A 55018-nucleotide genomic window follows, 5' to 3' on the forward strand; every position below is an offset into this window, starting at 1 on the left:
ACCAACATGCGCAACCATGTCGCCGCAAGCTATGGTCTGATCCTGCCGGAAATCCGCCTGACCGACGATGCGACGCTGGATTCGGGCTGCTATCGCATCCGCATTCAGGGGGTCGAACAGGCCAAGGACAGGCTCTTCCCCGACCGGGTTCTGGCGCTGATCACCGACAACCGCGATTTCCTGCCCGATGGCGACGACGTGCGCGAACCGGTCTATGGCGCCCCCGCGCGCTGGCTGCCGCCCGGAAAACAGGAAGATGCCGCGCTGGCCGGGTCCACCGTGGTCGGCCCGACCGAGGTTCTGGCAACCCATCTGCTGGAAGTGATCCGCCGCAACTTCGGCCGCCTGATGACGCTGCGGGCGCTGCGCCGCCTGCTCGAGGAGATGTGCAACCTCTCCGATCCCGCCCGCGCCGATTCGAACCGCCGACTGCTGGACGAGCTGATCCCCGACAAGGTTCCGGTGGATCTGCTGCTGGCCGTGCTGCGTCTGCTGCTGGAAGAACGCGTCTCGATCCGCAACCTGCTGGTGATCGTGGAATCGATCGCGGAAGTGCGCGGCATGCAGTCGCCCGAGGCGATCTGCGAACATGTCCGCCAGCGGCTCGGTTTCCAGCTCGTGGCGGAATACCGCCGCGACGATGGCACGCTGCCGCTGCTGCAACTGGCCCCGGAATGGGAAGAGACGTTCTCGGCCTTCCAGGTTGCAGGCGACCGCGGTCAGACCGATGTCGCGCTGCCGCCCGACAAGTTCAACCGTCTGGCGAACAATGTCGCGGAACGGATCGCACGGGCGGGCGAATCGGGGATTTTCCCGGCCATCGTCACCTCCACCCGGCGGCGGCGGTTCCTCAAGACGGTTCTGGGCGCCAAGGGCATCCTGGCCCCCGTGCTCAGCTTCGAGGAAATCGGCCTTGATGCCCGGCCCTCGATGGTTGGCGTGGTGCAGGCATGATCGAGGATCTTGCCACCCTGATGCAATCGACCCGGGATCTGCTCTGGGTCGGTTTCATCGTCTTCCTGCGCGTCGGCGGCACGATGGCGGTAATGCCCGCTTTCGGCGAAATGATGGTGCCGACCCGGGTGAAACTGGGCCTCACCTTCGCCTTTACCCTGATCGTGATGCCGGGCGCCCTGCCCTTCGTGAAGGCGCCCGACACCAGCCTGCCCGTGGCGGTCTGGATGTTCGCGGAAATCGTCATCGGGCTGTTCATCGGCCTGATGCTCCGGCTTTTCGTTCTGTGCTTGCAGATTGCGGGCACGATCGCGGCACAATCCACCTCGCTGTCGCAGCTCTTTGGCGGCACGACGGGCGAACCCCAGCCCGCGGTGGGTGAATTGCTCGTTCTGGCCGGTCTGGCGATTTCGGTGCATCTGGGTCTGCATGTGAAGGTGACCGAGATCTTCCTCGGCTCCTATCAGGCGCTGCCGCCCGGGGCCTTTCCCGATGCCGATCTGTTCCGGCAATGGGGCCTTGGCGGCATTTCGCGCGCCTTTGCGCTCGGCTTTTCGATTGCCGCGCCCTTCGTGATCGCCGGTCTGATTTACAACGTCGCGCTGGGTGCGATCAACCGCGCGATGCCGCAGCTGATGGTGTCGATGATCGGCGCCCCGGCGCAGACGCTTGGCGGCCTCGCGCTGCTGATGATCGCGCTTCCGACCGGTCTTGTGGTCTGGAGTGATGCCTTCGACGCCTTTCTGGCCAACCCCTTCGAGGTGCTTCGATGAGCGAGGAAGACGACAGCTCAAAGGAATTCGACCCAACTCCGCAGAAAATCGAGCAGGCCCGAAAACAGGGCGATCTGGTCAAATCCGCCGAAGTGACCGTCGCCGCGGTCTATGCGGCTTTCGTGATCACCGCCCTCGCCTTCGGAAAAAGCTCGCTCGAAAGCTTTGGCAGCTGGGCGAGCGTGCTGATCGATCAAGCCGAGTCGATTTCGGTGCAGCTTCTGGGCGGCGGCACCGTGGTTGCCGGCAGCATTCTGGGCCGCGTCGCCTTGTCGATTGCGCCCTGGGTGCTGTTGCCGGGGGTGCTGGTTCTGGGGGCACTCATGGCGCAACGCGCCATCGTCTTCGCCCCGGAAAAGCTGATGCCGAAGTTCAACCGCATCGATCCGATCGCGAATTTCAAACAGAAATTCGGACGAACCGGTCTGTTCGAATTCGCGAAAAGCTTCGTGAAGCTGGTGGTGATCTCGATCATCCTGGGCAACTTCATCCTGCGGGAACTGCCGGGCATCTTGCTCAGCCAGCAATTCGAGGCGCCGGTGGTCGCGGTCCGCTTTCCTGAATTGATCGTCGAATTCCTGTTGCTGATGCTACTTCTTGCGGGTGTGATCGCCGCAATCGACTATCTGTGGCAAAGGTTCGAATTCCTGCGGCGCAACAAGATGACGCGCAAGGAACTCACCGACGAGATGAAGCAGTCGGAAGGCGATCCCCATATCAAGGCGCAACGGCGCCAGAAAGCGATCGAAATCGCGACGAAGCAGATGATTTCCGATGTCGCCAAGGCCGATGTGGTGATCGTGAACCCGACCCACTATGCGGTCGCGCTGAAATGGGAACGCGGCGCGAAACGCGCGCCCGTCTGTGTGGCGAAGGGTGTCGATGAAGTCGCCGCGCGCATTCGCGAGGTTGCGGCCGAAGCCGGGGTTCCGATCCATTCCGATCCGCCGACGGCCCGGGCACTTTATGCGGCGGTCGACATCGGTCAGGAAATTCATCCGGATCACTATCGCCCCGTCGCGGCTGCGATTCGCTTCGCAGAAAAAATGCGCCGTCGGTCCCGGGAACGGGGGGCACGGACATGAAACGGAAGGATCTCGAGTCGCTGAACGATATCGCCTCGATGATTCGCGATCGCGAAATGGCGACACTGGCACGGCTGAACCAGCATCGGTTGCGCCTGGAGACGGAACGGACGTCGATAACGCAAGACATGCATGCGGCCAGGCGCGAGGGTGCCGACAATCTGATGTTGGCGCAGGCCGCCGAAACCTACGCCAAATGGGGTCAGATGCGGCAGGCACAGATCGAAGACAACCTTGCGCAACTGCAGCCCTTGATCGAAGCGCAACGGCAGCGCACGGCGGCGGCGACGGGTCGGCATCGAAATCTGGGGGAAATTGGCAAGAAAATGCTGGCAGAGCAGCTGATCGCCAAGGAAAAACGGCTCTGACCCCGCCCGGGCGGGCCAGGTCAGAGCCTGCTGCAACCACATTTATCTGAGCTGGCTGAGCGCCTGGCAGAGCTGATCGAGATCATCAAGCGTCCGGTAGCGGATCGACAGCCGCCCACCCTCGGCGCCATCGTGATCGATGCTGACGCTCATCCCGATCGTCGCGGAAAGATCCGCTTCCAGCGCCCGGGTGTCGGCATCTTTCTCTCGCGGCGGTCTTGACGCGGGCTTCGAGGCGGCGCCTGACATTCCGGGTGTCTCGTCTTTCGCCAGCCGCTCGACATCTCGCACCGACAGGCCCTTGGCGATCGTCTCCTTGGCCAGCCGAACCGGATCGGGCGCCGTCACCAAAGCACGCGCATGCCCGGCGGTCAGCTTGCCGTCGCGCAGGAAATCCTGGACCTCGTCGGGAAGATTGAGCAAACGCAACAAGTTGGCAATATGGCTGCGACTTTTGGAAAGCGCCTCGGCAAGCTTTTCCTGAGTATGGCCGAAGCGATCCATCAGCTGCCGATAGCCCATCGCTTCTTCCAGCGGATTCAGATCGGCGCGCTGGATATTCTCGATGATCGCGACTTCCAGCACTTCGGTATCGGTGAAATCGCGCAGGATGACCGGCAGTTCATGCAACTTTGCCAGCTGCGCCGCACGCCATCGGCGTTCCCCGGCAACGATTTCGAAGCTGTCTTCCCCCTTCGGGTGCTTGCGCACGATCAAAGGCTGAATGATGCCCTTTTCGGCAATCGACGCGCGCAATTCTTCCAGAGCCTCGGGCGCAAAAGTGCGCCGGGGCTGATCCGGGTTCGGAACGATCTTTTCGATCGGAACAAGCATATCCCTGCGCCGCGGCGCAACCTCGGCTTCGGCAGTGGGGATCTGAACATCCGCCATCAGCGCCGACAAGCCCCGGCCCAGGCCCCGACGCTCGGGTTTTCTCTCGTTCATGCCCTGGCCTTTCGTTCTTGTGTCGCATGGAGGTCAAGCAGTTCTGCCGCGAGGGATCGATACGCTTCCGCGCCCTTCGACCCTGCGTCATAGCTCAAGACAGGCAAGGCATACGACGGCGCTTCGGAGATTCGGACGTTGCGCGGAATCATCGTCCGGAACACAAGCTCACCCAGAGTCGCGCGCGCATCGGCTTCCACCTGCTGCGACAGGTTATTGCGCACATCATACATGGTCAGCACCACGCCCTCGATCCGCAGATCGCGATTCGCGGTCTGGCGCACTTCCCGGATTGTCAGCATCAGTTGCGACAACCCCTCAAGCGCGAAGAACTCTGCCTGCAGCGGCACCAAAACCGATTGCGCCGCAACCATCGCGTTGACGGTCAGCAGATTGAGCGAGGGCGGGCAATCGATCAGGACATAATCGAGCCGAAACTGGTCGATATCGGTTTGACGCAGCGCATCATGCAGAAGAAAGGTGCGCTTTTCGGACGAAACAAGCTCCATATCCGCAGAGGACAGGTCCGTCGTCGCGGGCGAGATCAACAGCCCGTCAAAGTCGGTTTTCTGCACGACCTCTGACAGCGGCGCCTCTCCGAACAGCAGGTCATAGGTGCTGAACTTGCGATCTGCCGCCTCGACACCAAGGCCCGTCGACGCGTTCCCTTGCGGATCAAGATCAACCAACAGCACCCGGCACCCGCGCTCGGCCATCGCAGCAGCGAGGTTGATCGCAGTGGTCGTTTTGCCAACGCCCCCCTTCTGGTTCGCGATGGCAATGATTCTTGGTTGTGTCGGTCGAATGGGATCAGGCACGGTGCAACCCCTTGATTTTCAGAACGACGGACTCCGGATCCGTGGCACTGGGTTTCGGTTCGAAGTCAAAGGACCATTTCTGCTGCGCCTGCGCAACCTCTTCGCGCCAGCGATTTCCTTTCGGAAAAAGAGCGATGCCCGCGGGTGACAGATGACGCTCCGCATAGCTCAGCAACATTTCAAGCGGTGCCAAGGCTCGCGCCGACAAGACATCCGCTGCGAGCGGGTCAAGGGACTCGATGCGGCGGTCCGCTACTTCCGCGAAAAGACCCAGATCTCGGACGGAATTGAGAAGAAAAGCGGCTTTGCGTTTGTCGCTTTCGACGAGAGTCAGCCGCATATCGGGAAATCGCTCTTTTGCCAGAACGCCGACCACGAGGCCTGGAAATCCCCCGCCACTTCCCAGATCAGCCCAGTGCTGCGGAGCTTGCGCGACAGATTGAAGGATCTGGGCAGAATCCAGAAAATGACGTGTCCAGATTTCCGCAAGCGTCCGCGGAGAAACCAGATTGATGGCCGGGTTCCACTTTTTCAGCAACGCTTCCAGGCGCTCGAGGCGCTCAATTGTTTCACGTGAAACATCAACCAGATCTGCGAAAGCTTCGGGGCCTGTCATTTCCGCTCGGCCCTTTTGTCCTGCCGAAGTCGCGCAAGAATCAAGGACAACGCTGCGGGGGTCGCGCCGTCGACCTGACTCGCTTGATGCAATGTTCGGGGCGAAGCAGACCTGAACTTCGTTTTCAGCTCATTCGACAGCCCGGACAACGCGTTATAATCGAAATCAGCGGGAATCTCCCAATTCTCGTCCCGGCGCATGGCCTCAACATCTCGCTGCTGCCGCAAGATGTAGTTTGCATAAAGCGCCTCGTTCGAGAGCTGCGTTGCGATATCGGCCGAGATCCCGTGCAGCTCGGGAAAATCTTTCCGAAGCGTTTCGAAGCTGATCTCCGGAAACGCGAGCAACTGATACGCCGACCGTTTCACCCCATCCTGATTGAGTGCAAGCCCAAGCGAAATCGCCTGCGTCGGCGTCAGAACGATATTGTCCAGAATGCCCTTTCCAGCCGCCATCTTTTCCATCTTTTCGGCAAAAGCGCGATGCCGTGTCTCTCCGACGCAGCCGATCTCGAATCCGCGCGGCGTGAGACGTTGGTCCGCATTGTCCGCGCGCAGGAAAAGTCGAAATTCGGCGCGAGAGGTGAACATGCGATAAGGCTCACTGACGCCCCTGCTCACCAGATCGTCAATCATCACACCGATGTACGAATCGGTCCTGCTGAAAGTCACGGGATCGCGCTGCAATGATTTGCTGGCCGCGTTCAGCCCCGCAACCATCCCCTGTGCCGCGGCTTCCTCGTAACCGGTCGTGCCATTGATCTGACCGGCAAGGAACAAGCCGTCCTGGTCGCGCAATTCAAGCGTCAGCTTCAGCGCCCTCGGGTCCACGTAATCATATTCGATCGCATATCCCGGCTGCAAGATCCGGGCGTTTTCCAGACCACGGATCGATCGGACATATCTTTCTTGCACATCCGCGGGCAAAGACGTCGAGATGCCATTCGGATAAACGGTATCGTCGTCCAACCCTTCCGGCTCAAGAAAGACCTGATGCGAGGTTTTATCCGCGAACCGGACAACCTTGTCCTCGATGGACGGACAGTAACGCGGTCCGACCCCCTCGATATGCCCGCCATACATGGCTGACCGCTGCAGGTTGTCGCGAATCACCTCATGCGTCGATTCGTTCGTATGAGTGATGCCGCAAGCGATCTGCCGCACGAAAGGGCCCGAACTGAGAAAACTCAGCATCACCGGATCTTCATCGCCAGGTTGCTTTTCCAGGCTATCCCAGTCGATGCTTCGGCCATCAAGACGCGGTGGTGTCCCGGTTTTCAGGCGACCGACCGCGGGCGCGATCTCGCGCAGCCTTTGCGACAACGGAACCGAGGGGCGATCGCCCACCCGTCCCCCCGGAGACTGCTGATCACCGATATGGATCACGCCGTTCAGGAAGGTCCCCGTCGTCAACACGACGGCCGGCGCAAGGATCTCGGACCCGTCCATCAACCGCACCCCAGTTATGGCCGTTCCGGTCAGAAGCAGGTCGGTCACTTCGCCTTCAACCACATCCAAAAGCGGCTGCGTCGCGCAAAATTCGGCGATTGCCATACGATAGAGCTTGCGATCGGCCTGCGTTCGCGGTCCCTGCACCGCAGGCCCCTTGCGGCGGTTCAAAAGCCGAAACTGGATACCGGCACGATCGGCAGCCTTGCCCATCACACCATCCATCGCGTCGACTTCCCGCACCAGATGCCCCTTTCCCAAGCCGCCAATGGCCGGGTTGCAGGACATCACGCCAATCGCTGCGCGCCGCATCGTCACAAGCGCGGTTCGGGCCCCAAGCCGGGCCGAGGCATGGGCGGCCTCGGTTCCGGCGTGCCCCCCTCCGACAACGATGACGTCAAAATGTTTCACGTGAAACACTCCTCACTTGCCGATGCAGAAACTGGAAAAGATCTCGTCAAGCAGGTTCTCGACATCGACCCGTCCCAGCAGAGATTCCAACGCCCGAACTCCGGTCCTGCAGTGCTCCGCCGCAAGATCCAGACGTTCAAGCCCGTGATCCAACTCTCTCAAGGCGGCCCCCAACGCGGCAGAGGCACGCCCCAGGCAGTCGCGATGACGTTCCCGCGTCATCACCCCTGCCCCGGCAGCCCGTTCGGACAGCCGCTGCGTGATCGCGCCAACCAGCGCATCTATCCCCTCGCCAGTCTTTCCCGAGACACGAAGATGCCCAGTTCCGCCAAGATCGGCCTTCCCCTGCACGATCAGGTCATCCGCGACGGGTTCCAAAAGCGGAATATCACCATCATCCAGCAGGAAAACGCGCAAATCTGCCCGATTTGCCCGCTCAACCGCCCGGGCAACGCCGATCGCTTCGACCTGGTCCTCGGTATCGCGCAAACCTGCCGTATCCAGCAAGGTCACCGCCAGACCAGAAAGATCCATCCGAACCTCGATCACATCGCGCGTGGTCCCCGCCACTTCCGAGGTGATCGCCGCTTCTCGCCCCGCAAGCGCGTTCAAAAGCGTCGATTTCCCGGCATTGGGCCGTCCGACGATCGCAACTTCAAAGCCTTCCCGCACCCGCTCGGTCACCGAAATCCGACCGATTTCCGCCGCCAATTGCGCCGAAACCTCCGAGAGCAGCGCGAAAGCCTCCGGCGTCACATCCACGGGCAGATCTTCATCCGAGAAATCGATGCAGGCTTCCATCAGCGCCGCGGCGCGGATCAGCTTGCTGCGCCAGGTCTCGACCATCCGCCCGACAGAACCCGAAAGCACCGCCAAGGCCTGTTTCCGCTGCGCCTCGGTCTCGGCCTCGATCAGATCTGCCAGACCCTCGACCTGCGACAGATCCAGCCGACCGCTTTCCATCGCCCGCCGGGTGAATTCCCCCGGCTCGGCCAGACGCAGAAACCCCAGCGACGCAAGCGCTTTCAGAACCGCCGCAACCGTGGCAATGGCGCCATGCAGATGCAATTCCGCCGATTCTTCGCCGGTAAAGCTGCGCCCTACCTCGAAACACAGCACCAAAGCTTCGTCGAGCGCGTCTTCGCCGATCCGCAACAGCCGAACCGCGGCCTGCCGCGGCGCGGGCAAACGGCCGCACAGGGCCGAAACCGCCTCCCAGGACCGCGGTCCGGACAGGCGAATGACAGCAACGCCGGCCTTGCCGCGGCCGGATGCCTGCGCATAGATCGTGTCCATCGAAATCCCTCTCGGGGCAACGATACCTCAGCCGTTCATCGAATCGAAGAACTCGCCGTTGGTTTTCGTCTGCTTCAGCTTCGAAATCAGGAATTCGATCGCATCCGTGGTTCCCATCGGGTTCAGGATGCGGCGCAGCAGATAAGTCTTCTGCAGGTCTTTCTGATCGACCAGCAGATCTTCCTTCCGCGTCCCCGATTTGAGAATGTCCATCGCCGGGAAGACGCGCTTGTCCGCGACCTTCCGATCCAGCACGATCTCGCTGTTGCCGGTGCCCTTGAATTCCTCGAAGATCACCTCGTCCATCCGCGAGCCGGTGTCGATCAGCGCCGTCGCAATGATCGTCAGCGAGCCGCCCTCTTCGATGTTCCGCGCCGCGCCAAAGAAGCGTTTCGGCCGCTGCAGCGCGTTCGCATCGACACCGCCGGTCAGCACCTTGCCCGAGCTGGGCACGACCGTGTTGAAAGCGCGCCCAAGTCTTGTGATCGAATCAAGCAAGATCACAACATCTCGCTTGTGTTCGACCAGACGCTTGGCCTTTTCGATCACCATCTCGGCCACGGCCACGTGCCGCGTCGCCGGTTCGTCGAAGGTCGAAGAGATCACCTCGCCCTTCACCGAGCGCTGCATGTCGGTGACTTCCTCGGGACGTTCGTCGATCAGCAGCACGATCAGATAGCATTCGGGGTGATTCACCTCGATCGAATGCGCGATGTTCTGCAGCAGCACCGTTTTGCCGGTCCGCGGCGGCGCCACGATCAGCGAGCGCTGCCCCTTCCCGATCGGCGCCACCAGATCGATGATCCGCGCCGAGCGATCCTTGATCGTCGGGTCCTCGATCTCCATCTTCAGCCGCTCGTCGGGGTAAAGCGGCGTCAGGTTGTCAAAGCTGACCTTGTGACGCGCCTTCTCGGGGTCTTCGAAGTTGATCTTCTCGACCGCGGTCAGGGCGAAATAGCGTTCATTCTCGCCGGGCGCGCGGATGATCCCCCAGACGGTATCGCCGGTGCGCAGGCTGTATTGCCGGATCATTTCGGGCGACACGTAGATGTCATCCGGGCCGGGCAGATAGTTTGCCTCGGGCGAGCGCAGGAAGCCGAACCCGTCCTGCAGCACTTCCAGCACGCCATCGCCGCCGATTTCGACCCCTTCCTCGGCATGCTCTTTCAGGATCGAGAACATCATCTCGCCCTTGCGCATCGTCGAGGCGTTTTCGATCTCCCAGTCCTCGGCCATCGCCAGAAGGTCCTTGGGGCTTTTCGCCTTGAGATCGGAAAGGTTCAAACGTTCGGTCATCTCGCATCCATCCGCGAAAGGCGCCAGACCCCTCGGGGGTGGCGCAGCATGGGTCAGGGTTCGGCAGAACCTGCGGCCGGACGGCCGGGGCTGTCGCGCTTCTACGCGCAAAGCCCGCGGCGAGTCAACGAAATCAGAACTTCACGATCACCGCGATCACGATGAGGAACATCAGCAGCGTCGGCACTTCGTTCATCATCCGCCATTGCCGGCCGGCCAGATCATTCGTGCCATCGACGAATTTGTGCCGTGCCCGCGCCAGGAACATGTGAAACACCGTCATCGCGATCACGCAGGCGCCCTTGATCCAGGGCCATTGCATGCTCCAGTCGATGATCCCCGGCGTGAAGACGAGGCAAAGCCCGAAAAACCAGGTCGAGATCGCCGCCGGATTCATGATCGCCTTGAGCAGCATCCGTTCCTGATGCTGGAACAGCTGATCCATCTCGCTGCCGCGCACAACGCCCCGCTTTTTCAGGCCTTCGACGTGGTAAACGTAAAGCCGCGGCAGATAGAACAGGCCCGCCATCCAGGCTAGGACGGACATCACATGCAGCGATTTCGTCCAGAAATACCAATCCGAAAGGAAATCCGTGACGAGTTCGAACATCTGTGCCTCCTGTGTCGGCTTCTTCTTAAGAATTATTCTTGAAAAGAAAAGATGTTGATTTTGTAGGGGCTGTGGACAGTGTGGATAGACCGGTTTTCCAGACCTTTTCCCAAGCCTTGAAAGCTCTGCAAGCGAGATTGCAAAACCCTGTTGATAAGCTTTCGATCTCTTTTTAGATCAATAGCTTGCGTGGTTGATACCGAAGGGGACGGTTTGGGGGCGTTCCGTTTTGTTCTTGTGGGTTGCGGCACTTCCTCACATCCGCCCTGTCGTCCTTCCCACATGCTGGAAGTCTCGTTTCGTTCCTTGACAAACTCGCCCCTTCCCGGGGAGGAAAAGATGCACCCCCTTTTGTCCCCAGGCGCGCCCCTCCGGTTTTCCCAACGGTTGTCCACATGCTTGCCCCCCTTGTTCTGGCCTCTTCCTCCGAAATCCGCGCGCAGCTCCTGCGCTCTGCCGGACTTTCGGTGACGATCTCCCCCGCCCGCATCGATGAGGATGCGATCCGTCAGGCGCTGGAACGTGAGGGGGCGACGCCGCGCGATGTCGCCGATCAGCTGGCCGAGGCGAAGGCGATGAAGCAATCCGCCCGTCATCCGGGCGCTTTGGTGCTGGGCGCCGATCAGGTGCTTGAATTGCAAGGCGAGATCTTCGCGAAACCCGAAACCCCGGCGCAGGCGATGGCGCATCTGCGCGCGCTCTCGGGGCGGACGCATCGGCTGCTCTCGGCGCTGGTGGTGGTGCAGGACGGCCGCCCGCTCTGGCGTCATCTGGCCGAGGTGCGACTGACCATGCATCCGCTCTCCGACGCCTTCATCGCCGATTACACCGCCCGGAACTGGGACTCGATCCGCCACGCCGTCGGCTGCTACAAGCTCGAAGAGGAAGGCGTGCGGTTGTTTTCCGCCGTCGAGGGCGATTACTTTGCCGTTCTGGGCCTGCCCCTGATCGAAGTGCTGAACTGGCTGCGCGTGCGAGGAGATCTGACGACATGACCCGTATTCCTCTGGCTGGCGTGATCGGGCATCCGATCCATCATTCCCGCTCGCCCGCGCTGCATGGGCATTGGCTGAAAACCTATGGCCTGCGCGGCCATTACATCCCGATGGATGTGGCCGAGGGCGATCTGGAAACCGTGTTGCGGACGCTTCCCAAAGCCGGGTTCGTCGGGTGCAACATCACGATTCCGCACAAGGAAACCGCGCTGGCCCTGGCCGATGTGGTTTCTGACCGCGCGCTTCGGATCGGCGCGGCGAACACGCTGGTGTTCGATGAAACCGGTCGGATTCACGCCGACAACACCGACGGCATCGGCTTTCTGGCCAATCTGGTCGAGGGCGCCCCGGGCTGGCAGGCCACGGCGGGCCCCGCGGCGGTGATTGGCGCAGGCGGCGCCGCCCGCGCCATCGTGGTTGCGCTGCTCGAGGCCGGTTGCCCGGAAATCCGCATCGCCAACCGCACCCGCGCCCGGGCCGAGGCGCTTTGCACCGCATTCGGCCCCCGCATCGTGGTCGAAGACTGGGACAAGGTCGGATCGATCTTCGACGGCGCCGCGACAGTGGTGAACACGTCCTCGCTTGGCATGGCCGGAAAAGCGGCGTTCGACCTGCCGCTGGACGCACTGTCCGCCGCGGCAGTCGTCACCGACTGCGTCTACACCCCCCTGCGCACCGATTTCCTGACCGCCGCCGCCGCCCGCGGCTGTGTCACCGTCGATGGCCTCGGCATGCTCTTGCACCAGGCCGTTCCCGGCTTTGAGCGCTGGTTCGGCCACCGCCCCGAGGTCACCCCCGAACTCCGCGCCGTGGTGCTTGCGGCATGAGCCGGCCGTTCCGTCTCGGTCTCACCGGCTCGATCGGCATGGGGAAATCGACGACGGCCCGGCTTTTTGCCGAAGAGGACATCCCGGTCTGGGATGCCGACGCCACCGTACATGCGCTTTACGCCAAAGGCGGGGCCGCGGTGGCGCCCCTGTCCGCGATTTTCCCCGCTGCGATCCGCGATGGCGCGGTGGATCGCGACCTTCTGAAGACCCTGCTGCAAGCCGACAAACAGGCTCTATCCCGGCTGGAATTCGTGGTTCACCCGCTGGTTCAGGCCGCCCGTCAGGCCTTTCTGCTATCCCATGCAACGGAAGATCTGATCCTTCTCGACATTCCCCTGCTTTATGAAACCGGCGCGGACAAGGACTGCGATGCCGTTCTGGTCGTCACCGCCGCGCCCGATGTGCAACGCGCCCGGGTTCTGGCGCGCGGCCAGATGACCGAGGCGCAACTTGACATGATCCTGGCCCGCCAACTGCCCGACGCCGAAAAACGCCGCCGCGCGGATCATGTGATCGAGACCTTCACCCTTGAACAGACCCGGTCCGAGGTGCGAAAGCTGATCGCAACCCTGCGGAGCCGCCATGCGTGAGATCGTCCTTGATACCGAAACCACCGGATTTGAACCCTCCGAAGGGCATCGCATCGTCGAAATCGGCGCCGTCGAGCTGATGAACCACGTCCCCACCGGGCGGACCTATCATCAATACATCAACCCGGACCGCGCGATGCCGCAGGAAGCCTTTGCCGTGCACGGGCTGGGCGATGATTTCCTGCGCGACAAGCCGAAGTTCGGTGCCATCGCCCAGGATTTCCTCGATTTCATCGGCAATGACTCGAAGCTGGTGATCCACAACGCCGCCTTTGACATGAAGTTCCTGAATGCCGAACTGGGCTGGGTGCAAAAGCCGTTGATCCCGGCGGATCGGGCGCTCGACACTTTGGCAATGGCGCGGCGAAAATTTCCCGGCTCGCCCGCGACGCTCGATGCGCTGTGCCGCCGCTTCAGCATCGACAATTCGGCGCGGACGCTGCACGGGGCATTGCTCGACTCGGAGATTCTGGCCGAGGTTTATCTGGAACTGATCGGCGGTCGCCAGCCCGGTTTCGGTCTGAATATCGACCCTGTTCCAGCCAAAAATGCCACTTCCGGCACCGAATGGCGGCCCCGTCCCCGTCCGGTTCCCCTGCCCCCGCGCCTCACCGAGGCCGAGGCCGAAGCCCATGCCGCCTTTGTCGGAAAACTGGGCGACGGCGCGATCTGGAAGCGGCGCGGCTGACACATAAATTTCACAAAACGCAGCCTTGCGGCAATTTTCCCATTCCATCCCCGCCTTGCAGCCATTAGATGCATCGCGTTCGCAGTTTAGGGCGTTCGCAGTTTTGGGGAGGGAGCCCATGCTGGACTTCGCTACGATGCGCGCTTCTCTGGCCGAGGCCTATGATCTGGCGCCCTCGCTGACGCTGGCGCAAGAGATGGCCGATATTCACGCCCGCATGGACCGCGTGATCCCGCTGCCTGATTTCGCCCGCCACGCGCCCTATATCCGCGCGATCAACCGGCTCAAGCGCGAAAAGAACGCGGTGATCCTGGCGCATAACTACATGACGCCCGAGATTTATCACGGCGTCGCCGATGTCGTGGGCGACAGCCTGCAGCTGGCGATCGAGGCGACAAAGGTCGAAGCCGACACCATCGTGCAATGCGGTGTGCATTTCATGGCCGAGACCTCGAAGATCCTGAACCCGGCCAAGCGCGTGCTGATCCCCGATGCCCAGGCGGGCTGTTCGCTGGCCGAAAGCATCACGCCCGAGGGCATCGCGCAGATGCGGGCGAAATATCCCGGCGCGCCGGTGGTCAGCTACGTCAACACCACGGCGGCGGTCAAAGCCGCGTCCGACATCTGCTGCACCTCGGCCAATGCGGCGCAGATCGTGGCGGCTCTGCCCGAACACACGATCATCATGACCCCGGATCAATATCTGGCGCAGAACGTTGCGAAAGCCGTGCCGCAGAAAAACGTCGTCTGGTGGGCCGGTTCCTGCATCGTGCATGAACAATACACGCCCGCCGATCTGCGCGACTTCCGCAGCTATCACCCCGGCACGAAGATCATCGCCCACCCCGAATGCCCGCCCGATGTGGTGGCCGAGGCGGATTTCTCGGGGTCCACCGCGGGGATGATCGACTTCGTGACCCGCGAAAAACCGGCGCAGGTGATGCTGGTCACCGAATGCTCGATGGCCTCGAACATTGCCGATGCCCTGCCCTCGGTCGAGTTTCTGGGGCCCTGCAACATGTGCCCCTACATGAAGATGATCACGCTGGAAAAGATCCTGTGGTCGCTGCACGCGGGCACGGAAGAAGTCACCGTCGATCCCGCCATCGCGGGCAAGGCCCGGGCGGCGGTCGAGCGGATGATCGACCTGTCGCGGAAGCCGGGCCGGTGAGCGATCCGGTGATCGACACCCCGCGCGTCGTCATCGTCGGTGCGGGGCTGGGGGCGCTTTACGCGGCGCTGAAACTGGCGCCGCATCCGGTTCTGGTGATCTCGCCCGAAACCTTGGGCGAAGGTGCCTCCTCGGCCTGGGCGCAAGGCGGTGTGGCCGCCGCGATGGCCCCCCCCGACAGCGCCGAGGATCACGCGAAAGACACTGAAACCGCGGGGGCTGGCACCGTGGATGCCGCCATCGCCCGGCTGGTGACCCAGGAGGCCCGCGACCGCATTCTGGACCTGACCGCCTTGGGCGCCCCCTTCGACCGCGACGCGCAGGGCGATTACGTGATGTCGCGCGAGGCCGCCCATTCCCGCCCCCGTGTCGTGCGGGTCAAGGGCGATCAAGCCGGTTACGAGATCATGCAGACGCTGATTGCCGCCGTGCGGGCTTGCCCGTCGGTGCAGGTGATCGAAGGCGTGATCGCGACACGGCTTGAGGTCGAAAACGGTGCTGTCACCGGGCTTTGGGTCGAATCCGCGGCATCGTCCAGTGGCCGCGTGCTGATCCGCACCCCCGCGGTGCTTCTGGCCGGGGGCGGCTCGGGCGGGCTTTACGCCGTCACCACCAATCCGCCGCGCATCCGCGGTCAGGTCATCGGCATGGCGGCCCGGGCGGGCGCGCAGATTGCCGATGCGGAATTCGTGCAATTCCACCCGACGGCGATTGCGACGGGCGAAGACCCCGCCCCCTTGGCGACCGAGGCGCTTCGTGGCGAAGGCGCCGTTCTGCGCAATGACCGGGGCGAGCGGTTCATGCAGCCGATCCATCCCGATGCCGAACTGGCGCCACGCGATATCGTTGCCCGCGCCGTCTATCTGGAACGGCAGGCGGGGCGGAACCCGGTTCTGGATACGCGGCAAGTGCTGGGGGCCGAGCTGCCGAAGCGCTTTCCCGCCGTGGCCGAAGCCTGTCTTTCAGCCGGAATAGACCCTGTTTCGCAACCGATCCCGGTGGCCGCCGCCGCGCATTATCACATGGGCGGGATTGCGGTGGATGACCGCGGCTACTCCTCGCTGAACCGGCTTTGGGTTTGCGGCGAGGCCTCTTCGACCGGGTTGCATGGCGCCAATCGGCTGGCCTCGAACGGGCTTCTGGAAGCCCTTGTCTTCGCCCGCATCTGTGCCGAGGGCATTGCCGAAACCGTTCCCCTGTCAGGGGCCGACACCGTTGCCCTGTCCTTCCCGGCGGGCGGTTCCCCGGTGGACGAGGCCGCCGTGGCCCGGCTGCGGCAGGCGATGACCGATGGCGTCGGCGTCGTGCGCGACGCTGCGGGGCTGAAAGCCGCCCTGCGCACGCTTGCGGAAATCGAGGCAAAGGCCGACCGCGAGGCGCTGCGCAACATGACCGCCACCGCCACGCTGATTGCCGCCGCGGCGCTGATCCGCACCGAAAGCCGGGGCGGCCATTACCGGTCGGACTTCCCGAAAACAGACCCTGTTCAAGCCAAACGCAGCTTTCTGACCTTGACCGAAGCGCTCGCCATCCGTGCCCGCGCGCTGGAGGAAGAATGACCAACCTGCCCGATTTCCTGCTGGAACCCGTGATCCGCGCCGCTCTGATGGAAGATCTCTCGCCGATGGGCGATGTCACCACCCGCGCCGTCGTGCCCGCCACCACGCGCTATGAGGCGCGCGTCAACGCCCGCGAAGAGGGTGTGGTCTCGGGCATGCAGGTCGCCGCCCTCGCCTTCCGGCTGGTCGATCCGACGCTTGCGGTCACGACCCATGTCGCCGACGGCCATGCCTGCGGCAAGGGCCAATGCCTGATGACGATTTCCGGCGCGGCGGCCTCGATCCTGATGGGGGAACGGGTTGCGCTGAACTTTGCGGGCCGGATGACCGGCATCGCCAGCCTGACCGCCAGTTTCGTCGCCCAGACCCGCGGCACGAAGACCCGCATCACCTGCACCCGCAAGACCACCCCCGGCCTGCGCCTGATCGAGAAAACCGCCGTCGCGCATGGCGGCGGCTCGAACCACCGCTTCGGCCTCTCCGATGCGATCCTGATCAAGGACAATCACATCGCCGCCGCAGGGGGTATCCGCGCCGTGCTGGAGGCCGCCAAGACCGCCCGCAGCCACATGATGCGCGTTGAACTGGAGGTGGACAGCCTTGATCAGCTGGACCAGGCGCTGTCCATCGGCGGTGCCGACGTGATCTTGCTCGACAACATGGACACGCCGACCCTGCGCGCGGCGGTGGCGCTGACGAAATCCCGTGTGGTCCTCGAAGCCTCGGGCAACATGCGTCTTGACCGCATCGCCGAAGTGGCCGCGACCGGGGTCGATTACATTTCCTCGGGCGCGCTGACGCATTCGGCGCGCACCTTCGACCTTGGTCTCGATTTCTGACGGAACAGAGCCTATTTCTTCAGGTGTTCGGCGAAAGTGTCGAACACCTGCTCATAGACCGCGCGCTTGAATGGCACGATCTTTTCCACCAGCTCCGCCGGTTCCATCCAGCGCCAGACGGAAAACTCCGGGTGCTCGGTCGCGATGTTCACATCGCTGTCCTGGCCCAGAAAGCGGAACAGGAACCATTTCTGCTTCTGGCCGCGATATTTCCCGCCCCAGATATTGCCGATCAGCTCTTCGGGCAGGTCATAGACCAGCCAATCCTCGGTTTTCGCGATCTTTTCCACCAGGTCCGGCCGGACCCCGGTTTCTTCTTCCAACTCCCGCAGCGCGGCTTCCTTCGGCCGCTCGCCCGCGTCGATGCCCCCTTGCGGCATCTGCCAGGCATCGCCCGGATTGTCGAGGCGCTGACCGGCAAAGATCAGCCCCTTTGCGTTGATCAGCACAAGGCCGACATTCTTGCGATAGGGCAGCGCGGCAAGCTCTTCGGGGGTCATCTTGTCCTCATGTGGCAAGGGGGCCTTTCGGCCCCCAGTCCAGGATTACGGTTTTGCGGCGGCCTTCGGTTCATCGACCGGCACCAGCGTCTGACCGGCGACCGCCAGCCCCTTGATGATGTCGATCCCGTAAGCCAGCTGGAAATCCTCCAGCCGCAGCTTGGCGGCATCTTCGGCCTTGGCGCGTTCGTCCTCGGCCTGTTTCTTCTCGTCCTCGGTCATCGAGTCGTTCGACAGCACGCCGCGCAGATCGGCTTCGGACCGGGTTTCCGCGGTGTCCTCGGCCTTGTCGGTTTCGGGCGTGGCGGGCGGTTGCGGCACGACGATGTCGGGCGCAATCCCCAAGGCCTGGATCGACCGCCCCGAGGGCGTATAATAGCGCGAGGTGGTCAGCCGCATCGCCCCGTCGCTCTGCACCGGAATGACCGTCTGCACCGAGCCCTTGCCGAAGCTTTTCGTTCCCACCACGATGGCGCGGTGATGATCCTGCAGCGCCCCGGTGACGATCTCCGAGGCCGAGGCCGAGCCGCCGTTGATCAGAACGACGATCGGCTTGCCCGCGGCCAGATCGCCCGGCGTGGCGTTGAAGCGTTCGCTTTCCTCGGGCTTGCGGCCGCGGGTCGAGACGATCTCGCCCTTGTCGAGGAAGGCATCCGAGACCGCGATCGCCTGCGTCAGCAGCCCGCCCGGGTTGTTGCGCAGATCCAGGATCACCCCGTTCAGCTTGTCGATGCCGCCCGCTTCCTCGGCGACCTTCTTCAGGCTTTCCTGCAGGTTCGGGAAGGTCTGATCGTTGAAGGTGGTGATGCGCAGGACCGCCGTATTCGCCTCCAGCCGCCCCTTGACCGCGGTCAGCTTGATCGTATCGCGGGTCAGCGTCACGTCAAAGGGTTCGGTCTTGCCTTCGCGCACGATCTTCAGCGTCACTTCGCTGCCGACCGGGCCGCGCATCTTGTCCACCGCATCATCCAGCGCCAGCCCCATCAGGCTTTCGCCATTCACATGGGTGATGAAATCGCCCGACTGGATCCCCGCCGCCGAGGCCGGGGTGCCATCCATCGGCGAAACCACCTTGACCGCGCCATTTTCCATCGTCACTTCGATGCCGAGACCGCCGAAAGAGCCGCGCGTCTGCACTTTCATGTCGTCATATTCTTCGGCCGGCATGTAGCTCGAATGCGGATCGAGCGAGGACAGCATGCCGTTGATCGCCGCTTCGATCAGCTTCTTGTCGTCGACCTGTTCGACGTAATCGGCGCGGATGCGGCGGAACACGTCGCCAAACAGATCCAGCTCCTGATAGACCGAGGCCGGTTTCGACGCCTCCTCCGCCAGAAGCGGCGCCACCTGCACCGAGAGCAGCGTCCCGGCGATCGTTCCGCCCAGTGCGGCAATGACGAATTTCTTCATTTTCAGCCCTTGTTCTGGTCTTTCGTCGGGGTGAACCATGGCGCGGGGTCCACGGGCTTCTTGCCCTTCCTCAACTCGATATAAAGCGTCTCCGAGCGCGTGGCGCCACTCCCCATCTGCGCGTTCTTCAGGAAATCCTCGCCGAATTCCTGTGCCCCGGGTTCGCGCCCGCCCATCAGCCCGACCGGAGCCCCCGCGGCCAGCACGTCGCCGGTCTCACCATAGACACTGCCAAGCCCCGCCAGAACAAGAAGATAGCCTTCCGCCGGTTCGAGGATCATCACATTTCCGTAGTCCAGAAGCGGGCCGCGATAGCGGATCGTCGCGGGCCAGGGCGTCGTCACCAGCGCTGCGGGCGCCGTCGCCACAACCAGCCCCGGACGGCGGATGCCCGCCGCATCGGCCTCGTCATATTTGCGCAGCACCGTGCCCAGAACCGGCATCGGCAGGCTGCCCTTGGCGCCGGCGAAATCCTCCATCGGCGCGCCGATATCGCCTTCAAGATCGGCCAGACCCGAGGCGAAGCCCTCCAGCGTATCGACGCTTTCGATCAGCTCGCGCAGCTCTTCGGGTTCTTCCAGATAGCGCCGCGGCAGTTTCGACCGATCCGCCACCGCCTTCGACAGCGCCGTCCGCGCCGCCTGCACCGAGCCGAGCCCGGTTTCCAGCACCTTCTGCGCATTGCCCTGCACCGCGCGCAGGTCCTCGATCTCGATCAGATCGGCGCGCATCTTTTCCGCCTCGGCCTGCAGCGCGGGCGTCACCGCGCCCAGCATCATCCCCGACCGCGCCGTGCCCAGCGGCCCCGAGGGATGCAGCAACAAAAGCGGCCCCTCGGTGCCGCTCATCGTGCTCATCACGCCCAGCAACCGGCCGATATCTTCGCGCTTCGCCTCGAATTTCGCGCGGATCTCGGCCTCGCGCACGGCGGCGCGGCGCAGCCCGTCGCGCAACGCGCCAAGGCCCTTTTCGTAAGCCGAGATCGTCCGCGTCAGCGCCGCCACCCGGTCGGCCCTGGACTGTGCCGCATCCAAAGCCTCGATCGCGGTGCGCAGATCCTCGGCGGCCTTTTGCGCCACGTCACCGGCGGGGCTGGCCAAGGCCGCCCCCGCCGAAAACAGGAAGGCAACGACCGCCTGACGGATCATGTCTCGATCAGCGTCTTGCCGGTCATTTCCGGCGGCACGGGCAGCTGCATCAGATCGAGCAGCGTCGGCGCAAGGTCGGAAAGCCGCCCCGGATGCAGGCGGACGCCGGCAGGGCCGCCCACCAGCGCCACCGGCACCAGGTTCGTCGTATGCGCCGTATGCGGCCCGCCCGTCACCGGGTCGATCATGGTTTCGCAGTTGCCGTGATCGGCGGTGATGATCATCGCGCCCCCGGCCTTTTCCAGCGCCGCCAGCACCCGGCCCAGATCGCGGTCGATCTCCTCGCAAGCCTTGATCGCGGCGGGCAGGCTGCCGGTATGGCCGACCATGTCCGGGTTGGCATAGTTGACGATGATCAGATCGTAGCCCTTCTCGATCGCGGCGACGAAATGGTCGGTGACCTCGGGGGCCGACATCTCGGGCTGCAGGTCATAGGTCGCCACTTTCGGCGATTTCGGCATGAAGCGATCCTCGCCCGCCCAGGGCGCTTCCTTGCCGCCGTTCAGGAAGAAGGTCACATGCGGATATTTCTCGGTCTCGGCCAGGTGAAACTGCGTAAGCCCCTGTTTCGAAACCCATTCGCCCAAGGTGTTGACGATATCGCGCTTGGGGTAGGCCGCCGTCATGTAGGCGTTGTGACCGACCGAATATTCGACCATGCCGAGCATCGCCGACCACTGCGGCCGGGCCGAGACGTCGAATTCCGCAAAGCCCGGCTCGCCCAGCGTGCGCAGGATTTCCCGCGCCCGGTCGGCCCGGAAGTTGAGGCAGAAGAAGCCATCGTTGTCCGCGGTGCCGGTGTAACCGGCAATCACCGTCGGCTTGATGAACTCGTCCATCTCGCCGCGGCCATAGCTCTGCGCGACGGCCTCGGCCGGGGTGGCGGCGCTGAACCCCTGCCCTTTCACCATCGCGTCAAAGGCGGTGCCGACACGTTCCCAGCGGTTGTCGCGGTCCATCGCCCAGTAGCGGCCGATGACGGTGGCGACAGAGCAGCCCGCGGGCAGACGCGCGCACAGGTCATCGACAAAACGCGCCGCGGAATCCGGGGCGACGTCGCGGCCATCGGTGATCGCATGCAGCACGACCGGAACCCCTGCCCCGGCAATCATCTTGCAGGCGGCCAGAACGTGTTCGATATGCCCGTGCACGCCACCGTCAGACACCACGCCCATCAGATGCGCGCGGCCCCCGGCGGCTTTCACTTTCTCAATGAATTCAAGGATCGGCGCATTCGTGAAGAAACTGCCATCCTCGATCGCAAGATCGATCTGGCCCAGATCCATCGCCACGACGCGCCCGGCGCCAATGTTGGTGTGCCCGACCTCGGAATTGCCCATCTGCCCGCTGGGCAGGCCGACATCATTTCCATGGGTGATCAGCGTCGCTTTCGGGCAGGTGGCGAAAACCCGGTCCAGGTTCGGCGTGTGGGCCAGTTTCGGCGCGTTGCCCTCGGTCTCGGCGCGCTCGCCCCAGCCATCGAGAATGCACAGAACAACGGGTTTCGGACGGGTCATCGGCGCCTCCTGACGAATTTGCCCCTTCCTACGCTGCCCCGGCCGAAACGGCAAGTTCGGCGGGCTCAGACGCGATGATAGGGCGTGCCCGCCAGAATCTGCCCGGCGCGGTAGAGCTGCTCGGCCAGCATCACCCGCACCAGCATATGCGGCCAGACCATCTTGCCGAAGGACAGCGACCAGTCGGCCTTCGCCCGCAGCGCAGGGGCAATCCCGTCGGCGCCGCCGATGACAAAACTCACATCCCGCGCCGCATCGCGCCAGCCGCCCAGCCGCGCCGCAAATTCGGGCGAGGAGACCAGATCCCCCCGCTCGTCCAGCGTCACCAGCACCGATCCGGCGGGAATCGCGCGGTCCAGCAGCGCCGCCTCGGCCTCCATGCCCAGATTGCGCTTGTCCTCGACCTCAAGGATCGTGGCCGGCCCAAGACCAAAGGACCGCCCGGCCTTGCCGAAGCGGTCCAGATATTCATGGATCAGATCAAGCTCGGGGCCCTTGCGCAGCTTGCCCACCGCGCAGATGGTCACCTTCATCGCCTGCCCCCAAGGCTGCGCTCAGACGCGGCCGCCGGTCGGCATCCACATCTTTTCAAGCTGATAGAATTCGCGCACTTCCGGGCGGAAGACATGCACGATCACATCGGTGGCGTCGATCAGAACCCAGTCGCCCTGATCCTTGCCCTCGATCTTGCAGCTGCGGCCGAAGGCTTCCTTCAGCCGTTCGGTCAGCTTTTCGGCGATGGCGCCGACCTGACGCGACGACCGGCCCGAACAGATCACCATGTGATCGGCGATCGAGGACCGACCGCGCAGGTCGATCGAAACGATGTCTTCCGCCTTGTCGTCATCAAGGGAAGACAGCACGAGCGCCAGCACCTGATCGCTCGTTTCGGCATCCGTGACATTCATGGTCATGGCTGCCACCGGTGCACCCGAAGCGACGGGCGCGGCATTGAGATGAGACAGGACATTGTCCTCCGAAACTCCACACGCCACTAACCCCGGGCGCCAGGTCGAAGCCCAAACTAACATCGCGGGGGCGAAATCTCAACCGATGGGCGACAGAATTGCTGAAGCCGTGGCAAAGGGTGGCAAGAGATGGCCAATTTCCTTGCGTCAAGACCCGCCTTGGCCTATATCGCGGCCATGATCCGCATCTTCGACATGGACGATCGCGCCCGGCTTCGGGAACGCTTTTACGGCGAAAGCCGTTCCATCCTCGCCCGACTTTGATGTCGGCGCGGGGCCCTCGCCCCTGTCTGTCCGGCCGTTTCGGCCACTGATCTTCCTCAGCTATCCAAAGAGAGAGCCATGTCCGCTCCGAAGACCCTTTATGACAAGATCTGGGATGCCCATGTCGTCAGTGAAGACGCCGATGGCACCTGCCTGCTCTATATCGACCGCCATCTGGTCCATGAAGTGACCTCGCCCCAGGCCTTCGAGGGCCTGCGCATGACCGGTCGCAAGGTCCGCTGCCCGGAAAAGACCATCGCGGTGCCGGATCACAACGTCCCCACCACCGAGGGCCGCGAGAAACACATCGAAAACGAGGAAAGCCGGATCCAGGTCGAGGCGCTTGACCGGAACGCCCGCGACTTCGGCATCCATTACTATCCGGTGACCGACATCCGTCAGGGCATCGTGCATATCGTCGGCCCGGAACAGGGCTGGACGCTGCCCGGCATGACCGTCGTCTGCGGCGACAGCCACACTGCGACGCATGGTGCCTTTGGCGCGCTGGCGCATGGCATCGGCACCTCGGAGGTCGAGCACGTTCTGGCGACGCAGACGCTGATCCAGAAGAAATCGAAGAACATGAAGGTGGAAATCACTGGCCAGCTGAAGCCGGGTGTGACCGCCAAGGATATCACGCTGGCGGTGATCGGCCTGACCGGCACCGCGGGCGGCACCGGCCATGTGATCGAATATTGCGGCGAGGCGATCCGGTCGCTCTCGATGGAAGGCCGGATGACGGTCTGCAACATGGCGATCGAGGGCGGGGCGCGGGCCGGTCTGATCGCGCCGGATGAAACCACCTTCGACTACGTCCGCGGTCGCGCCCATGCGCCGAAAGGCGCGCAGTTCGAAGCCGCGCTGAGCTGGTGGAAGACGCTTTTCACCGACGAAGGCGCGCATTTCGACAAGGTCGTGACGATCCGCGGCGAGGATATCGAGCCCGTCGTCACCTGGGGCACCAGCCCCGAAGACGTGCTGCCGATCTCGGCCGTGGTCCCCGCGCCCGAGGATTTCACCGGCGGCAAGGTCGAGGCCGTGCGCCGCTCGCTTGACTACATGGGCCTGACCCCGGGTCAGAAGCTGACCGACATCGCCATCGACACCGTCTTCATCGGGTCCTGCACCAACGGCCGCATCGAAGACCTGCGCGCCGCGGCGAAGATCGTCGAAGGCAAGAAGATCAAGCCGGGCATGCGGGCGATGGTCGTTCCGGGCTCGGGTCTGGTCCGCCATCAGGCCGAGGAAGAGGGCATCGCCCAGATCTTCATCGACGCGGGCTTTGAATGGCGTCTGGCCGGCTGTTCCATGTGCCTTGCGATGAACCCCGACCAGCTGGGCGAATATGAACGCTGCGCCTCGACCTCGAACCGCAATTTCGAGGGCCGTCAGGGCTATAAGGGCCGCACCCATCTGGTCAGCCCGGAAATGGCCGCCGCCGCGGCGCTGACCGGCCACCTGACCGATGTGCGCGACTTGATCTGAAAGGGCAAAGCCATGAAAAAGTTCGAAAAGTTCACCGGCATCGCCGCCCCCATGCCGCTTGTCAACATCGACACCGACATGATCATCCCGAAAGGGTTCCTGAAAACGATCAAGCGCACCGGCCTTGGCGTGCATGCTTTCGACGAGATGCGCTATGACCGCCAAGGCAACGAGATCGCCGATTTCGTGCTGAACAAGCCGCAATACCGCAAGACGGAAATCCTGATCGCGGGCGACAATTTCGGCTGCGGCTCCTCGCGCGAACATGCGCCCTGGGCGCTGGCCGATTTCGGCATCAAGGTGATCGTCTCGACCTCGTTTGCGGATATCTTCTTCAACAACTCGTTCAAGAACGGGATGCTGCCGATCGTGCTGCCCGCCGAACAGGTGGAGCTGCTGATGAAGGATGCCGACCGCGGCGAAAACGCCCGGATGACGGTGGATCTTGAGGCGCAGGAAATCACCACCTCGGACGGTCAGGTGATCTCGTTCGACGTCGATGCCTTCAAGAAGCACTGTCTGCTGAACGGGCTCGATGACATCGGGCTGACGCTGGAAAAGGCCGCGGCGATCGACAGCTTCGAGTCGCAATCGGCGCAAAGCCGCCCCTGGGTCTGAGCCCGTTAGTGGCGCCAACCTGTTGAAACACAAGATGAAGGGCCGCCCACTGGGCGGCCTTATTTTTGCACCAAAATTGATGCATTCGCGCACTAGTTCTTCCCAGAAAACGTCCGATTATGGGCCGAGACGTTAAGCATCCGTTGCCACCCCCGACAAAACAGGGCAATTTCATGGCAAGAATGAGGCAGTTCGCCACAATCGGCGGTAACGACTGGCACGGTTCCGGCAAAGCATCGGAACTGGCAAGGGCAAAGGGCAGGATCGTGGTGGCACGTTATCTGGGCGCATTGGTGCGGGCAATTCTGGTCCTTGCGGCCATTGCCCTGCCGTCGCTGCTGCTTCCGTCGATCAGCGACGATACCGGCCAGATCGTGGCGCTCGTCGGCCTCTTTGCCGCCGCGCTGACTTTTTTCGAATATGCCTCGGTCTATCCCGGTCTGATCGAATTCCGCGACGCGCCGCCCTTCAACCGCATCCGCTATGCCTCGCTGGTGGCGACGGTGGGGATGCTGTCGATGGTGGTGCTGGCCCGGACCGACCCTTCGACGCTGACGCTCTTCGTCGATGTGCTGGGTTCGGCGATGGCGCGGTCGCTTGATCTGCCTTATTCCCCGGTGCGGCTTCTGGTGCTGATGCTGCCCGCCGACGCCTCGGCCGAGCAGATCGAGATCGTCCGCACCGCGGGCGGCATCGCCTACATGACCTCGCTGCTCACGCTGGGCTGTTTCGTCCTGGTGATCCGCGCGCTGGGCTGGCCGGCCTCGGGGCAGGGGTTCAACGTCTGGGTCAACCTGCCGACCTTCGACCCGACCGCAGGCGGTGACGTGGTCGAGCGTCTGCGCCGCGACGCCTGGTTCAACATTGCGCTGGGCTTCCTTTTGCCCTTCCTTATCCCGGCGGCGATCAAGGCGGTTTCGGCGGGTTTTTCGTCGGTATCGCTTGACGCGCCGCATACGATGATCTGGACGGTGACGGCATGGGCCTTTCTTCCCGCCAGCCTGTTCATGCGCGGCATCGCGATGGGCCGGGTGGCCAGCATGATCGAGGAAAAGCGCCGCGTCTCGGGCCTTGCGGAGTTGCATCCGGCCTGATCGCGGTTTGCCTCGGCCTTCCCGCCGCGGCCGAGACGCTGCGGCTGGCGACCTTTTCCCCGGGCCTGTCGCGCGCCGGTCCGGGGCTGGTGCTGGCGGCGCTGCAAAAGGGGAATGATCCGCAGATTGCCGCGGCCGTGGCGGTGATTGTCGCGGCGCAGGCCGATGTTCTGCTGCTCACCGATCTGGATTGGGACTATCGGTCCGAGGCGCTGGGCGCCTTGCAAACGCGGCTGGCGGGGCAGGGGGTCGATTACCCCTTTGCCCATGCGCCGCAGCCCAATACCGGCATCGACACCGGTTTCGACATCGACGGCAACGGCCATTTGTCAGAGCCCCGCGATGCGCAGGGCTACGGGCAATTCACCGGTCAGCATGGCCTGGCACTGCTCTCGAATCGGCCGATCCTGGTGGATCAGGCGCGGGATTTTTCCGCCTTCCCGTGGCGGGACCTGCCCGGATCGCAACTGCCGCAGGCGCAGCTGCCGCCCGGCGCCGAGGGGGGGCAGCGCCTTGCCACGACGGCGTTCTGGGATGTGCCGATCCGCAGCGGGGCAGGGGCGCTGCATCTGTGGGCCTATGCGGCGACGCCGCCGGTCTTTGACGGGCCCGAGGATCGCAACGGCCGCCGCAATGCCGATGAAACCTTGTTCTGGCGGCACTATCTGAACGGCGCGCTGCCGCAAAAGCCGACCGCGCCCTTCGTGATCCTCGGGCTTGCGAACCTTGACCCCGACCGCGGCGAGGGCCAGCGCGCGGTGATGCGCCAGCTGCTCGCCGATCCGCGGTTGCAGGATCCGCGCCCGAGCGCGCCCGATGCGCCGCCGACCCACCCGCTTGCCACCGCCGATTTCGGCGGCAGCGTCGGTCCGCTGCGGCTGGATTACATCCTGCCCGCCGCCGGGCTGAAGGTTCTGGCCGCGGGCACGATCGGCGATCCGAAAGCGGGCAGACACCGTCTTGTGTGGGTCGATCTGGCGGTGCCGTAAGACCCGCGCTTGACCCCGCCCCGGCCCTCGGCTAGGCCGCTTGCAACCCTTGTTCCGTTGGAGAAAATGATGGCCAACCCTTCCCTTCTCATCCTTGCCGGTGACGGCATCGGCCCCGAAGTCATGGCCGAAGTGAAGAAGATCATTTCGTGGTATGGCGACAAGCGCGGGCTGGCCTTCGACGTCAGCGAAGATCTGGTCGGCGGGGCCGCCTATGATGTCCACGGCGTGCCGCTGGCCGATGCGACGATGGCCAAGGCGCAAGAGGTCGATGCCGTGCTTCTGGGCGCCGTCGGCGGGCCGAAATATGACGTGCTCGATTTCTCGGTGAAGCCGGAACGCGGCCTTTTGCGTCTGCGCAAGGAAATGGACCTTTACGCCAACCTGCGCCCGGCGCAGTGCTTCGACGCGCTGGCCGATTTTTCCTCGCTGAAAAAGGATGTCGTCGCCGGTCTGGATATCATGATCGTGCGCGAACTGACCTCGGGCGTCTATTTCGGCACGCCGCGCGGCATCACCACCCAGCCCGACGGCTCGCGCGTCGGCATCAACACCCAAGTCTACACCACCGAAGAAATCCGCCGCGTCGCCCGTTCGGCCTTTGAGCTGGCCCGTCGTCGCGGCAACAAGGTCTGCTCGATGGAGAAGGCCAACGTCATGGAATCGGGCATTCTCTGGCGCGAGGAAGTGCAATGGGTGCATGACAACGAATACCCGGATGTCGAGCTGAGCCACATGTATGCCGACAACGGTGCGATGCAGCTGGTGCGGCGGCCGAAGCAGTTCGACGTGATCGTCACCGACAACCTGTTTGGCGACGTGCTGTCCGATTGCGCCGCGATGCTGACCGGCTCGCTGGGCATGCTGCCCTCGGCCAGCCTGGGCGCGCCGATGGCGAATGGCCGTCCGAAAGCGATGTATGAGCCCGTGCACGGCTCGGCGCCCGATATCGCGGGGCAGGGCAAGGCGAACCCGATCGCCTGCATCCTCTCCTTCGCGATGGCGCTGCGCTACAGCTTCGATCAGGGCGAGGAGGCTACGCGCCTTGAGCGCGCGATCGAGAAAGTGCTGGCCGATGGCGTCCGCACCGCCGATCTGATGGGCCCCGAGGGCGGCAAGCCGGTTTCGACCAGCGAAATGGGCGACAAGATCCTCGAGGCGCTGAACGCCAGCCTCTGATCCCTTCGTCAGCAATGAAACGGCGCGTGGGTCATCCCCCCGCGCCGTTTTCATTGGCGCCGCTTGCATCCGGGCCGCTTCGGCGCGATTGTCAGCGGTAACGGAGGATATCCATGCATTCGGGCAAGCAAAACGCGAAAGGGGCCGGTCTGGGGCTTCTGTCGATGGCGATCTATGCGACGCATGACGCGGTGGTGAAGCAGCTGGGCTACAGCTATTCCGCGGTGCAGATCATCTTCTTCGCCGCGCTGCTGTCCTTTCCGCTTCTCACCGTCATCCTGCTGCGCGATCCGCGCGCGGGCAGCCTGCGCCCGGTGCGGCCGTTCTGGGTGATCCTGCGCGCTGTCGCCACCGTCGCCACCTCGGTCAGCGCCTTTTACGCCTTTGCGCATCTGCCCCTGGCACAGGTCTATCCGCTGCTCTTCGCCATGCCGCTTTTGCTGACGATCATGGCGATTCCGATCCTCGGCGAACGCGTCGGCTGGCATCGCTGGGCCGCGGTCATCGTCGGGCTGATCGGGGTGATCATCGTTGTCCGCCCCGGTCAGGCCGAACTGGGCCTCGGGCATTTGGCCGCAGTCTTCGCCGCCTTCTGCGGCGCGCTCGCCTCGGTGATCGTGCGCAAGATCGGCCACGAGGAACGCTCGGTCGTGCTGCTGCTGTCACCGCTTCTGGGCAACTTTCTGGCGATGGGGGTGGCGCTGCCCTTCGTCTGGGTGCCCCTGCAACTGCAGGACCTTGGGCTGATGGCGATTGTCGCGCTCTTCGGCCTTGTCGCGGCCTTTCTCTCCATCCTGGCCTATCGGCTGGGCGAGGCGGTGATCGTTGCCCCCATGCAATATTCGCAGATCCTTTGGGCGGTCTTCTTCGGCTGGGTGCTGTTTCACGAGCCGGTCGATACCCGGACGCTGGTCGGCGCGGGGGTGGTGATTCTGTCCGGGCTCTACATCGTCTGGCGCGAAAGCACCGCCGACGTGTCGCAAAACACCCCGGTGCTGCGGACCCGCGGCCGCACCGAAACCGTCACCACGCCGCGGCCCTCGATCCTGCAACGGGCGCTGAATGCGGGAACGCGCAGATAGCCGCACGAATACCCCTTGCAAATACCTTCGGGGTTCGGTAACTCCCGCCCCACACGGTCGGAGCGTAGCGCAGCCTGGTAGCGCACCTGCTTCGGGAGCAGGGGGTCGGAGGTTCGAATCCTCTCGCTCCGACCATGTAAATCCCCCTGAAATCGCTTTCGAAGTGTCGTCCTCTGGGGCGATCACGGCCGTGCCGCGGCCTCGCTTGGCAGCACCAGCGCCAGACGCGTCCCCGCCTGCACAAGGCCGTTGACGTCATTCGCCTCGCACAGCAGGAAGGCCGCGCGTTCCGCCTTCTCGACCTGACCCTGCCAGATCAAGGTAACGATCTGAAGGAAAAGCGATTCATGCGCGGTCATCATGGCTGCACAGCCGCTGCAATCCGGGTTCGAGAACCGGAACATCGAGCGCCGCGACCGCCCCATCTGCTCCAGCATTTCGGCCAGCGCGGCAAAGACCTGCGGCCCCTCGATCCTTCCCCAGACCGACGCGGCCAGCGCCAGACCGCGCTGCCAGCTGTGCCGCTCGGGGGCGATCTGGCTTTGAATCTGCAACCGCAGGATCTGCAGCAGCGCCCAGGGGTGTGATCCCGGCGCGGGCGCGGGGCCAAAGGCGGTGCGGGACGAACAACCGGGATGCGACATCGGCAGACCTTTCGAGAGAGGAGGGGGGCTGCCGTGCGCGAGGCTGGGTAAGGAATAGTTGACTGTTTTACTTGGTCACGTCAAGTCTGCGCCTTGCCGCAAGGCCCGGGATATGATACCCATACCCCTATAGCTATACCGAAAGCCAGCATGTCCCACCTGACCCATCCCGAAGACAAGACCGCCCTTCTGTCGCGCATCCGTCGGCTCAAGGGTCAGATCGAGGCGATCGAACGCGCCGTCGAGGCCGATCGCGACTGCGGCGGCATCCTGCATCTGGTCGCCTCGGTGCGCGGCGCGGTCAGCGGCCTGACCGCAGAGCTGATCGAATCGCATCTGACGCATCACATCCGCGAGGTCGACGACCCCGAGGCCCGCAAGCGCGGCGCAGAGGAATTGTCCAAGGCGCTGCGGATCTATCTGAAATAGAGGCTCCCATGCACGATCACGCCGATCCTTCCGCCGCCAATCCCCGTCTTGCCGGGATGGCGGCGCCGCACGAGCATGTCTTTCTGGGCGCGGCGCATGACCGCAATGCCCGCCGCACGCAGCTGGTGATCGGCATCACCGCGGCGATGATGCTCGCCGAGATCGTCGCGGGCACCGTCTTCGGCTCGATGGCGCTGCTGGCGGATGGCTGGCACATGGCGACCCATGCGGCGGCGCTGACGATCACCGCGGCCGCCTATGCCTATGCGCGCAGTCAGGCCCGCAACCCGGCCTTCAGCTTCGGCACCGGCAAGATCGGCGATCTGGCGGGCTTTGCCAGCGCGGTGGTGCTGGCCGTGGTGGCAGTGCTGATTGCCGCGGAAAGCCTGTGGCGGATGGTGACCCCGGTCGGCATCGACTTTACCCAGGCGATTGCCGTCGCGGTGATCGGGCTTGTCGTGAACCTCGGCTCGGCGGCGCTGCTGCACGGGGAGCATCATTCCCATCATGATCACCATCACGGCCACGATCATCATCCCCCCCATCCCCATCACGGCCATGACAGCAACCTGCGCGCCGCCTATCTGCATGTGCTGGCCGATGCGCTGACTTCGGTTCTGGCGATCGTGGCGCTGATCGGCGGGCGGATCTGGGGCTGGGTCTGGCTGGACCCGGCCATCGGTCTGCTGGGGGCGCTGGTGATCGGGCGCTGGGCCTTCGGGCTGATGAAACAGACGGGCGGTGTGCTGGTCGATCACATCCCGCAAGACGAGACCCTGCCCGCCGAGATCCGAGAGGCCCTTGCGCCCGTGGCCCGGATCACCGACCTGCATCTGTGGCAGCTTGGGCCGGGGCAGCACGGCGCCATCGTCGCGCTGAATGCCGATCCGCCGCAGCCCCCCGCCGCCTATCGCGCAAGGCTGGCGCATCTGCACGAACTTGCCCATGTCACCATCGAGGTGAACCCGGCCCGCTGATCTGCCACCTGCCACTTGGCACGCTTCTCGCACCCCGTCGGCAGCCGGGCTTTGACGGCTGCGCGCATTTGACCCATACTATTTCAGTCAGGAATGACGCAGTTCTTGACTTATCCAGTCAGATTAAGCGAGGCAGCCGGATGACCATGGCCTTTCACCCCGATCTGAAGGCTTTGCCTTTGGCGATGGCGCCCCTTGGGGTGGCGCTGACCGTGCAGAGCCTGTCCGGCTGCGCCGATTTTTCGGCGCGGATGCTGGCGATGGGCATCGGCCCGGGCCGGGTGATCCGGTTGATGCAGTGCGAGGGCAGCCATGTGGTGCTGGCCGTCGGCGACAGCCGCTTCGGCATCGGCCGCGGCGTGGCGCAAAAGATCCTGGTCACCGAGTCCCGCACGGGGGATCTGAAATGACCATTCAGCTCAAGGACATGAAGGTCGGCACCCGGGGCCGGGTGCTGCGTCTGGCGGGCGGTGCGGGGGGCTACCGCGCGAAGCTGCTGTCGATGGGCCTGACGCCGGGGGCCGAATTCACCGTGCAGCGGGTGGCGCCGATGGGCGATCCCGTGGAAATCGCCCTGCGCGGCTTCCGTCTGACCCTGCGCAAGGCCGAGGCCGATGCGCTTCAGGTCGAAATGCTCGCGGAGGACGCGCAATGAAAAAGCTCATCGTCGGCACTGTCGGCAACCCGAACTGCGGCAAGACCACCTTGTTCAACGCGCTGACCGGCGCCCGGCAACAGGTCGGCAACTGGCCCGGCGTCACCGTGGAACGCAAGTCGGGCAGGTTCCGCGAAGGCATGACCGAGGTCGAGCTGATCGACCTGCCGGGCACCTATTCGCTCGACGCCTCCGAAGGGGATCTGTCGCTGGACGAACAGATCGCCCGCGATTTCGTCGCCGCGCGGGAAGCCGATGTGGTGCTCAATATCGTCGATGCCTCGAACCTGGAACGCAACCTTTACCTGACCGCGCAACTGCTGGAGATGAAGGTTCCGGTGGTGCTGGCGGTCAACATGATCGACATCGCGGAAAGCCGCGGGCTGAAGCTTGACCTTGCGGCGCTGTCCGCAAGCCTTGGCTGTCCGGTTTACGGCGTCGTCGCGGCCGAGGGCCGGGGGGTTGGCGCGCTCAAGGCCGGTCTTGCCGCGCTGGGCCACGAGATCGTTCAGCCGCAGCGCGCCAGCTTCCATGTCGCGCCGGTGCAGGCGGCGGTGACGGCGTTGCGCCCGCTGGTCGAGCCGCTGGCGACCGCGCGCGGGGTGGAGACCGACTGGGCGGCGCTCTCGCTTCTGGAAAGTGACAGCCTGCTGGGCGCCCATCCCGATCCGGCGCTGCGGACCGCGCTGACGAAAGCCCGCAAGGATCTGACCGAAAAGCTGGGCGAGGACATCGACATCGTGCTGGCCGATGCCCGTTACGGCTTCATCGGCACGGTGATGTCGGCGGTGATCCGCGATCAGCGCCGGGTGTCGGAAACCGCCTCGGACCGGATCGACCGGGTGGTGCTGAACCGTGTCTTCGGCGTGCCGATCTTCCTTTTGCTGATGTATCTGATGTTCCTGTTCACCATCGACATCGGCGGCGCCTTCATCGATTTCTTCGACATCGCCGCGGGGGCGATCTTTGTCGACTGGCTCGGCAATGCGCTGACCGCCATCGGCACCCCCGACTGGCTGCGCGAGATCGTCGCCACCGGCCTTGGCGGCGGCGTGCAGACGGTGGCGACCTTCATTCCGGTCGTCGTCTTCCTGTTCCTCTTCCTCTCGGCGCTGGAAGATTCCGGCTACATGGCGCGGGCGGCCTTTGTGATGGACCGCGCGATGCGGGCCATCGGCCTGCCCGGCAAGGCCTTCGTGCCGCTGATCGTCGGCTTTGGCTGCAACGTGCCCGCAGTGATGGCCACCCGCACGATCGAGCGTCACCGCGACCGGTTGATGACGATCCTGATGGCGCCCTTCATGTCCTGCGGCGCCCGTCTGCCGGTCTATGCGCTGTTTGCGGCCGTGTTTTTCCCCGGCCATGGCGGGCTGATCGTGTTCAGCCTTTACATGGCCGGGATCGGGGTGGCGATCCTGTCGGGCCTGGTGATGAAATCGACGCTGCTCTCGGGCCCGGTCACGCCTTTCGTGATGGAACTGCCGCCCTATCACGTGCCGACGCTGAAGGGCGTGGTGATCCGCACCTGGGAAAAGACCCGCAATTTCGTGACCCAGGCGACGAAGATCATCGTGCCGATGGTGATGGTGCTCAACGTGCTGAACTCGATGGGCACCGATGGCAGCTTCGGCAATGCCGACAGCCGCAATTCGGTGCTCAGTGAAATCGGCCGCTCGATCACCCCGATCTTCGCGCCGATGGGCATGACCGAGGAAAACTGGCCCGCCGCCGTGGGTGTCTTCACCGGCATTCTGGCGAAAGAGGCCGTCGTCGGCACGCTGGATGCGCTTTACGCCGAGGCGGGCAAGGCCGATGCCGCCGCCGCGGCTTCCGGTGCGGGCGACGAAGCCGCGCCCGAGGAAGAAGCGCCCTTCCGCCTGTCCGCCGCGCTCTCCGAGGCCGTGGCGACCGTGCCCGCGAACCTGGGCGATGCGATCACGAACTGGACCGATCCGCTCGGTCTGGGCGAGATCGAGGCGCAGGCGGGCGCGAATGCCACCCCCACCGGCCAGGCGATGCTGACCCGTTTCGACGGCGCCGCCGGGGCCTATGCCTACCTGCTCTTCATCCTGCTTTACTTCCCCTGCACCGCGGCGCTGGCGGCGATGGTGCGCGAAGCCGGCATCGGCTGGACCGTCTTCGTGGCGGGCTGGGCGACGGCGGTGGGCTGGATCCTTGGCACCGGCGTCTATCAGGCGGCGCGATTCAGCCTGCACCCCGGGGCCTCGGCAAGCTGGCTGGTCGGTCTGGCGCTTGTCTCGGCGGCGATGTTCGGCGGCCTGCGCCTTTGGGCGAACCGGGCAGAACGCGCCCGCACCGTCGCGGCACAATAGGAGGCACAGATGGCCCTGCAAGACATTCAGGATTACGTCGCCCGGGTCGGCCGGGCGAGCCTGCGCGATCTGAGCCTGCATTTCGGTTCCTCGCCCGAGGCGATGCGCGACATGGCCGGACGGCTCGTCCGCAAGGGGCGGCTTGTCCTCGCGGTCGAGGAAGCCGCCTGCTGCGGCTGCAAGTCGAAGGAGGGCTGTGCCGCGGCGGAATATTACTGCCCGGCGGTGCCCAGCGACGCCGCCTGAGGCAGCAGCCACACCCCCTTGCGCGGCGCGGTGTTGAGGCACAGCTGACAGCGATAGGCCCGCGACAGAAGCGGCGCCGTCATCACACCCTCGGGCGGGCCCGAGGCCGCGATCCGGCCCGCCTCCATCAAGACCATCGCATCGGCATGCATCGCGGTCAGGTTCAGGTCATGCATCACCGCGACCACGCCGCCGCCCGCATCGGCAAAGCGGCGCAGCACCGCCATCACCTGCAGCTGATGCCCGATATCGAGCGCCGCCACCGGCTCGTCGACGAAAAGCCAGGCCGGGCGGCCGTCTGCGACCGGCTCCCAGACCTGCGCCCGCACCCTTGCCAGATGGCCGCGCGCCTGCTCGCCCCCCGACATGTCCTGAAAGAAGCCGTCGATCTTTGCCGCCAGGCCCACCTCGGCCAGCGCGGCCTCGACCACACCCGGGCGGGTCGCACTGGCCCCGGCCTGATGCCCCATCGCCACCACTTCGCGCAGGGTGAAGGGAAAACCGAGCGTGCTCGCCTGCGGCAGCACCCCCCGGCGCAGGGCCAGATCGCGGGGCGACAGTTTCGCCACCGGCTCGCCCTCCAGCAGAACCACGCCACCGCCCGGCAGATCGCCGGTCAGGCGGCGCAGAAGCGTCGTCTTGCCCGATCCGTTCGGCCCGACGATGGCGGTGATCTGGCCCGGCCGTGCCTCGACATCGAGCCGGTGCAGAACCTCGCGCCCGCCCAGTTTTGCGGTGATTCCGGTGGCAATCAGCATCGGTCAAATCTCCACGACGGCGCGACGGGCCAGCAAGATCCAGAGGAACACCGGGGCGCCGATCAGCGCCATGATGATGCCGATGGGCAGCTCGGACGGCGCGACGACCAGCCGCGCGACGGTATCGGCGGCGATCAGCAGCGCCGCGCCGAACAGCGCCGAAAGCGGCAAAAGCAGCCGGTGCGACGGCCCGATGGCAAGCCGCAGGATATGCGGCACGACGATGCCCAGAAAGCCGATGCCGCCCGAGACTGCCACCGCCGCCCCGGTCATCGCCGCCACCGACAGGATCGCGCCGCGTTTCACCCGCTCGACCGGCACGCCCATGTGCTGCGCCACCGCCTCGCCGAGCGCCATCGCGTCAAGCCCGCGGGCAAGGAAGGGGGCAGCCGCCAGCCCGGCCAGCAGGATCGGCGCGGCGGCGGTCAGTTTCAGCCAGTTCGCCCCGGCCAATGATCCAAGCCCCCAGAAGGTCAGATCGCGCAGCTGGTTGTCATCGGCAAGATAGATCAGGATGCCGGTCACCGCGCCCGCAAGCGCGCCCAGCACGATCCCCGCCAGCAAAAGCGTCGCGATCGAGGTCTGCCCGCGCAGGCTGGCGATGCGGGCAAGGATCAGCACCGCCGCCCAGCCGCCCGCAAAGGCGGCAAGCGGCACGACATAGGGCCCCGTCGCGGCGCGGAACGCCGCGGGCAGAAGGCCCCCCAGCACGATGGCCGCCACGGCGCCCAGCCCCGCGCCCGCGCCGACACCGACCAGCCCGGGATCGGCCAGCGGATTGCGGAACAGCCCCTGCATCAGCGCGCCCGACACCGCGAGCGCCGCACCGACCAGCGCCCCCATGATCAGCCGCGGCAACCGGATATCAAGCAAGATCGCCGTCTCGATCGGCGACAGATCGCGGGTCAGCGGCTCCCAGGGCAAAAGCCCCGAGGCGCCAAGGCTCAGGCTTGCCGCCGCCGCCAGCACAAGCGTACAAAGCAGCGCCGCCGTCACCAGCGGCACCGGCAGCCGCTGCGGCAGCCCGGCCCGGCGCGGCCGCGGCGCGGCAAGCGTCGTTTCGGCCATGTTATGGCGCCTTCGGAGCAAGCGCGGCATGCAGCGCGGTGATCGCCTCGGGCGTGCGGGGGCCAAAACCCAGAAGCAGCATCCCGTCCATCCGCACAATGCGGCCCGCCTGTCCGGCCGGGGTCGCCGCCAGCGCCGGATGGGTGGCCACATCCGCTGCGCCATGCCCGCCCGCGTCCTCGCCCGCGCGCGCCATCATCAAGATCACCTCGGGCGCCGCCGTTGCAATCGCCTCGTCGCCCAAGGCCTTGTAGCCGTCAAAGCCGGTCAGCGCATTCTGCCCGCCCGCCAGCGCGATCATCGCCGCGGCCGAGGTGCCCGTGCCCGCCCCGGTCAGCCGCCCGCCAGCGTTCGACAGAACAAACAGCACCCGCGGCTTCGGCCCGCTGTCCTGTGCCACCCGGGCCAGAGCCGCCGTCATCTCGGCCTCCAGCCGGGCGGCCAGCGCTTCGCCCTTGTCGGCCACGCCCAAAGCCGCGGCCACGGTGCGGACCTTGTCCAGAACCGCTTCGGGGCTGTGCCCCTCGGGCACGGGGACAAGCTTCACCCCGGTTTCGCGCAGGGTTTCCAGCGTCTCGGGCGGGCCAGCGCCTTCGGTCAAAAGGATCAGATCGGGGGCGACCGAGAGCACGCCCTCGGGCGAAAGCGCCCGCATGTAGCCCACATCGGGCAGGGCGGTGACCGTTGCGGGATAGGTCGAGGTGGTGTCGCGCCCGACCAGCCGCCCCGCCTCGCCCAAAGCCGCCACCACTTCCGTCACGCCGCCGCCGATCGAGAGCACGCGGTCTTGCGCGGCCAACAGGCCCGGCACCAGCGCAAGGAGCGTGGCACAGACAAGCGCCCTCATTCTGCCGCCTCCCGCAGCGGGGCATCGGGCATCTCGGCCACCAGCGTGTTCCACTCGGCCACCGCCTGCGCTCCCGCCCGCAGCACGCCGAAGATCTGCGCGATCAGCAGCCCGCGCGCATCGAAGAATTCGACCGAATGCGCCGGGCCGCGGGCGGTGTTCTTCACCACGGCATAGATTTCCGCGATCTCGTCCATGCGCAGATGCAGATCGAAACCGTGATCGAACAGCGTGATCCAGGGCCCGGCATCGCCCACCCGACCGACCGGGCCGGTGTGGATCTCGATGCAGCCGCGGTTGCCGACGAAGATCATGATCGGCACCTCGATTTCGGCGGCGCGGTACAGCAGCCGCTCGACCGAGCCCGGGGCAAGGCGGCGCACAAAAGGCGCCCCGGCCAGACGATATGCGCCGAGCCGGTTCATCTTCAGCTTCGCGCACAGCCGCAGGAACTGATGCGTGTCTTCCAGCGCCGCCCAGCCGCTGCGCAGATCCTCCAGCCGGGCCGGGTTCGTTTTTGCCACCTCGGGCGGCTGCCGCGGCGCCAGCGCCAGCACCGCGCCCTGATCGGCCAGCCGCAGATCGTCGAGCAGCGGCTGCCACTGCCCGACATCGCTGCCCGGGCGCAGATGCACCTTGTGCACCGCATCCCCCGCCGCATCGAAGACCTGCAACGAGCGTTTCACCCCCTTTTCCGTCTCCTCCTCCAGCGCGAAGGCATGCACCCATTGCGCCGGAAAGATCCGCAGGTCGATTTCCTCGTTCACCACCAGCGCCGCATGCGGACCCGGGCGGTAATCGTCATAGACCCCGACCTTTTCGATCACGCAGGCATCGTTGCGGGTCAGCGCCATGAGCGGCCCGAAAGCGGTCAGCCGCGGCATCAGCAGATCGGGGCTGGCCGCGATCCTTGTGGCGCCAAAGCCGACCAGAGCGGCGCAGATTTCCGCCTCGGCCAGACCCAGCTGGACGGCCAGATCGCGGGCATGCAGGCGGCGGTCCAGCGCCCGGGCCTTGCGGATGTCTTCGGGGCTGAGGCGCGTCATGGGCTCTCCTTTCAACATGGATCAGAAACGGATCTCAGAAACGGATCGAGGTGCCGACATGCAGGGTGCGACCCTGCCCGTTCTCGGTGGCGCTGGCCGAAAGCCAGGGCGCATAGACCTCGTCGAAAAGGTTCGTGACCTTTGCGTAGATCACCGCATCCTCGGTCACGTCATAGCTGGCAAAAAGATCGACCAGTTCGTAGCTGTCGTCTTTCTGGTAGGGCGTCGAGGTATAGGCATCGGTGAAAAGCCCGCCCGAGACATGGGTATATTGCGCCCCCAGCGTCAGCCGGTCGGCCATGAAATCGCGCGACAGGCGGACGGAAACCGTGTCATCGGGCAGATATTGCCCGGCGCCCAGCCCCGGGGTCTGGCTGGGCAGATGGCTGGAATTATGCGTGTAGCTCAGGCCCAGATCAAAGGCGCGGTGATCGTAATCCAGCTCGATCTCGACCCCTTCGGTCTTCGTCCGGCCGGGCACGTTGACGAAAGCCGCGCCGGTCTGACCGAAGGCATTGGTAAAGGCCATCGAGGTGACGATGTAATTCTCCACCTCCATGTTGTAATAATTCACCCGCCCGGAAAGCCGGTCACCCTCGGCGAAAAGCCCTGCGCGATCAAGGGTGAAGCCCAGTTCGACCCCCTCTTCCGTCTCGGCCTCCAGCCGCGGGTTGGCGATCATGCCGATGCCCCCGCCCGGATGGCTGCCGCCCAGCATGGTTTCCTGCAGCGTCGGCGAGCGCATCGCCCGCGACAGCGTCACATAGGGCTGAACCCAGTCCGTCGCCTGATAGGCCAGCGTCAGCTTCGGATCGAGCGAGCTATTCTTGATGTCGATCGTGCCTTGCGAGGCCTCTCCGTCCAGCCGATAGGAATTCGCCCGCAGCCCCGCGGTGATTTCCCATTTGCCCTGAACGAAGACGTTTTCCGAAAAGGCCGAAAGCCTGCGCGCCTTGCCCGTGGTCGGGTTCACCCCGCCCTTGCTTCCGCCCAGACTGTCCTGCGACGCCTCGATCCCGTTCACGCTGGTCAGTTGCCAGCCGCCGAAGCGCAGCTCTGACGTGTTCGTCACGTCCAGCCCGCGCGTCTTGGTCGACATGTTGCGCCCCACCGACGAGGCAAAGGGAGAGCCGCCGCGCAGCCAGTCGGTCTCGGTCGTGGCGGCATAGGCATTCACCCGCAGGTCGATCAGGCTCGAGCCGGGGTCGTAGTGATAACCGATCTTCGCCACATCATTCGTCAGATGCTGGAAATAGCTCGTGGCGAAAAAGTCGGTCTCGTAGCGCATCAGCGAAAAGGTCAGCCGCTGCGTCTCGGTCAGATCATAGCCGAGCTTGACCAGCGCCGAGGAAATGTCGGTGTCGGTATTGGGCACTTCGACGCCGTCGCCGTCTTCGTAGCTCTCGCCACTGTGGCGGCTGATCGCGGCCAGCGCATCGAACCGCCCCGCCTTCATCGCCGCCGCCGCCATCCCCGAGGTGGTGTCGCCGTTCGAGGCATGGTCCAGCCGGACAAGCCCGCCCCGGGTCTGCCCCTCTTTCAGCACGTCACCCACCTCAAGCGTGCGGAAATTCGCCGAACCGGCGATGCCCGACCCGCCCAGCCCGGTCACCGGACCGCGCGTGATGTCGATCCCGGAAAGCAGGTTTTCATCCACGAAAACATAGCCCTGCGCGGCATGGCCGGTCAGGCGGTAAGTTTGCGGCACGCCGTCAAGCGACATCGCCACCCGGCCCGAGCCCTCGAAACCGCGGATGTTCACCGAAACGCCCGGGTTGCCCGGATCCTTTTGCGTGAAGACCGAGGTCTGCACCCGCAACAGCCCGTCGAGATCGCTGGTGCTGGTGGCGCCGCGCAGATCGTCGGCGGTCAGATGGGTGGCGTTTTCGCCCGCAAGGATCGGCGAGCCGTCCTCGGCGTAGCCGATCACGATCTGACCCAGCCAGAGCGTGTCATCGGCCTGCTCCGCCGCAAGCGGCAGGGACAGGGCGGTGGAACAAAACAGAAAGGCGGCCAGTTGCCGCGATGCGAGGCGCATGAAGATCTCCCGGTCGAAAGCGTGTCGGCTTTGCTGGCGCGGGCTGGCAGTCCTCCATCTCAGCGCATCATTGTTATCTGAGTTATTTTGTCAAGAAATGGTTTTCATCTTCGCGGTCTTGTCTGCGGCGGCCAGCGTGATCTGCCGCGAACACAGCGCCCGGCGCAGCGCGGCATCGTGGCTGATCACGATCAGCGCCATGCCGCGGCGTTGCGCCAGCGGCAGCAGCGCCCGCCACAGCGCCTGCGCCGCCAGCGCGTCGAGCTGCGCGGTGATCTCGTCGCAGATCAAAACCCGCGTTTGCGGCAGGAAGAACCGCGCCAGGGACACCCGGGCCAGCTCGCCGCCCGACAGCTCGGCGGGGTGGCGCGCGGCCCAGCCGGGGCGGATCGCCAGCGCGGCCAGAACCTCGGGGTCGGGCGGCGCGGCATTGGCCAGAATGCGCCCGACGGTCCAGCGCGGATCGACGGCCAGTTCCGGCGCCTGCGGCACATGCTGCACCGGGCCGGGCTGGCGGCGGGGCAGGGGGGCGCCCTGCCACAGCACCCGCCCGGCATCGGGGGTCAGCGCGCCCGAAAGCACCCGCGCCAGCGTCGATTTCCCTGCCCCCGAGGCGCCGGAAAGCCCCAGCACCTCGCCCGGGGCCAGCGTCAGAGACACCTCGTGCAGCACCGGACGACCGGCGAAGGCCAGCGAAATCGCCTCGGCCCTCAACATGGCAGATCCGCCTCTGCCCAGCTTTGCGCCGCCCAGAGCGCGCGGGAAAACGGATGCCGCAGCTGCCCGCCGGTGAAGTCCCCGGCCATGGCGGTTTCGACCATCCGGCCCTCCTGCAAGATGGTGATCCGCCCGGCGATGGCGATGAGCCGCGGCAGATCATGGCTGATCACGCAGACCCCGTGCCCCTGCGCCGCAAGCCCGGCCAGCAGCGCAAGGATCCGGTCGGCGGTCTCGGGGTCAAGGCCCAGCGTCGGCTCGTCGGCGATCAGAAAACCGGCGCCGGTCGCCAGCGCCGTGGCGATCAGCGCGCGTTTCGCCATCCCGCCCGACAGTTCATGCGGAAAGGCCCGGGCGGCGGTTTCGGGCAGGCCGAGCCGGGCGAGCGCGGCGGGGATATCGGGCGGCGGCTGCCCCGCCAGCCGGGCAAAGCGGGTGATCTGCGCGCCAAGCCGGGTCAGCGGATCAAGCGCGTCGATCGCTTGCGGCGCAAGCGCGAGTTGCCCCGGGGCAAGTCCTTGCCCATCAAGCGTGATCTGCCCGCAAACCTCGGCATTGCCGGGCAAAAGCCCCATCAGCGTCTCGGCCACCAGACTTTTTCCGGCGCCGGAGCCGCCCACAAGCCCGATCACCTCGCCGCGCGCCAAGGTCAGCTCAAGCCCGGACAGTGCCGTGGCGTGACCGCCGTCATGGCGGCGAAACCGCACCGAAAGTGCCGTGACCCGCAGCATCACGCCACCCCCTCGCGCGGGTCGGCGGCGCGGCGCAGGGTCTCTCCGAACAGCTCGAAGCTGAGCGCGACGATCATCAGCCCCAGCCCCGGAAACAGTGCCACCCACCAATGCCCGGCCAGAATCCCGCGCAGGCTTTCCGACAGGATCACCCCGATCGAGGGCAGATGCGGCGGGATGCCAAGGCCAAGGAAAGAGAGCCCGGCCTCGTGCAGGATCGCATGCGGAAAGATCAAGACGAAGCCCGCCACCACCTGCGGCAGCAGATGCGGCGCCAGATGATGCCGCGCGATCCAGAGCCGTGGACGGCCCAGGGCGCGCGAGACGGTCACGAAATCGGCCGCGGCGACGGTCTGCGCCTCGTGCCGCAACACCCGCGCCAGCCGCGGCCAATGCGTCAGCCCGACGCCGAGGACGACGCCCCAGATCCCGCCGCCCGCCGCATAGGCGACCAGCATGATCAGCACGAAATGCGGCAGGCCCAGCGCCATCTCGGTCAGCACGCCGATGATCCGGTCAAGGCGGCGATCCAGCGCCGCGGCAAGGCCGAGACCCACCGCCAGCGCCGTCGACAGGATCGCGGCGAAAAGCCCGATCTTGACCGAGACGGCCAGCGCGGCAAGGCTGCGTGCCGCCATGTCGCGGCCCAGCGCATCGGTGCCGAACGGATGCGCCAGCGAGGGCGGCAGGTTGCGCGTTGCGGCGCTTACCGCCGGGCCGGTCTCGGGCAGGGCCAGCGCGACCAGGATCGGCGCGGCGAAGACCGCGGTCACCAGCCCGCCGCGCCAGATCAGCGCGCGGCGCAGGGGCGATCGAAAGCCGATCGGGCGCAGGCTCAGGCTGGCATCGGTCATCGCATCTCCCTCAGCCGCGGATCGGCCAGCCGCGCGGCGATATCGGCCAGAAGGTTGCCGCAAAAGACAAAAAGCAGCGTTGCCAGCGCGATGCCAAGCAGCAGCGGCGCATCGGCCCCGGTGGCGGCGCGCACGGTGGCCTGACCAAGCCCGGGCCAGGCAAAGATCGTCTCGGCCAGCACCGACCCGCCGACAAGTTCCCCCGCCCCCGCCAGATGCACCGTCAGCGCCGGGCCAAGCGCATGCCGGGCGCCGTAGCGAAACGCCAGCCGCAGCCCCGAGGCCCCATGCGCCGCCAGATGCCGCGCCGCCGGGCTTTCCAGAAAGGTTACGGCGCGGGCGCGGGTATGCAGGATCAGCGCCGAAATCCCGACGACCGACACCGTGACGGCGGGCAGGATCAGATGGGTCAGCCGCGCGCCAAGGCTTGCTTCGGCGGCGGTCAGGCCGGGGGGCGTGGCGCAGCAGGCGGGCAGCCAGCCAAGGCCCACCGCAAAGACCGACACCAAAAGGATCGCGATCCAGAACCCCGGGCTGGCCGAGAGCATCACCGCCAGCCCCCGGATCAACCGGTCAGGCCAGCGCCCCCGCATCGCCGCGGCCAGCAGGCCAAGCGAAAAGCCAAGCGCCAGCGCCAGACAAAACGCCGTGCCGATCAGCGCCAGCGAGGCCCCGGCGCGCTGGGCGATCAGATCGAGCACCGGGGCGTTGTAGCTGATCGAGATGCCGAAATCGCCCGCGGCGAGATGCGAGAGCCACAGCCAGAACCGCTCCGGCGCGGGGGCGTTCAATCCCCAGGCCTCGGCGATGGCGGCGCGCTGCTCGGGGCCGACCTGCGCCACCCGCGCGCCGACATAGGCCTGCACCGGATCGACCGGGGCGAGCGAGACCAGCGTGAAGAGCCCCGCCATCGCCAGCGGCACCAGCCAGATCAGCCGGATCAGCCGGTCCAGAAGCAGCCGCGCCAGCCAGGTCCGGCGCATCACTTGCAGGTCCATGTCCAGCCTTGCAGGCCCTGCGTGATCGGGTAGCCATGGCCATGCGGCTCGATCTGCAACGGGCCGAGGTCAAGGCAATCGCTGACCCAATAGTTGTGGTCGATGTTCACCAGCCAGGCCCAGGCGGCATCGCCGCGCGCGCCAAAGCCGGTGCTTCCATCCCATTGCGCCGCCTGCCATTCCGGCAGCGAGGCGGCAAAATCCGGGGCCGCCTGCGCCGCATCCAGATGGGCATCGACGGCCGGGTTCCGGTAATAGCCGGCGTTGTAGTAATCGACCCCGGCGAAATCGCCGTGATACAGCGCCTCGATCTCGGACGGGTCATGCGCGCCCCAGCCGAACAGCACCGCATCGGCATGCATCACGGTTTCGATGTCATCCCAGCTTTTGCCCGCGGGTTCGATGGCGATGCCCACCGCCTTCGCCTGTTCCGCCACCCCAAGCGCCAGCGCCTGGCGCAGCGAATCCGAGGCCGGATAGACAAGGGTGAAGCGCGCCTCCCGCCCGTCCTTTTCGCGCAAGCCGTCGCCATCGCTGTCCCGCCAGCCCGCGGCCTCGAGCGTGAGCGCGGCAGCGATCGGGTCGGCATCGGGCAGGGCGGCGGCGGGCTGATCCCAGGGCAGGCCATCGGCCGGACCATGCGCCGGGCGGCCATGGCCCTCGAGCGCCAGATCGACCAGCGCCTTGCGGTCCAGCAACTGGTTGAGCGCGCGGCGGATCGCGGGATCGGCGGTCACGTCATTGCCGATCGGCTTGCCCTCGGCGGTCTTGCCCCCGGCGGCAACCATGGGGAACATCACGCCGCGGTTGTCGACGGTCTTCACATGCAGCGCATGCATGCCTTGCGGCGGGCTGTCCGATCCGGCCGGGGGCACGGCCGCCACCTGCACCGCCCCGGTCTGCGCCAATGCGATCGCCGCCGCTTCCTCGCCGAAGACGAAGCTTACCCGCGGAAAGGGAATGGTTCCGCCATGCCAATAGGGGTTCGGCTCGACCACCAGCTGTTCGCCCGGACGCCATTCGACCATCCGGAACGGCCCGGCGCCCAGCGGATGACGGGCGTAATCCGCGCCATAGCGCGCCTTCGGCACGATCCCGAGCCCGACCAGATGGCTGGTGAAGGTGATCTGCGGCTGCGTCAGTTCCAGCTCCACCGTGTCGGGGGCGACAACCCGGGCCTCGCGCAGGATCTTCATGTCAACGAGCCCGCCCGCATCGCGCGCGGTGTTGAAGGTGAAGGCCACATCCTCGGCCGTCAGCGCCGTGCCATCCGAGAATTTCGCATCCTGCCGCAGTTTGATCGTCCAGGTCCGCCGGTCGTCCGACAGGCTCCAGCCCGTCGCCAGATCGCCGACCAGGCTCAGATCGGCCCCAAAGCGCAGCAGCGTCGCCTGAAACAGCGGGTTGCCGTAGCGGCCCCAGCCCATCACCGGATCGAAGCCGCCCTCGGGCTCGCCGCCCACCGCCAGAACCAGCGGCGGCACCGGACCGGCGTGCAAAGGCGCCGCCAGCGCGAAAGCCAGCAGCGCGGCAGGCACGAGCCCGTTCAAGGTTGTCTTCGCCATGTTGCCCCCAAAGTATGATTTGGCGAAGACTAAATCATACGGTCGCGGCCTCTGTCCACAGCGAATGCGGCGATTGGGGCTCAGGCGGTGGGGCGGCTGAAGACATAGCCGACGCCGGTGACCATCAGTGCCGCGACGGCCGCGGTCTGCCAGGCGGCGGGGTGGCGCAGCAGGATGAACAGCGCCAGCCCCAGCGCCGAGCCGCACAGCGCCATCACCTTGCCGCGCCGCGGGATCGCGCCGCGTTCGCGCCAGTCGCGCAGCATCGGGCCGAAGACGCGGTGGGTCAGCAGCCAGTCCTCGAGCCGTTCGGAGGAGCGGGCAAAGAAGGCCGCCGCAAGGATCAGGAACGGCACCGTCGGCAGCACCGGCAGGAAGATGCCCACAAAGGCGACGGCCGTGAAGATCAGCCCGATGCTCAGATAGATTGCCCGCAGCAGACGTTCTCCGGGCGTGTGCTGGCTCATCTTTCGCCTCCCTCGTGGCCGGGCGTCCCGCCGGAAAGGCGGGGCCGCAAGAAATCGAATCGCCGTCCTTGCCCCGCGCCGGACATCATGTCGCAGGGTCTTTCCGGAAGCAGGCCACAGCCGGGGTGCGGAAGCAACGGAAATTGCCGGACAGGCCGATCAGGGAAAGCTCTGGCGGATCAGGATCCCCGGAAACCTGACAAAAACAATCTGTCATGTCAACGCCACCAAGGCAAACCGCGGTCAGGCGGGTGCCAGATGATGCAGCACCAGCGGTCGGCCGCCCTGCGTGATCACCGCGATTTCCGTGTCATAAAGTGCGGAAAGGTGCGGCCCGGTCAGCACCGCTTCGGGCCTGCCCGTCGCCACCACCGCGCCCGCCTTCATCGCCACCACATGATCGGCCCAGGCGGCGGCAAAGTTCAGATCATGCAACACGATCAGCACCGAGCCGCCCGCATCGCGCAGCCGCGCCAGATGCGCCATCAGCGCCCGCGCATGCGCCAGATCGAGGTTGTTCAACGGCTCGTCGAGGATCAGCCAGGGTGTTTCCTGTGCCGCCGCCATCGCCAGATGCGCCCGCTGCGCCTGCCCGCCCGAGAGCGTGTCAAGGAAGCGCTGCGCCAGCGGCTCCAGCTCGAACTCCGCCAGCGCGCGGGCGATGGCGGCGTGATCGGCGGGCCCCGGACGGCCATGGCAATGCGGCCAGCGGCCAAAGGCCACCAGATCCCGCACCCGCAACCGCGAGGCCAGCCCGGTATGCTGCCCGAGGAACGCCAGCTCCCGCGCCAGCAGCCTGCCCGGGGTCGTCGCCACATCGCGCCCGTTCACCCGCACCGTGCCGGGCGGCGGCGTCTCGACCCGCGCGATCAGCCGCGACAGCGTCGATTTCCCCGCCCCGTTCGGCCCGATCAGCGCGGTGATCTGGCCCGCGGGCAGGGTCAGCGTCGTCGGCGCCAGAATCTGCACCCCGCCCACGGTGAAAGACAGGTTCGTCACCTCGATCATCGGATCTTCCCCCGCATCAGCAGCATCAGGAACAACAGCCCGCCGCCGCAATCCAGCACGACACTCAGCGTGGCCTTCAGGCCCAGCAGCCGCTCGAAGGCCCATTGCCCGCCAATCAGCCCGATCAGCGCCAGCCCCACCGACAGCCCCAAAAGTTGCCGATGCGGCGCCCCGGGCGCGAGACTTTGCGCCAGCCCCGCCACGATCAGCCCGAAAAACGCGATCGGACCGACCAGCGCCGTCGCCGTCGCGGTCAGCACGGCGACCAGCGCCAGCGTGCCCAGCACCATCGCCCGATACGGCAGGCCAAGCGACAGCGCCCGGTCCCGCCCCAGGGCCAGCACGTCAAGCCGCGGCCCCAGCCAAAGCGCCAGCGCCATCGCGGGCAGCGCAAGGGCAGCGGCGAAAAGCAGCGTCTCGACCGAGGGGCGGGAGAAATTGGCGAAACTGACCGATTGCACCACGGCATTGGCATTCGGGTCCAGCACCCGCATCACCAGCACCGAACCGGCGCGAAACAGGATACCAAGGATCACCCCGCTCAGGATCGTGCGGCCGATGTCGGCGCCCCGCGCCCGGCCCAGAAGCGTGCCGAAAAGCACCGCCGCAAGGCCGGTCATCAGCGCGGTTTCCAGCAGGAATTTCGGCCCGGCGGGCAGGGCGGCAAAACCCGAGATGCCCAGCGTGGCCAGCGAAGCGCTTTGCACCAGCAGATAAAGCGCATCGAAGCCCATGATCGAGGGCGTCAGGATGCGGTTTTGCGCCACGGTCTGAAACAGCACCGTCGCCATCGCCACCGAGGCCGCCACCAGCGCCAAAGCCGCCAGTTTCCCGGCCCGCAAGGACAGCACGAAGCTGGTGTTGCCCGACAGGCCCTGAAACAGCCAAAGCCCGGTGACCAGCACCACCCCCGCCGCCAGCGCGATCCAAAGCCTAACGCCCATCGCGGTCGCCTCGCCACAAAATCCACAGGAAGGCGAGCGCGCCGATCACCCCCAGAATCGTCCCGGCCGGGATCTCGTAGGGGTGGATGACGATCCGCCCCGCCAGATCACAGGCCAGCACCAGCCCCGCCCCCGCCAGCGCGACGACGGGCAGGGCGGCGCGCAGATTGTCGCCCATCACCCGCGTCACCAGATTGGGCACGATCAGCCCGACAAAGGGAAACATGCCGACGGTCACGACCACCATCGCCGTGACCAGCGCCATCACCGCGAGGCCAAGGCGCAGCACCGCGCGCGGGTTCAGGCCCAGCGCGGTGGCGGCCTCGGGGCCAAGGCCGAGGATGGCGAACCGGTCGGCGGCGGCCCAGGCCAGCGCCACCGCGGCGCCCGCGATCCACAACAGCTCATAACGCCCGGCGATGACGCCGGAAAACTCGCCCGACATCAGCCAGACCGAGACATAGGGCAGAAGGTCGGTTTCCCAGCCGACAAAGGTCACCCCCGCGCCCAGAACCCCCGACAGGATCAGCCCGGCAAGCGGCACCAGATAGACCTCGCGCGGGGGCAGGCGGCGGATCAGCGCGGCGAACAGCACGGTGCCAAGCAGCGCCGAGACCGCGGCCACCCCCATCTTGAGCCAGATCGGCGCGGCGGGGGCGACAAGCGTGATCGCCAGAAGCCCCGCCGCCGCCGCCTCGGGCGTGCCGACGGTGGCGGGCTCGACGAAGCGGTTGCGCAGGATCTGCTGCATCACCACCCCCGCGACGGCAAGCGCCGCCCCGGTCAGGATCGCCGCCGCGGTGCGCGGAATGCGCGAGACCGAAAGCAGAAATCCCGCCCGCCCGTCCAGACTGGCCGCGCCGACGCAGAGGCTGGCAAGAGCCAGCAGCCCCAGCCCGGCAAGCGCAAGAAGCAACGGGCGATGCATCGGCCCTTACCCTTTCAGCGCGGCCAGAAGTTCGGCCAGATTTTCCATCAGCGCCTGATAGCCGCCGCCCGCGATGTAAAGATCGGCGGCGTTCAGCAGCACCACATGACCAGCCTTCGCCGCCTTGGTTCCGGCCACCAGCGGATTGTTCAGCGTCTCGGCGGCTGCGGGCCCCTCGGCCCCGGTGGCGGCGCCGCGATCGACGACGATCAGCCAGTCGGGATCGACCTCGGCGATGAATTCAAACGAGATCGCATCGCCATGCACCTCGGGTTTCAGCGCCGGATAAGCCTCGGGCAGGCCGACCGTGTCATGGATCCAGCCAAAGCGCGAGCCGCGGCCATAGGCGGAAATCTTCGGCCCGTTGGTCAGCACGATCAGCGCATCGCCCTTGCCCGCCGCCGCCGCCTGCAGCGCAGCGATGCGGGCATCAAGCGCCGCTGCCAGTTCGGCCGCCTTCGCCGCCTTGCCGAAAAGCTGGCCATAGGCGGCCAGCCGGGCCCGCGCATCGCCCACCACATCGGCGGAAATCGACATGTCGATCGTCGGCGCCACCTGCGCCACGGCGTCGAATTGCGCCGCCGACCGCGCCCCCACGATGATCAGATCGGGGTCGAGTGCCGACAGCGCCTCAAGATCCGGCTCGAACAGGGTGCCGATCGGCGCCGCCGCCTTCGGGTCAAGATATTTGACGTAAAGCTTGTCCGGCAGGCCGCTGGGCGTCACGCCCAACGCCGTCAGGGTATCGGCGGCGGCCACGTCGAAGACCGCGACCGAGGCGGGGGCCCCGGGCAGGGCGACCGGGCCGCGGGCGGTGGCGATCGTCACGGGATCGGCAAGGACGGGAAGGGCGGCCAGCGTCAGCGCCGCCGCAAGTGCAAAGCGTTTCATCGGGTCTCTCCGGGGTCTGGCGTGGCTGAAACTGGCTTCGCCCGGGCACGGATACCCCCTTGCCCGGGTCTTGACCAGAAGGTAGCCTACAAAAAAACTAAGGATATACGGATGATCGTCACGACGGCCCGCTTTGCCACCCCGCATGCCGCGAAATACATCGCGCAGCTGTGCAAGCATTTCGCCCACAAGGTTCCCGCGGACTGGGACGCGGGGCAGGGGCAGGCGGCGCTGCCCTCGGGCCCGGTCAGCCTGCGCGCCGAGGCCGATGCGCTGCATGTGCGGATCACCGCCGAGGATGCCAAGGCGATGATCCAGTCGCGGTTCGTCGTCGACAGCCATCTGGTGACCTTTGCGCATCGCGAGGGGTTCACCGGGTTTTGCTGGCAGATCGAGGCCGGGCCGGACGCCGCCGGCTGAGATCAGCGCCACAGGAAGCTGACCGCGGCGGCCAGAAACCCCGGGACAGAGCCGCCATGACCCTGACCGGGGATTTCCTGAAGCCCGGTGCCCAGATCCTGCGCCAGCCGCTCGGCCCGGCCCGCCATGTCGCGCGCGGCCAGCCGCTCTATCCGTTCGGGGGCGATCCCGGCGGCCTTGGCCGCAGCGGGCCGTTCCAGCGCCCCGATCGTCAGCAGCACCGCCGGGCGCGGCCCGGACGGCGGCGCATAGGCCCCCGGATCGGTCCAGAGCGAGGGGCTGCCCGCCGCGACATGGCTGAACAGATCCGGCCGGGCAAAGCCCGCCCGCAGCGCAAAGGCGCCGCCATAGGAATGGCCCAGCACCATCCGGTGTCGCGGATCGACGGGCAGCACCGCCTCGATCCGCGGCAGGATCGTGTCGGTCAGCAGCGCAAGCGTCGCCGCCGCCCCCGGCGGGTCGATCAGATCGGGGCCGCGCCGCGCCAGATCGATCAGCCCCGGCCCGGGCCAGCCGATCCCCACCACCACCGTCGGCCGCACCGGCCCCGCCGCCTGCGCCGAGCCCTGCAGCACCAGCGCCTCGCGCAGGGTTGCGAAACTCCAGCCCGCATCAAGGGCGTAGATGATGCCGTAGCCCTCGGGCGGGGGCGGCTGGTCGGGCCAGCCCACCACCACGGCCAGCGGCCCCTGCGGCGCGGCGATCTCGAACCGGGCGGTGCGGTCGAGCACCAGCGCCGGTCCCAGATCCTGCACCGTCCCGACAGTCTGGGCGGCCGCCCCCGTGCCGCCCAGAACCAGCATCAAGGCCAGCACCCGCCGCATCAGAACCGCCGCGTCAGCGCCAGCGAGACGGCGCGGGGCTCGCCGCGGAAGTTGAAGACGGTCGGGCCGCCGACGCGGGAATAGTAGTCCTTGTCCAGCACGTTCGAGACCGTCAGCCGCAGATCGGTCAGGTCGTTCAGCTGCCGTTTCGCCGTCAGATCCAGCACGCCATGGCCCGGGGCGCGGATCGTGGTCGTGCCCGAAACCGACGAAAAGCCCGAGACCGCCCGCCATTGCCCGCCAAAGGACCAGTCGGCCAGCGCCCCCTCGGTCACGTCATATTCGGCCGAAAGCTTCAGCATGTGCCGCGGCGTGTAGGTCGAGAACTGCTCGCCCGCGGTGGGGCCGTTGCGATACTCCGAGGTCGAATACGTATAACCGCCCGCCAGATGCAGCGCGGGGCCGATCTCGCCCGCCGCTTCGATCTCGAAGCCGCGCATCCGCACTTCGCCCTCGGCCACGGCATAGGTGGTGCCCGGCACCGTCTGCGCCCGGTTCACCTGATCGAGCTGGAACAGCGCGGCAGAGACATCGAGCCCCGCGCCCAGCGTCGCCTTGGCGCCGATCTCGATCTGCTGGCCTTCGAGCGGATCGAGCACCCGGCCCGCCGCATCCAGCGCGGTCTGGGTCTGGAAGATCTCGGTGTAGCTGGCGTAAAGCGTCGTTTCCGGGGTCAGATCGAAGGTCAGCCCGGCAAAGGGCGTCGGATGGGCATCCACGCCCACCTGCGTCCGCAACCCGCTGGCCGAGACCGAGTCGACATCATGCCAGCTCAGCCGGGTGCCCCCCAGCAGCGTCAGCCGGTCGGTCGGTTTCAGCCGCCCCTGCGCATAGACCCCGCGCGAGGTGGTGTCGGTCGTCGCCATCGGCCCATAGGTCACGCTCGGCGCGGCCAGCCCCGACGTGTCCCAGTTGTCCAGATCCCAGCTGCCGGAAAAGCTGCCCGAGGCGACGCGCAGGCTTGTGTCGCTGTTTTGCGCATCGACGCCAAGGATCGCCAGACCCTCCCAGCCGCCAAGCGCAAAGGGCAGTTCCGCATGGGCGTCGAAGGCCGTGGTGTCATGGGTGAAATCGCGGGCGATCCAGGACAGCCGCGACACGGTATTGTCGGCCGCCGCCGCCGTGCCGGTATAGGCATAAAGGAAATCGCCGGTCTGATGCGAGCGGCGCAGGCTGGTCTTGACCCGGACGCCATTATCGAAGCGGTGCTCGAGCGCGGCGACGCCATCGGTCACGTCATTGTCGAAACGGTTCCAGTCGGCGGCGGTGGTGACCGCGGGATCAAGCCACAGCAGCGTGCCATCGGCCCGGGTCGGCAGGCCGTTGTAGGGCGCGATGTCGCGGCGCATGTTCGAGATCGAGAAGGTCGCGGTGGTGTTCGGGCCGATATCCCAGGCCAGCGCGCCATAAAGCTGATCGACGCCGTTTTCCTGCTTGTCGACAAAGCCGTCGCCCGCCGCATGGGCCGCCACCACCCGGCCGCGCAGACTGCCCGTGGCATTCAATGCGCCGCCGTAATCCAGCTCTACCCGCTTTTGCCCGACCGAGGTGACGGTGGCGGTGACCGACCCGCCCGGCTCAGTCCGGTTCGCCTGTTTCAGCCGCATGTTCACCGCCCCCGCAGGCGAGCCCGCGCCGATGAACAGCCCCGAGGGCCCCTTGAGAACCTCCACATGGTCGATGATCGACAGATCCGGCTGCGTGCCATAGATCGAGCTGACCGGCGCGGGCAGGCCGTCGTAATACAGGTAATCCAGCTCGAACCCGCGCGAGAACAGCGAGGACCGGCCGATGTCATTCGACAGCACCAGCAGGCCCGGGGTGTTCTCGATCGCGGTTTCCAGCGCGGTATATCCGCCGTCCTCGATCTGCTTGCGGGTCACGACCGAGGTCGATTGCGGCACTTCGCGCGGCGTCATCGCCGCCTTTTCGCCGACCGAGATCAGCCCGCTTTTGTAGCTGTCCGAACCCTCGGTCTCGTAGCTGGCGCCCTTGACCGTGATGGCGCCCAGATCGGTGCTGTCCTCGGCCCAGGCCCCGCCCGCAAGCAGCGGCGCGACAAGCGCGGTGCCAAGGAAAAGCGCGCTGCGGATCGTCAGTCTCTGCATTCCGGTTCCTCGTCTTTATATCCGATAATTTTTGTAATATATAATCGGGCCAAGGTCGGCGCCGCCACCGGCCGGGCTTGCGAAAACCGTCAAACTGCTTGTCGAAACCGTCAGACTGGGGCTGCGATGACCCGTTCGATCCTGCTGCAGGACATAGCCGCCGGGGCGCATCTGTCGGGGGCAGAGTTCGGCGCCACGATTCGCCCGGAGCGCGTGGCGCTGGAAGGCATGCGGATTGCGGGGCATCTGCCCTCGGGGCTGCGGCTGCACACATTGGATGCGACGGCCGCGACCGATTTCGAAACCCGGATCCTGCGCGCGCCGGGGGTGGTGCTGCATCTGATCCTTGCGGGCAGTGCCGAGGCTTTCATCGGGCCGCATCGGCTGCGGCTGGAACGCCGGGCCGCAGAGCCGGTGCGGCTGGCCTTTTACGCGCTGGGCGCGGCGGCGCCGTTCCTGCGTCGGGCGCGGGCGGGCGATCACCTGCGCAAGGTCAGCATCGACATCGGCTGGGACTGGCTCGCCGCGCGCGGCATCCCGCCCGAGCGGGTCCTGGCCGAAGCGGCCTTCCGGCACGAGACCTGGCCCGCGACCGAAGCCGAAACCGCGATGGCCGAGGAACTGGTGGCGCTGGACCGGGCGGGCACCGATCCCGGCAGCCTGCTGTTGCGCGAGGCGCGGGTTTTCGGCCTTGTCGCGGGGCTGATGACGCGGTTGACCGCCGCCCCCGGGGCATTGCGCCCGGCCGAGACCGAACGGCTGCGCCGGCTTGAGGATCGGGCGTTGCGGCCCGGCCCGATGCCCGATCTGGCGCGGATCGCCGAAGAGGCCGGGATGAGCCTGTCGTCCCTGCAGCGGCTGTTCCAGCGCGCTTACGGCCTCTCCGCCAAGGCGCGGATCCGGGGCTTGCGGATGGGGCGGGCCGAGGCCGCGCTGCGCGGCGGTGCCAGCGTGCGCGAGGCCGCCCATCTGGCCGGCTTCGTCTCGGTCGAAAGCTTTGCCACCGCCTTTCGGCGCCAGTTCGGCCTGCCGCCCTCGGCGCTGGGGCGCTGAGCCGGGCGCGGTTTTCGGCCGCGTCACCGCGCCGTGACCCGTCGGGCGTGGCAAAGCCCGGGCAAACTCTGTATATCTGCGCGAAACGTCGCGAAAGGACTGCCCGTGACCATCCATCTGCATCAGAACGACCTGCCCGAGGGGCTTGATCTTGGCCCCGTCGTCGCCATCGATACCGAAACCATGGGGCTTGATCCGCGCCGCGACCGGCTGTGCCTCGTGCAGATGTCCTCGGGCGATGGCACCGCGCATCTGGTGCAGATCGCGAAAGGCCAGACCGAGGCGCCGCGGCTGTGCGCCATGCTGGCCGATCCGAAGGTGGAAAAGCTTTTCCACTTTGCCCGCTTCGACATTGCCGCGCTTTACAATGCCTTTGGCGTGGTGACCGCGCCGGTTTTCTGCACCAAGATCGCCTCGAAGATGGTGCGGACCTTCACCGACCGGCACGGGCTGAAATATCTTCTGCAGGATCTGGTCGGCGTCGATGTGTCGAAGCAGCAGCAGACCTCGGATTGGGGCGCGGCGGAACTGACCGCGGCGCAGCTCGACTATGCCGCCTCGGACGTGCTTTACCTGCACCAGCTGAAAGCGGCGCTGGTGACGCGGCTTGCCCGCGAGGGCCGGACCGAGCTGGCGCAGGCCTGTTTCGATTTCCTGCCCGCCCGGGCCCGGCTGGACCTGATGGGCTGGGAGGAACCGAATGACATCTTCCACCACTGATTTCGCCAATACCGCGCGGCGCGTGATCGAGATCGAGATCGCCGGGCTGCAGGCGCTGGCCGAAAGTCTGGATGGCGCCTTTGGCGCGGCGGTGCAGATGATCCTGTCCGCGCGCGGCCGGGTGATCGTCTCGGGCATGGGCAAGTCGGGCCATATCGCGCGCAAGATCGCGGCGACGCTGGCCAGCACGGGCACGCCCGCGC

59 protein-coding genes and 1 tRNA gene (2 of these 60 running past the window's edge) are annotated in these 55018 nt (G+C 65.9%); 29 read left to right on the plus strand and 31 right to left on the minus strand.

The genetic code is table 11. The features are described from left to right. The 4 genes in view from flhA to FBT96_RS02290 are tightly spaced (each overlapping or abutting the next) and all read left to right on the plus strand, a layout consistent with a single transcriptional unit that may run on beyond the window. Positions 1–954 carry the 3' end of a flagellar biosynthesis protein FlhA gene (flhA, locus tag FBT96_RS02275; protein WP_136904768.1) on the plus strand. 1134 nt of this gene lie to the left of the window's left edge, so the window shows 954 of its 2088 coding nt (coding positions 1135–2088); its start codon lies off the left edge, out of view; it ends in the stop codon at positions 952–954. Beyond that, a complete protein-coding gene (locus FBT96_RS02280) occupies positions 951–1727 on the plus strand; it encodes a flagellar biosynthetic protein FliR (RefSeq protein WP_136904769.1) in 777 nt (258 codons plus the stop codon). The genes flhA and FBT96_RS02280 overlap by 4 nt, the downstream gene beginning before the upstream one ends. Continuing rightward, complete coding sequence (flhB, locus tag FBT96_RS02285; RefSeq protein WP_136904770.1) at positions 1724–2812, plus strand: flagellar type III secretion system protein FlhB; 1089 nt, start codon at positions 1724–1726, stop codon at positions 2810–2812. The genes FBT96_RS02280 and flhB overlap by 4 nt, the downstream gene beginning before the upstream one ends. Next, positions 2809–3180, plus strand: coding sequence for a hypothetical protein (locus tag FBT96_RS02290; RefSeq protein WP_136904771.1), 372 nt, complete (start codon positions 2809–2811; stop codon positions 3178–3180). The genes flhB and FBT96_RS02290 overlap by 4 nt, the downstream gene beginning before the upstream one ends. A gap of 42 nt (positions 3181–3222) precedes the next feature. Here FBT96_RS02290 and FBT96_RS02295 read toward each other — a convergent pair whose 3' ends face one another. From FBT96_RS02295 to FBT96_RS02325, 7 genes are all read right to left on the minus strand, one after another. Beyond that, positions 3223–4125, minus strand: a complete 903-nt coding sequence (locus FBT96_RS02295; RefSeq protein WP_136904772.1) for a ParB/RepB/Spo0J family partition protein — start codon at positions 4123–4125, stop codon at positions 3223–3225. Then, positions 4122–4943, minus strand: coding sequence for a ParA family protein (locus FBT96_RS02300; RefSeq protein WP_136904773.1), 822 nt, complete (start codon positions 4941–4943; stop codon positions 4122–4124). The genes FBT96_RS02295 and FBT96_RS02300 overlap by 4 nt, the downstream gene beginning before the upstream one ends. Then, positions 4936–5559, minus strand: a complete 624-nt coding sequence (gene rsmG / locus FBT96_RS02305; protein WP_136904774.1) for a 16S rRNA (guanine(527)-N(7))-methyltransferase RsmG — start codon at positions 5557–5559, stop codon at positions 4936–4938. The genes FBT96_RS02300 and rsmG overlap by 8 nt, the downstream gene beginning before the upstream one ends. Next, a complete protein-coding gene (gene mnmG / locus FBT96_RS02310; protein WP_136904775.1) occupies positions 5556–7418 on the minus strand; it encodes a tRNA uridine-5-carboxymethylaminomethyl(34) synthesis enzyme MnmG in 1863 nt (620 codons plus the stop codon). The genes rsmG and mnmG overlap by 4 nt, the downstream gene beginning before the upstream one ends. A 12-nt stretch (positions 7419–7430) precedes the next feature. Next, positions 7431–8714: a tRNA uridine-5-carboxymethylaminomethyl(34) synthesis GTPase MnmE gene (mnmE, locus tag FBT96_RS02315; protein ID WP_136904776.1), complete on the minus strand. Its 1284-nt coding sequence runs from the start codon at positions 8712–8714 to the stop codon at positions 7431–7433. A 27-nt stretch (positions 8715–8741) separates the two neighbouring features. Next, positions 8742–10010, minus strand: coding sequence for a transcription termination factor Rho (rho, locus tag FBT96_RS02320; protein ID WP_013065812.1), 1269 nt, complete (start codon positions 10008–10010; stop codon positions 8742–8744). Between the two features lie 133 nt (positions 10011–10143). After that, the gene (locus tag FBT96_RS02325) at positions 10144–10620 is read right to left on the minus strand and encodes a CopD family protein (RefSeq protein WP_136904777.1); all 477 of its coding nucleotides are present in this window, start codon (positions 10618–10620) and stop codon (positions 10144–10146) included. 395 nt (positions 10621–11015) lie between these two features. Between FBT96_RS02325 and FBT96_RS02330 the strand changes: the two genes are divergently transcribed. The 7 genes from FBT96_RS02330 (at position 11016) to nadC (ending at position 17292) form a co-directional block, all read left to right on the plus strand. Next, positions 11016–11615 (plus strand): Maf family protein, encoded by a 600-nt coding sequence (locus FBT96_RS02330; RefSeq protein ID WP_136904778.1) that lies wholly within the window; start codon positions 11016–11018, stop codon positions 11613–11615. After that, positions 11612–12442 (plus strand): shikimate dehydrogenase, encoded by an 831-nt coding sequence (locus FBT96_RS02335; RefSeq protein ID WP_136904779.1) that lies wholly within the window; start codon positions 11612–11614, stop codon positions 12440–12442. Before FBT96_RS02330 ends, FBT96_RS02335 begins: the two co-directional genes overlap by 4 nt. Next, positions 12439–13035 carry a dephospho-CoA kinase gene (coaE, locus tag FBT96_RS02340; protein WP_136904780.1) on the plus strand — a complete coding sequence of 199 codons (597 nt, stop codon included), beginning with the start codon at positions 12439–12441 and terminating at the stop codon, positions 13033–13035. Before FBT96_RS02335 ends, coaE begins: the two co-directional genes overlap by 4 nt. Next, positions 13028–13723 (plus strand): DNA polymerase III subunit epsilon, encoded by a 696-nt coding sequence (gene dnaQ / locus FBT96_RS02345; RefSeq protein ID WP_136904781.1) that lies wholly within the window; start codon positions 13028–13030, stop codon positions 13721–13723. The genes coaE and dnaQ overlap by 8 nt, the downstream gene beginning before the upstream one ends. Before the next feature lie 118 nt (positions 13724–13841). Further along, positions 13842–14894: a quinolinate synthase NadA gene (gene nadA, locus FBT96_RS02350; protein ID WP_136904782.1), complete on the plus strand. Its 1053-nt coding sequence runs from the start codon at positions 13842–13844 to the stop codon at positions 14892–14894. After that, positions 14891–16453: an L-aspartate oxidase gene (locus tag FBT96_RS02355; RefSeq protein WP_249306202.1), complete on the plus strand. Its 1563-nt coding sequence runs from the start codon at positions 14891–14893 to the stop codon at positions 16451–16453. Before nadA ends, FBT96_RS02355 begins: the two co-directional genes overlap by 4 nt. Continuing rightward, complete coding sequence (nadC, locus tag FBT96_RS02360) at positions 16450–17292, plus strand: carboxylating nicotinate-nucleotide diphosphorylase (RefSeq protein WP_136904783.1); 843 nt, start codon at positions 16450–16452, stop codon at positions 17290–17292. Before FBT96_RS02355 ends, nadC begins: the two co-directional genes overlap by 4 nt. A gap of 11 nt (positions 17293–17303) precedes the next feature. On the opposite strand, the gene FBT96_RS02365 is transcribed toward nadC, so the two are convergent. The 6 genes from FBT96_RS02365 to rsfS form a co-directional block, all read right to left on the minus strand. After that, complete coding sequence (locus FBT96_RS02365; protein ID WP_136904784.1) at positions 17304–17792, minus strand: RNA pyrophosphohydrolase; 489 nt, start codon at positions 17790–17792, stop codon at positions 17304–17306. A gap of 45 nt (positions 17793–17837) precedes the next feature. Beyond that, on the minus strand, positions 17838–19202 hold the full coding sequence (locus FBT96_RS02370; protein WP_136904785.1) for a S41 family peptidase: 1365 nt from the start codon (positions 19200–19202) through the stop codon (positions 17838–17840). A 2-nt stretch (positions 19203–19204) separates the two neighbouring features. Continuing rightward, positions 19205–20350: a murein hydrolase activator EnvC family protein gene (locus FBT96_RS02375; RefSeq protein WP_136904786.1), complete on the minus strand. Its 1146-nt coding sequence runs from the start codon at positions 20348–20350 to the stop codon at positions 19205–19207. Then, the gene (gene gpmI, locus FBT96_RS02380) at positions 20347–21867 is read right to left on the minus strand and encodes a 2,3-bisphosphoglycerate-independent phosphoglycerate mutase (RefSeq protein WP_136904787.1); all 1521 of its coding nucleotides are present in this window, start codon (positions 21865–21867) and stop codon (positions 20347–20349) included. Before gpmI ends, FBT96_RS02375 begins: the two co-directional genes overlap by 4 nt. 65 nt (positions 21868–21932) lie before the next feature. Next, entirely contained in the window at positions 21933–22400 is a 468-nt protein-coding gene (rlmH, locus tag FBT96_RS02385; protein WP_136904788.1) for a 23S rRNA (pseudouridine(1915)-N(3))-methyltransferase RlmH, read from the minus strand. 21 nt (positions 22401–22421) lie between these two features. Continuing rightward, a complete protein-coding gene (gene rsfS / locus FBT96_RS02390) occupies positions 22422–22898 on the minus strand; it encodes a ribosome silencing factor (protein WP_394347650.1) in 477 nt (158 codons plus the stop codon). 66 nt (positions 22899–22964) lie between these two features. Between rsfS and FBT96_RS20975 the strand changes: the two genes are divergently transcribed. From FBT96_RS20975 to FBT96_RS02430, 8 genes are all read left to right on the plus strand, one after another. Then, a complete protein-coding gene (locus FBT96_RS20975; protein WP_212635351.1) occupies positions 22965–23099 on the plus strand; it encodes an isopropylmalate isomerase in 135 nt (44 codons plus the stop codon). Positions 23100–23177: 78 nt separating this feature from the next. Further along, the gene (gene leuC, locus FBT96_RS02400) at positions 23178–24584 is read left to right on the plus strand and encodes a 3-isopropylmalate dehydratase large subunit (protein WP_136904789.1); all 1407 of its coding nucleotides are present in this window, start codon (positions 23178–23180) and stop codon (positions 24582–24584) included. A 12-nt stretch (positions 24585–24596) separates the two neighbouring features. Beyond that, positions 24597–25202: a 3-isopropylmalate dehydratase small subunit gene (gene leuD / locus FBT96_RS02405; protein ID WP_136904790.1), complete on the plus strand. Its 606-nt coding sequence runs from the start codon at positions 24597–24599 to the stop codon at positions 25200–25202. 266 nt (positions 25203–25468) lie between these two features. After that, positions 25469–26296, plus strand: a complete 828-nt coding sequence (locus tag FBT96_RS02410; protein WP_136904791.1) for a hypothetical protein — start codon at positions 25469–25471, stop codon at positions 26294–26296. After that, complete coding sequence (locus tag FBT96_RS02415) at positions 26182–27285, plus strand: endonuclease/exonuclease/phosphatase family protein (RefSeq protein ID WP_169583130.1); 1104 nt, start codon at positions 26182–26184, stop codon at positions 27283–27285. Before FBT96_RS02410 ends, FBT96_RS02415 begins: the two co-directional genes overlap by 115 nt. Positions 27286–27354: 69 nt before the next feature. Continuing rightward, positions 27355–28464, plus strand: a complete 1110-nt coding sequence (leuB, locus tag FBT96_RS02420) for a 3-isopropylmalate dehydrogenase (protein ID WP_136904792.1) — start codon at positions 27355–27357, stop codon at positions 28462–28464. Positions 28465–28577: 113 nt separating this feature from the next. After that, positions 28578–29546, plus strand: coding sequence for a DMT family transporter (locus tag FBT96_RS02425; protein WP_136904793.1), 969 nt, complete (start codon positions 28578–28580; stop codon positions 29544–29546). A gap of 58 nt (positions 29547–29604) precedes the next feature. Next, positions 29605–29681: transfer RNA gene (locus FBT96_RS02430), tRNA-Pro, on the plus strand. 47 nt (positions 29682–29728) lie between these two features. Here FBT96_RS02430 and FBT96_RS02435 read toward each other — a convergent pair. Next, complete coding sequence (locus FBT96_RS02435) at positions 29729–30190, minus strand: hypothetical protein (RefSeq protein ID WP_136904794.1); 462 nt, start codon at positions 30188–30190, stop codon at positions 29729–29731. A 150-nt stretch (positions 30191–30340) separates the two neighbouring features. Between FBT96_RS02435 and FBT96_RS02440 the strand changes: the two genes are divergently transcribed. The 6 genes from FBT96_RS02440 (at position 30341) to FBT96_RS02465 (ending at position 34830) form a co-directional block, all read left to right on the plus strand. Further along, positions 30341–30619 (plus strand): metal/formaldehyde-sensitive transcriptional repressor, encoded by a 279-nt coding sequence (locus FBT96_RS02440; protein WP_136904795.1) that lies wholly within the window; start codon positions 30341–30343, stop codon positions 30617–30619. An 8-nt stretch (positions 30620–30627) separates the two neighbouring features. Further along, positions 30628–31596 carry a CDF family Co(II)/Ni(II) efflux transporter DmeF gene (gene dmeF / locus FBT96_RS02445; RefSeq protein WP_136904796.1) on the plus strand — a complete coding sequence of 323 codons (969 nt, stop codon included), beginning with the start codon at positions 30628–30630 and terminating at the stop codon, positions 31594–31596. Positions 31597–31736: 140 nt separating this feature from the next. Continuing rightward, entirely contained in the window at positions 31737–32006 is a 270-nt protein-coding gene (locus FBT96_RS02450; protein ID WP_136904797.1) for a FeoA family protein, read from the plus strand. Beyond that, positions 32003–32251 carry a FeoA family protein gene (locus FBT96_RS02455; protein ID WP_136904798.1) on the plus strand — a complete coding sequence of 83 codons (249 nt, stop codon included), beginning with the start codon at positions 32003–32005 and terminating at the stop codon, positions 32249–32251. The genes FBT96_RS02450 and FBT96_RS02455 overlap by 4 nt, the downstream gene beginning before the upstream one ends. After that, on the plus strand, positions 32248–34584 hold the full coding sequence (feoB, locus tag FBT96_RS02460) for a Fe(2+) transporter permease subunit FeoB (protein ID WP_136904799.1): 2337 nt from the start codon (positions 32248–32250) through the stop codon (positions 34582–34584). Before FBT96_RS02455 ends, feoB begins: the two co-directional genes overlap by 4 nt. A 9-nt stretch (positions 34585–34593) precedes the next feature. Next, a complete protein-coding gene (locus FBT96_RS02465; protein ID WP_136904800.1) occupies positions 34594–34830 on the plus strand; it encodes a FeoC-like transcriptional regulator in 237 nt (78 codons plus the stop codon). On the opposite strand, the gene FBT96_RS02470 is transcribed toward FBT96_RS02465, so the two are convergent. From FBT96_RS02470 to FBT96_RS02540, 15 genes are all read right to left on the minus strand, one after another. Beyond that, on the minus strand, positions 34797–35588 hold the full coding sequence (locus FBT96_RS02470) for a heme ABC transporter ATP-binding protein (protein WP_136904801.1): 792 nt from the start codon (positions 35586–35588) through the stop codon (positions 34797–34799). The two genes, FBT96_RS02465 and FBT96_RS02470, sit on opposite strands and share 34 nt — an antisense overlap. A 3-nt stretch (positions 35589–35591) precedes the next feature. Next, positions 35592–36656, minus strand: a complete 1065-nt coding sequence (locus FBT96_RS02475; protein ID WP_136904802.1) for a FecCD family ABC transporter permease — start codon at positions 36654–36656, stop codon at positions 35592–35594. Between the two features lies 1 nt (position 36657). Further along, on the minus strand, positions 36658–37503 hold the full coding sequence (locus FBT96_RS02480; protein WP_136904803.1) for a heme/hemin ABC transporter substrate-binding protein: 846 nt from the start codon (positions 37501–37503) through the stop codon (positions 36658–36660). Continuing rightward, entirely contained in the window at positions 37500–38549 is a 1050-nt protein-coding gene (locus FBT96_RS02485; protein ID WP_249306207.1) for a hemin-degrading factor, read from the minus strand. Before FBT96_RS02485 ends, FBT96_RS02480 begins: the two co-directional genes overlap by 4 nt. A gap of 34 nt (positions 38550–38583) precedes the next feature. Beyond that, positions 38584–40587 (minus strand): TonB-dependent receptor domain-containing protein, encoded by a 2004-nt coding sequence (locus FBT96_RS02490; RefSeq protein WP_136904804.1) that lies wholly within the window; start codon positions 40585–40587, stop codon positions 38584–38586. Positions 40588–40677: 90 nt separating this feature from the next. Next, entirely contained in the window at positions 40678–41304 is a 627-nt protein-coding gene (locus tag FBT96_RS02495) for an ATP-binding cassette domain-containing protein (protein ID WP_136904805.1), read from the minus strand. After that, the gene (locus tag FBT96_RS02500) at positions 41298–42035 is read right to left on the minus strand and encodes an ATP-binding cassette domain-containing protein (protein ID WP_136904806.1); all 738 of its coding nucleotides are present in this window, start codon (positions 42033–42035) and stop codon (positions 41298–41300) included. The genes FBT96_RS02495 and FBT96_RS02500 overlap by 7 nt, the downstream gene beginning before the upstream one ends. Beyond that, positions 42035–42889, minus strand: coding sequence for an ABC transporter permease (locus FBT96_RS02505; protein ID WP_136904807.1), 855 nt, complete (start codon positions 42887–42889; stop codon positions 42035–42037). Before FBT96_RS02505 ends, FBT96_RS02500 begins: the two co-directional genes overlap by 1 nt. Continuing rightward, a complete protein-coding gene (locus FBT96_RS02510) occupies positions 42886–43887 on the minus strand; it encodes an ABC transporter permease (protein WP_136904808.1) in 1002 nt (333 codons plus the stop codon). The genes FBT96_RS02505 and FBT96_RS02510 overlap by 4 nt, the downstream gene beginning before the upstream one ends. After that, on the minus strand, positions 43872–45452 hold the full coding sequence (locus tag FBT96_RS02515; protein ID WP_136904809.1) for an ABC transporter substrate-binding protein: 1581 nt from the start codon (positions 45450–45452) through the stop codon (positions 43872–43874). Before FBT96_RS02515 ends, FBT96_RS02510 begins: the two co-directional genes overlap by 16 nt. Positions 45453–45532: 80 nt before the next feature. After that, the gene (locus tag FBT96_RS02520; protein WP_169583132.1) at positions 45533–45919 is read right to left on the minus strand and encodes a YbaN family protein; all 387 of its coding nucleotides are present in this window, start codon (positions 45917–45919) and stop codon (positions 45533–45535) included. A 243-nt stretch (positions 45920–46162) separates the two neighbouring features. Continuing rightward, the gene (locus tag FBT96_RS02525) at positions 46163–46927 is read right to left on the minus strand and encodes an iron ABC transporter ATP-binding protein (protein WP_136904810.1); all 765 of its coding nucleotides are present in this window, start codon (positions 46925–46927) and stop codon (positions 46163–46165) included. After that, positions 46924–47871 carry an iron chelate uptake ABC transporter family permease subunit gene (locus tag FBT96_RS02530; RefSeq protein ID WP_136904811.1) on the minus strand — a complete coding sequence of 316 codons (948 nt, stop codon included), beginning with the start codon at positions 47869–47871 and terminating at the stop codon, positions 46924–46926. The genes FBT96_RS02525 and FBT96_RS02530 overlap by 4 nt, the downstream gene beginning before the upstream one ends. Continuing rightward, positions 47861–48799, minus strand: a complete 939-nt coding sequence (locus FBT96_RS02535) for an ABC transporter permease (protein ID WP_136904812.1) — start codon at positions 48797–48799, stop codon at positions 47861–47863. The genes FBT96_RS02530 and FBT96_RS02535 overlap by 11 nt, the downstream gene beginning before the upstream one ends. A 6-nt stretch (positions 48800–48805) precedes the next feature. Then, positions 48806–49690: a siderophore ABC transporter substrate-binding protein gene (locus tag FBT96_RS02540; protein WP_136904813.1), complete on the minus strand. Its 885-nt coding sequence runs from the start codon at positions 49688–49690 to the stop codon at positions 48806–48808. Between the two features lie 111 nt (positions 49691–49801). Here FBT96_RS02540 and FBT96_RS02545 point away from each other — a divergent pair, with 111 nt between their 5' ends. Continuing rightward, positions 49802–50110 (plus strand): DUF2218 domain-containing protein, encoded by a 309-nt coding sequence (locus tag FBT96_RS02545; protein WP_136904814.1) that lies wholly within the window; start codon positions 49802–49804, stop codon positions 50108–50110. Positions 50111–50112: 2 nt separating this feature from the next. On the opposite strand, the gene FBT96_RS02550 is transcribed toward FBT96_RS02545, so the two are convergent. After that, on the minus strand, positions 50113–50934 hold the full coding sequence (locus FBT96_RS02550; RefSeq protein WP_136904815.1) for an alpha/beta hydrolase: 822 nt from the start codon (positions 50932–50934) through the stop codon (positions 50113–50115). Further along, complete coding sequence (locus tag FBT96_RS02555) at positions 50934–53042, minus strand: TonB-dependent siderophore receptor (RefSeq protein WP_136904816.1); 2109 nt, start codon at positions 53040–53042, stop codon at positions 50934–50936. Before FBT96_RS02555 ends, FBT96_RS02550 begins: the two co-directional genes overlap by 1 nt. Before the next feature lie 126 nt (positions 53043–53168). Between FBT96_RS02555 and FBT96_RS02560 the strand changes: the two genes are divergently transcribed. The 3 genes from FBT96_RS02560 to FBT96_RS02570 all read left to right on the plus strand — a co-directional run. Then, positions 53169–54095: a helix-turn-helix transcriptional regulator gene (locus FBT96_RS02560; protein WP_136904817.1), complete on the plus strand. Its 927-nt coding sequence runs from the start codon at positions 53169–53171 to the stop codon at positions 54093–54095. A 105-nt stretch (positions 54096–54200) separates the two neighbouring features. After that, on the plus strand, positions 54201–54815 hold the full coding sequence (locus tag FBT96_RS02565) for a ribonuclease D (RefSeq protein WP_136904818.1): 615 nt from the start codon (positions 54201–54203) through the stop codon (positions 54813–54815). Beyond that, on the plus strand, positions 54796–55018 hold the 5' end (the start) of the coding sequence (locus tag FBT96_RS02570) for a KpsF/GutQ family sugar-phosphate isomerase (RefSeq protein ID WP_136904819.1). Its footprint extends 734 nt past the window's final position; only the first 223 of its 957 coding nucleotides appear in the window; it begins with the start codon at positions 54796–54798; the stop codon falls past the right edge of the window. Before FBT96_RS02565 ends, FBT96_RS02570 begins: the two co-directional genes overlap by 20 nt.

This window comes from Rhodobacter capsulatus (genome assembly GCF_005144475.1).
Taxonomy (GTDB): Bacteria; Pseudomonadota; Alphaproteobacteria; order Rhodobacterales; family Rhodobacteraceae; genus Rhodobacter; species Rhodobacter capsulatus_C.

Coding starts and splice junctions, on each gene's coding strand:
- FBT96_RS02280 (WP_136904769.1), top strand. CDS start 951: ATGATCGAGGATCTTGCCACCCTGATGCAATCGACCCGGGATCTGCTC.
- flhB (WP_136904770.1), top strand. CDS start 1,724: ATGAGCGAGGAAGACGACAGCTCAAAGGAATTCGACCCAACTCCGCAG.
- FBT96_RS02290 (WP_136904771.1), top strand. CDS start 2,809: ATGAAACGGAAGGATCTCGAGTCGCTGAACGATATCGCCTCGATGATT.
- FBT96_RS02295 (WP_136904772.1), bottom strand. CDS start 4,125: ATGAACGAGAGAAAACCCGAGCGTCGGGGCCTGGGCCGGGGCTTGTCG.
- rsmG (WP_136904774.1), bottom strand. CDS start 5,559: ATGACAGGCCCCGAAGCTTTCGCAGATCTGGTTGATGTTTCACGTGAA.
- mnmE (WP_136904776.1), bottom strand. CDS start 8,714: ATGGACACGATCTATGCGCAGGCATCCGGCCGCGGCAAGGCCGGCGTT.
- rho (WP_013065812.1), bottom strand. CDS start 10,010: ATGACCGAACGTTTGAACCTTTCCGATCTCAAGGCGAAAAGCCCCAAG.
- FBT96_RS02325 (WP_136904777.1), bottom strand. CDS start 10,620: ATGTTCGAACTCGTCACGGATTTCCTTTCGGATTGGTATTTCTGGACG.
- FBT96_RS02330 (WP_136904778.1), top strand. CDS start 11,016: ATGCTTGCCCCCCTTGTTCTGGCCTCTTCCTCCGAAATCCGCGCGCAG.
- FBT96_RS02335 (WP_136904779.1), top strand. CDS start 11,612: ATGACCCGTATTCCTCTGGCTGGCGTGATCGGGCATCCGATCCATCAT.
- coaE (WP_136904780.1), top strand. CDS start 12,439: ATGAGCCGGCCGTTCCGTCTCGGTCTCACCGGCTCGATCGGCATGGGG.
- dnaQ (WP_136904781.1), top strand. CDS start 13,028: ATGCGTGAGATCGTCCTTGATACCGAAACCACCGGATTTGAACCCTCC.
- nadA (WP_136904782.1), top strand. CDS start 13,842: ATGCTGGACTTCGCTACGATGCGCGCTTCTCTGGCCGAGGCCTATGAT.
- nadC (WP_136904783.1), top strand. CDS start 16,450: ATGACCAACCTGCCCGATTTCCTGCTGGAACCCGTGATCCGCGCCGCT.
- FBT96_RS02365 (WP_136904784.1), bottom strand. CDS start 17,792: ATGACCCCCGAAGAGCTTGCCGCGCTGCCCTATCGCAAGAATGTCGGC.
- FBT96_RS02370 (WP_136904785.1), bottom strand. CDS start 19,202: ATGAAGAAATTCGTCATTGCCGCACTGGGCGGAACGATCGCCGGGACG.
- FBT96_RS02375 (WP_136904786.1), bottom strand. CDS start 20,350: ATGATCCGTCAGGCGGTCGTTGCCTTCCTGTTTTCGGCGGGGGCGGCC.
- gpmI (WP_136904787.1), bottom strand. CDS start 21,867: ATGACCCGTCCGAAACCCGTTGTTCTGTGCATTCTCGATGGCTGGGGC.
- rlmH (WP_136904788.1), bottom strand. CDS start 22,400: ATGAAGGTGACCATCTGCGCGGTGGGCAAGCTGCGCAAGGGCCCCGAG.
- rsfS (WP_394347650.1), bottom strand. CDS start 22,898: ATGTTAGTTTGGGCTTCGACCTGGCGCCCGGGGTTAGTGGCGTGTGGA.
- FBT96_RS20975 (WP_212635351.1), top strand. CDS start 22,965: ATGGCCAATTTCCTTGCGTCAAGACCCGCCTTGGCCTATATCGCGGCC.
- leuC (WP_136904789.1), top strand. CDS start 23,178: ATGTCCGCTCCGAAGACCCTTTATGACAAGATCTGGGATGCCCATGTC.
- leuD (WP_136904790.1), top strand. CDS start 24,597: ATGAAAAAGTTCGAAAAGTTCACCGGCATCGCCGCCCCCATGCCGCTT.
- FBT96_RS02415 (WP_169583130.1), top strand. CDS start 26,182: ATGGGCCTTTCTTCCCGCCAGCCTGTTCATGCGCGGCATCGCGATGGG.
- leuB (WP_136904792.1), top strand. CDS start 27,355: ATGGCCAACCCTTCCCTTCTCATCCTTGCCGGTGACGGCATCGGCCCC.
- FBT96_RS02425 (WP_136904793.1), top strand. CDS start 28,578: ATGCATTCGGGCAAGCAAAACGCGAAAGGGGCCGGTCTGGGGCTTCTG.
- FBT96_RS02435 (WP_136904794.1), bottom strand. CDS start 30,190: ATGTCGCATCCCGGTTGTTCGTCCCGCACCGCCTTTGGCCCCGCGCCC.
- FBT96_RS02440 (WP_136904795.1), top strand. CDS start 30,341: ATGTCCCACCTGACCCATCCCGAAGACAAGACCGCCCTTCTGTCGCGC.
- dmeF (WP_136904796.1), top strand. CDS start 30,628: ATGCACGATCACGCCGATCCTTCCGCCGCCAATCCCCGTCTTGCCGGG.
- FBT96_RS02450 (WP_136904797.1), top strand. CDS start 31,737: ATGACCATGGCCTTTCACCCCGATCTGAAGGCTTTGCCTTTGGCGATG.
- FBT96_RS02455 (WP_136904798.1), top strand. CDS start 32,003: ATGACCATTCAGCTCAAGGACATGAAGGTCGGCACCCGGGGCCGGGTG.
- feoB (WP_136904799.1), top strand. CDS start 32,248: ATGAAAAAGCTCATCGTCGGCACTGTCGGCAACCCGAACTGCGGCAAG.
- FBT96_RS02465 (WP_136904800.1), top strand. CDS start 34,594: ATGGCCCTGCAAGACATTCAGGATTACGTCGCCCGGGTCGGCCGGGCG.
- FBT96_RS02470 (WP_136904801.1), bottom strand. CDS start 35,588: ATGCTGATTGCCACCGGAATCACCGCAAAACTGGGCGGGCGCGAGGTT.
- FBT96_RS02475 (WP_136904802.1), bottom strand. CDS start 36,656: ATGGCCGAAACGACGCTTGCCGCGCCGCGGCCGCGCCGGGCCGGGCTG.
- FBT96_RS02480 (WP_136904803.1), bottom strand. CDS start 37,503: ATGAGGGCGCTTGTCTGTGCCACGCTCCTTGCGCTGGTGCCGGGCCTG.
- FBT96_RS02485 (WP_249306207.1), bottom strand. CDS start 38,549: ATGACGCGCCTCAGCCCCGAAGACATCCGCAAGGCCCGGGCGCTGGAC.
- FBT96_RS02490 (WP_136904804.1), bottom strand. CDS start 40,587: ATGCGCCTCGCATCGCGGCAACTGGCCGCCTTTCTGTTTTGTTCCACC.
- FBT96_RS02495 (WP_136904805.1), bottom strand. CDS start 41,304: ATGTTGAGGGCCGAGGCGATTTCGCTGGCCTTCGCCGGTCGTCCGGTG.
- FBT96_RS02500 (WP_136904806.1), bottom strand. CDS start 42,035: ATGCTGCGGGTCACGGCACTTTCGGTGCGGTTTCGCCGCCATGACGGC.
- FBT96_RS02505 (WP_136904807.1), bottom strand. CDS start 42,889: ATGACCGATGCCAGCCTGAGCCTGCGCCCGATCGGCTTTCGATCGCCC.
- FBT96_RS02510 (WP_136904808.1), bottom strand. CDS start 43,887: ATGGACCTGCAAGTGATGCGCCGGACCTGGCTGGCGCGGCTGCTTCTG.
- FBT96_RS02515 (WP_136904809.1), bottom strand. CDS start 45,452: ATGGCGAAGACAACCTTGAACGGGCTCGTGCCTGCCGCGCTGCTGGCT.
- FBT96_RS02520 (WP_169583132.1), bottom strand. CDS start 45,919: ATGAGCCAGCACACGCCCGGAGAACGTCTGCTGCGGGCAATCTATCTG.
- FBT96_RS02525 (WP_136904810.1), bottom strand. CDS start 46,927: ATGATCGAGGTGACGAACCTGTCTTTCACCGTGGGCGGGGTGCAGATT.
- FBT96_RS02530 (WP_136904811.1), bottom strand. CDS start 47,871: ATGGGCGTTAGGCTTTGGATCGCGCTGGCGGCGGGGGTGGTGCTGGTC.
- FBT96_RS02535 (WP_136904812.1), bottom strand. CDS start 48,799: ATGCATCGCCCGTTGCTTCTTGCGCTTGCCGGGCTGGGGCTGCTGGCT.
- FBT96_RS02540 (WP_136904813.1), bottom strand. CDS start 49,690: ATGAAACGCTTTGCACTTGCGGCGGCGCTGACGCTGGCCGCCCTTCCC.
- FBT96_RS02545 (WP_136904814.1), top strand. CDS start 49,802: ATGATCGTCACGACGGCCCGCTTTGCCACCCCGCATGCCGCGAAATAC.
- FBT96_RS02550 (WP_136904815.1), bottom strand. CDS start 50,934: ATGCGGCGGGTGCTGGCCTTGATGCTGGTTCTGGGCGGCACGGGGGCG.
- FBT96_RS02555 (WP_136904816.1), bottom strand. CDS start 53,042: ATGCAGAGACTGACGATCCGCAGCGCGCTTTTCCTTGGCACCGCGCTT.
- FBT96_RS02560 (WP_136904817.1), top strand. CDS start 53,169: ATGACCCGTTCGATCCTGCTGCAGGACATAGCCGCCGGGGCGCATCTG.